This window comes from Paenibacillus residui, assembly GCF_042677205.1.
In the GTDB taxonomy this organism is placed as follows: Bacteria; Bacillota; Bacilli; order Paenibacillales; family NBRC-103111; genus Paenibacillus_L; species Paenibacillus_L residui.
This window is the reverse complement of record NZ_JBHTIU010000012.1, coordinates 57,672-115,342: the sequence shown is the minus strand read 5'-3', so window position 1 is coordinate 115,342 and position 57,671 is coordinate 57,672. Positions and strand designations below refer to the sequence as shown.

General features: G+C 50.4%; 43 protein-coding genes and 2 pseudogenes (1 of these 45 only partly in view). 31 read left to right on the top strand and 14 right to left on the bottom strand.

The window, feature by feature from the left end:
* The 3 genes from opp4C to ACFQ03_RS04505 all read right to left on the bottom strand — a co-directional run.
* On the bottom strand, positions 1–647 hold the 5' portion of the coding sequence (opp4C, locus tag ACFQ03_RS04515) for an oligopeptide ABC transporter permease (RefSeq protein WP_379286344.1). 283 nt of this gene lie to the left of the window's left edge; the window shows 647 of its 930 coding nt (coding positions 1–647); the start codon lies at positions 645–647; its stop codon lies off the left edge, out of view.
* A 6-nt stretch (positions 648–653) separates the two neighbouring features.
* Positions 654–1,616: an ABC transporter permease gene (locus tag ACFQ03_RS04510; protein ID WP_379286342.1), complete on the bottom strand. Its 963-nt coding sequence runs from the start codon at positions 1,614–1,616 to the stop codon at positions 654–656.
* Between the two features lie 102 nt (positions 1,617–1,718).
* A complete protein-coding gene (locus ACFQ03_RS04505; protein WP_379286340.1) occupies positions 1,719–3,482 on the bottom strand; it encodes an ABC transporter substrate-binding protein in 1,764 nt (587 codons plus the stop codon).
* Positions 3,483–3,785: 303 nt separating this feature from the next.
* Between ACFQ03_RS04505 and ACFQ03_RS04500 the strand changes: the two genes are divergently transcribed.
* The 10 genes from ACFQ03_RS04500 (at position 3,786) to ACFQ03_RS04455 (ending at position 14,246) form a co-directional block, all read left to right on the top strand.
* The gene (locus ACFQ03_RS04500) at positions 3,786–4,688 is read left to right on the top strand and encodes a TIGR01777 family oxidoreductase (RefSeq protein ID WP_379286338.1); all 903 of its coding nucleotides are present in this window, start codon (positions 3,786–3,788) and stop codon (positions 4,686–4,688) included.
* A 283-nt stretch (positions 4,689–4,971) separates the two neighbouring features.
* Positions 4,972–5,988, top strand: coding sequence for an NAD-dependent epimerase/dehydratase family protein (locus ACFQ03_RS04495; RefSeq protein WP_144933858.1), 1,017 nt, complete (start codon positions 4,972–4,974; stop codon positions 5,986–5,988).
* A gap of 1 nt (position 5,989) precedes the next feature.
* Entirely contained in the window at positions 5,990–7,060 is a 1,071-nt protein-coding gene (locus ACFQ03_RS04490; protein ID WP_144933857.1) for a dihydrodipicolinate synthase family protein, read from the top strand.
* A 32-nt stretch (positions 7,061–7,092) separates the two neighbouring features.
* Positions 7,093–7,767: an L-serine ammonia-lyase, iron-sulfur-dependent subunit beta gene (gene sdaAB, locus ACFQ03_RS04485; protein ID WP_144933856.1), complete on the top strand. Its 675-nt coding sequence runs from the start codon at positions 7,093–7,095 to the stop codon at positions 7,765–7,767.
* A 3-nt stretch (positions 7,768–7,770) separates the two neighbouring features.
* The gene (gene sdaAA, locus ACFQ03_RS04480) at positions 7,771–8,661 is read left to right on the top strand and encodes an L-serine ammonia-lyase, iron-sulfur-dependent, subunit alpha (RefSeq protein ID WP_144933855.1); all 891 of its coding nucleotides are present in this window, start codon (positions 7,771–7,773) and stop codon (positions 8,659–8,661) included.
* Positions 8,658–9,848: a M20 metallopeptidase family protein gene (locus tag ACFQ03_RS04475; RefSeq protein WP_260982011.1), complete on the top strand. Its 1,191-nt coding sequence runs from the start codon at positions 8,658–8,660 to the stop codon at positions 9,846–9,848. Before sdaAA ends, ACFQ03_RS04475 begins: the two co-directional genes overlap by 4 nt.
* A 45-nt stretch (positions 9,849–9,893) precedes the next feature.
* Complete coding sequence (locus tag ACFQ03_RS04470; protein WP_144933854.1) at positions 9,894–11,246, top strand: hypothetical protein; 1,353 nt, start codon at positions 9,894–9,896, stop codon at positions 11,244–11,246.
* Between the two features lie 110 nt (positions 11,247–11,356).
* Entirely contained in the window at positions 11,357–12,406 is a 1,050-nt protein-coding gene (locus ACFQ03_RS04465; protein ID WP_379286333.1) for an SIS domain-containing protein, read from the top strand.
* A 71-nt stretch (positions 12,407–12,477) separates the two neighbouring features.
* Positions 12,478–13,290 carry a DeoR/GlpR family DNA-binding transcription regulator gene (locus ACFQ03_RS04460; RefSeq protein ID WP_144933852.1) on the top strand — a complete coding sequence of 271 codons (813 nt, stop codon included), beginning with the start codon at positions 12,478–12,480 and terminating at the stop codon, positions 13,288–13,290.
* Positions 13,287–14,246, top strand: coding sequence for an ROK family protein (locus ACFQ03_RS04455; protein ID WP_379286331.1), 960 nt, complete (start codon positions 13,287–13,289; stop codon positions 14,244–14,246). The genes ACFQ03_RS04460 and ACFQ03_RS04455 overlap by 4 nt, the downstream gene beginning before the upstream one ends.
* A 1,046-nt stretch (positions 14,247–15,292) precedes the next feature.
* Here ACFQ03_RS04455 and ACFQ03_RS04450 read toward each other — a convergent pair.
* From ACFQ03_RS04450 to nagB, 3 genes are all read right to left on the bottom strand, one after another.
* Positions 15,293–16,282, bottom strand: coding sequence for an IS1595 family transposase (locus ACFQ03_RS04450; RefSeq protein ID WP_379286329.1), 990 nt, complete (start codon positions 16,280–16,282; stop codon positions 15,293–15,295).
* Positions 16,283–17,167: 885 nt separating this feature from the next.
* The gene (gene nagA / locus ACFQ03_RS04445) at positions 17,168–18,343 is read right to left on the bottom strand and encodes an N-acetylglucosamine-6-phosphate deacetylase (protein ID WP_144933849.1); all 1,176 of its coding nucleotides are present in this window, start codon (positions 18,341–18,343) and stop codon (positions 17,168–17,170) included.
* Entirely contained in the window at positions 18,340–19,068 is a 729-nt protein-coding gene (gene nagB, locus ACFQ03_RS04440) for a glucosamine-6-phosphate deaminase (RefSeq protein WP_144933848.1), read from the bottom strand. The genes nagA and nagB overlap by 4 nt, the downstream gene beginning before the upstream one ends.
* A gap of 589 nt (positions 19,069–19,657) precedes the next feature.
* On the opposite strand from nagB, the gene ACFQ03_RS04435 reads away from it, so the two are divergent.
* Positions 19,658–20,533, top strand: coding sequence for a sugar phosphate isomerase/epimerase family protein (locus ACFQ03_RS04435; RefSeq protein ID WP_379286326.1), 876 nt, complete (start codon positions 19,658–19,660; stop codon positions 20,531–20,533).
* A gap of 165 nt (positions 20,534–20,698) precedes the next feature.
* Positions 20,699–22,108, top strand: a complete 1,410-nt coding sequence (locus ACFQ03_RS04430; protein WP_379286324.1) for an MFS transporter — start codon at positions 20,699–20,701, stop codon at positions 22,106–22,108.
* A 24-nt stretch (positions 22,109–22,132) separates the two neighbouring features.
* Here ACFQ03_RS04430 and ACFQ03_RS04425 read toward each other — a convergent pair whose 3' ends face one another.
* Complete coding sequence (locus ACFQ03_RS04425) at positions 22,133–22,891, bottom strand: EcsC family protein (protein ID WP_379286323.1); 759 nt, start codon at positions 22,889–22,891, stop codon at positions 22,133–22,135.
* Between the two features lie 119 nt (positions 22,892–23,010).
* Entirely contained in the window at positions 23,011–23,322 is a 312-nt protein-coding gene (locus ACFQ03_RS04420; protein WP_144933845.1) for a hypothetical protein, read from the bottom strand.
* A 316-nt stretch (positions 23,323–23,638) separates the two neighbouring features.
* On the opposite strand from ACFQ03_RS04420, the gene ACFQ03_RS04415 reads away from it, so the two are divergent.
* The 5 genes from ACFQ03_RS04415 to ACFQ03_RS04395 all read left to right on the top strand — a co-directional run bounded on the left by ACFQ03_RS04415 (position 23,639) and on the right by ACFQ03_RS04395 (position 29,982).
* Complete coding sequence (locus ACFQ03_RS04415) at positions 23,639–24,595, top strand: aldo/keto reductase family protein (RefSeq protein WP_379286320.1); 957 nt, start codon at positions 23,639–23,641, stop codon at positions 24,593–24,595.
* 418 nt (positions 24,596–25,013) lie between these two features.
* Positions 25,014–27,242, top strand: a complete 2,229-nt coding sequence (locus ACFQ03_RS04410; RefSeq protein ID WP_379286318.1) for a PAS domain S-box protein — start codon at positions 25,014–25,016, stop codon at positions 27,240–27,242.
* A complete protein-coding gene (locus tag ACFQ03_RS04405; RefSeq protein WP_379286316.1) occupies positions 27,239–28,105 on the top strand; it encodes a MurR/RpiR family transcriptional regulator in 867 nt (288 codons plus the stop codon). Before ACFQ03_RS04410 ends, ACFQ03_RS04405 begins: the two co-directional genes overlap by 4 nt.
* A gap of 159 nt (positions 28,106–28,264) precedes the next feature.
* Positions 28,265–28,966, top strand: a complete 702-nt coding sequence (locus ACFQ03_RS04400) for an N-acetylmannosamine-6-phosphate 2-epimerase (RefSeq protein WP_186328240.1) — start codon at positions 28,265–28,267, stop codon at positions 28,964–28,966.
* Positions 28,967–29,013: 47 nt separating this feature from the next.
* Positions 29,014–29,982 (top strand): ROK family protein, encoded by a 969-nt coding sequence (locus ACFQ03_RS04395; RefSeq protein ID WP_379286313.1) that lies wholly within the window; start codon positions 29,014–29,016, stop codon positions 29,980–29,982.
* A gap of 70 nt (positions 29,983–30,052) precedes the next feature.
* Here ACFQ03_RS04395 and ACFQ03_RS25885 read toward each other — a convergent pair whose 3' ends face one another.
* The 5 genes and pseudogenes from ACFQ03_RS25885 to ACFQ03_RS04370 form a co-directional block, all read right to left on the bottom strand.
* The gene (locus ACFQ03_RS25885) at positions 30,053–30,556 is read right to left on the bottom strand and encodes a Ger(x)C family spore germination C-terminal domain-containing protein (protein WP_449290179.1); all 504 of its coding nucleotides are present in this window, start codon (positions 30,554–30,556) and stop codon (positions 30,053–30,055) included.
* Between the two features lie 123 nt (positions 30,557–30,679).
* Positions 30,680–31,164: pseudogene (locus tag ACFQ03_RS25880) on the bottom strand (Ger(x)C family spore germination protein); the annotation flags it as partial.
* Between the two features lie 56 nt (positions 31,165–31,220).
* Positions 31,221–32,741, bottom strand: a complete 1,521-nt coding sequence (locus tag ACFQ03_RS04380; protein WP_379286307.1) for a spore germination protein — start codon at positions 32,739–32,741, stop codon at positions 31,221–31,223.
* Entirely contained in the window at positions 32,662–33,591 is a 930-nt protein-coding gene (locus ACFQ03_RS04375; protein ID WP_379286304.1) for an endospore germination permease, read from the bottom strand. Before ACFQ03_RS04375 ends, ACFQ03_RS04380 begins: the two co-directional genes overlap by 80 nt.
* Positions 33,540–33,782, bottom strand: a pseudogene (locus tag ACFQ03_RS04370) (GerAB/ArcD/ProY family transporter); the annotation flags it as partial. The gene ACFQ03_RS04375 and the pseudogene ACFQ03_RS04370, both read right to left, overlap by 52 nt.
* A gap of 220 nt (positions 33,783–34,002) precedes the next feature.
* Here ACFQ03_RS04370 and ACFQ03_RS04365 point away from each other — a divergent pair.
* The 4 genes from ACFQ03_RS04365 (at position 34,003) to ACFQ03_RS04350 (ending at position 39,952) form a co-directional block, all read left to right on the top strand.
* The gene (locus tag ACFQ03_RS04365) at positions 34,003–36,276 is read left to right on the top strand and encodes a helix-turn-helix domain-containing protein (protein ID WP_379286303.1); all 2,274 of its coding nucleotides are present in this window, start codon (positions 34,003–34,005) and stop codon (positions 36,274–36,276) included.
* Between the two features lie 184 nt (positions 36,277–36,460).
* Positions 36,461–38,032, top strand: coding sequence for an extracellular solute-binding protein (locus ACFQ03_RS04360; RefSeq protein WP_186328236.1), 1,572 nt, complete (start codon positions 36,461–36,463; stop codon positions 38,030–38,032).
* A gap of 138 nt (positions 38,033–38,170) precedes the next feature.
* Complete coding sequence (locus tag ACFQ03_RS04355) at positions 38,171–39,064, top strand: ABC transporter permease (RefSeq protein WP_144933835.1); 894 nt, start codon at positions 38,171–38,173, stop codon at positions 39,062–39,064.
* A gap of 15 nt (positions 39,065–39,079) precedes the next feature.
* Positions 39,080–39,952: a carbohydrate ABC transporter permease gene (locus ACFQ03_RS04350; RefSeq protein ID WP_379286300.1), complete on the top strand. Its 873-nt coding sequence runs from the start codon at positions 39,080–39,082 to the stop codon at positions 39,950–39,952.
* An 82-nt stretch (positions 39,953–40,034) separates the two neighbouring features.
* Here the strand turns inward: ACFQ03_RS04350 and trhO are convergent, their stop codons facing one another.
* Positions 40,035–40,937 (bottom strand): oxygen-dependent tRNA uridine(34) hydroxylase TrhO, encoded by a 903-nt coding sequence (gene trhO / locus ACFQ03_RS04345; protein WP_144933833.1) that lies wholly within the window; start codon positions 40,935–40,937, stop codon positions 40,035–40,037.
* A gap of 515 nt (positions 40,938–41,452) precedes the next feature.
* Here trhO and ACFQ03_RS04340 point away from each other — a divergent pair.
* The 10 genes from ACFQ03_RS04340 to ACFQ03_RS04295 all read left to right on the top strand — a co-directional run bounded on the left by ACFQ03_RS04340 (position 41,453) and on the right by ACFQ03_RS04295 (position 57,569).
* The gene (locus tag ACFQ03_RS04340) at positions 41,453–43,144 is read left to right on the top strand and encodes a PAS domain S-box protein (protein ID WP_379286298.1); all 1,692 of its coding nucleotides are present in this window, start codon (positions 41,453–41,455) and stop codon (positions 43,142–43,144) included.
* Between the two features lie 1,603 nt (positions 43,145–44,747).
* Positions 44,748–45,518: an electron transfer flavoprotein subunit beta/FixA family protein gene (locus ACFQ03_RS04335; protein ID WP_144933831.1), complete on the top strand. Its 771-nt coding sequence runs from the start codon at positions 44,748–44,750 to the stop codon at positions 45,516–45,518.
* Positions 45,519–45,529: 11 nt separating this feature from the next.
* Positions 45,530–46,504 carry an electron transfer flavoprotein subunit alpha/FixB family protein gene (locus ACFQ03_RS04330; RefSeq protein WP_379286295.1) on the top strand — a complete coding sequence of 325 codons (975 nt, stop codon included), beginning with the start codon at positions 45,530–45,532 and terminating at the stop codon, positions 46,502–46,504.
* 29 nt (positions 46,505–46,533) lie between these two features.
* Positions 46,534–48,219: a long-chain-fatty-acid--CoA ligase gene (locus tag ACFQ03_RS04325; RefSeq protein WP_379286293.1), complete on the top strand. Its 1,686-nt coding sequence runs from the start codon at positions 46,534–46,536 to the stop codon at positions 48,217–48,219.
* Between the two features lie 415 nt (positions 48,220–48,634).
* Complete coding sequence (locus ACFQ03_RS04320) at positions 48,635–50,986, top strand: 3-hydroxyacyl-CoA dehydrogenase/enoyl-CoA hydratase family protein (protein ID WP_379286291.1); 2,352 nt, start codon at positions 48,635–48,637, stop codon at positions 50,984–50,986.
* A 45-nt stretch (positions 50,987–51,031) separates the two neighbouring features.
* Positions 51,032–52,213, top strand: a complete 1,182-nt coding sequence (locus tag ACFQ03_RS04315) for an acetyl-CoA C-acyltransferase (protein WP_379286289.1) — start codon at positions 51,032–51,034, stop codon at positions 52,211–52,213.
* Positions 52,214–52,324: 111 nt separating this feature from the next.
* Positions 52,325–54,103, top strand: a complete 1,779-nt coding sequence (locus tag ACFQ03_RS04310) for an acyl-CoA dehydrogenase family protein (protein ID WP_260982009.1) — start codon at positions 52,325–52,327, stop codon at positions 54,101–54,103.
* Positions 54,104–54,221: 118 nt separating this feature from the next.
* The gene (locus ACFQ03_RS04305; protein ID WP_260982008.1) at positions 54,222–54,998 is read left to right on the top strand and encodes a TetR/AcrR family transcriptional regulator; all 777 of its coding nucleotides are present in this window, start codon (positions 54,222–54,224) and stop codon (positions 54,996–54,998) included.
* Positions 54,995–55,408, top strand: coding sequence for a PaaI family thioesterase (locus tag ACFQ03_RS04300; RefSeq protein ID WP_144933826.1), 414 nt, complete (start codon positions 54,995–54,997; stop codon positions 55,406–55,408). Before ACFQ03_RS04305 ends, ACFQ03_RS04300 begins: the two co-directional genes overlap by 4 nt.
* A gap of 19 nt (positions 55,409–55,427) precedes the next feature.
* On the top strand, positions 55,428–57,569 hold the full coding sequence (locus tag ACFQ03_RS04295; protein ID WP_379286455.1) for a (Fe-S)-binding protein: 2,142 nt from the start codon (positions 55,428–55,430) through the stop codon (positions 57,567–57,569).
* Positions 57,570–57,671: the final 102 nt, after the last annotated feature.

Genomic DNA, 57,671 nt, shown 5'->3' with positions numbered 1-57,671 from the left:
CGGAAAATTTTACGATGATCTCTTAATCCGAGCACCTCGGCCGCCTGCATGAATTCCTGCTCCCTGAGGCTTAAGACCTGACTTCGGACCAGGCGGGACAAGGTGGCCCAGGCTAGCATGCCGAGTATGAACATGACGACATATATTCGCGCCTCGGCGGGAATTTTCAAATCGGATAGAACGGCCCCCAACAAAATAAGCAAGGGCAGGTTGGGGACGGAATAGATAATATCGGCCAATCTCATTATGATAGAATCCGCCCAGCCACGGTAATAACCGGCAATGGCGCCCAACACACTGCCGATCAGGACCGCAATGAACATGGCCGCAATGCCGACGGTCAGCGAAATCCGCCCGGCCAGCATCGTGCGTGTCAGCACATCTCTGCCCAACTTGTCAGTTCCCAGCCAATGAGTGGAGTTAGGAGCTTTGTTGCCGTTAGCTACACTGACCTTCTCCGTCAGGTGGGAAGAGATGAGGGGGCCGACGAAACAGAACAAAACCATGAAGGCGAGCACGGTCAGTCCGATCATGGCCATCCGGTTTTTGCGCAATCGTCGCAATGCAAGCCTCCAGGGAGAAGAAGGGCGGGATCGTTTGGTGACGCTTACTTGAGTATTTGTTGAAGGTGCCGGTTTCATGTCCATCTCCTCCTATTTCAGACGTATTCTGGGATCGGCCGTTCCGTATAATAAATCTGCCAGGAAGTTTCCAAGAACGGTCAGCAGCGCCAGAAACATTGTAAAGCCCATCAGAAATGGGTAGTCCCTCAACCCCACTGCTTCCAGATTGATTCGGCCGATTCCGGGCCAGTTATAGATTCTCTCCAGGATAATGGCTCCGGCAAATAACCCGGGAAGCTCCAGCCCGAACAAGGTGATGGCGGGAAGCAAGGCGTTCCTTAAGGCATGCTTGTAGATGACTACCTTCTCCTTCAGGCCCTTGGCTCTTGCAGTGCGGATATAGTCCTGCCTGATAACCTCAAGCATGCTGGTCCGAACGTACCGGGTCAGTGAACCGGCGTGAATCATCGTGAGCACCATAACGGGAAGGAACATATGCTTGGCCAAATCCCAGAGCCGCGAGAGTCCGCTCAGATCGCTTCCGGTCGTATGCATTCCGCCGACGGGGAAAATATGATAGTCAACGGCAAATAATTTGATTAGTAAAAGTCCGATAAAAAAGGAAGGAAGCGACATGGCCGCAAACACAAAAAAAGTGGCTCCCGCATCGAACAGGGAATATTGTCTTGTCGCAGAGATAATGCCGACAAAAACGGCAATTATCCAGTACAGCACGAGAGCGACGACAGCCAGCAGGAAGGAGTTCCACATATAATCATTCAAAACTTTCGTCACCGGCTGTTTGTACATCAGAGAATCGCCGAATTCGCCTTTCAGAACATTGCCTATCCATGTGAAATAGCGTTCCATCATAGGCTTGTCTAAGCCGTAGATTTCCCTGAGCTCTTGAGCTCTTTCCGCAGTCAGATTCGGGTTGGAATTGGCATCTACGAAATCGCCCGGGGCGAGGGAGAAGACGAAAAAGATAAGGAGAGAGATTCCGATCAAGGTAGGAATCATGTTCAACAATCTGCGAATGACATACTGCTTCATTCCGTTCCTCCTCGTAGTTAGTCCATATGCCCAGCTCGAAGGCTGGGCATATGGATTTCGGGTAATGTGGTGCAGACTTTCTACAGCAAATCAAACCCTGTATCAATTGATGGCCACTTGATGAAGGCTATAGTAGAATTTCTTGTACGGGGAGAGATCCCAGCCCTGTACACGAGCGTTGATCGGCATCATGTCTGTCCGCTGGTACAAGAAAATATAAGGCGGATCTTCGTTCAGCACTTTGTACAGCTCATGATAAATTGGCTTTCTTTTTTCGATTTCTACCTCTTTGATCCCTTTTGCCAGTAATTCATCCACCTTCGGGTTGGAGTAACCGATTTCATTCTGCGAGCCGTTCGTTGAGAAAATATTTGTCGAGTCCGGATCCTCCGTCAATTGCCATGCCAGGAAGAACATGTCGAAATCGCCCTTCTTCTGCTTCTCCTTCACCGCATTGAAATCCAGCATATCCGGCTCAAATAAAATTCCCAATTCCTTATAGTTCTCTTTGGCAACAGGGATGATGACTTCATTGACCGGATTAGGGGTAGTAGCCAGGAAGTGGATTTTGAATTTCACTCCATCCTTCTCGCGGATGCCGTCGGCTCCGACCTTCCAGCCGGCTTCATCCAATAGCTGAGCGGCCTTCTCCAGGTTGAATTCATATTTGTTTACGTCATCGGTGTACGCCCAGGATACGTTCGATTGCGGTACATTAATGACTTTAGCATTGCCCTGGTAAGCCGCCTCCACAATTTCCTCCCGGTTCAAGCCGTAGGTCAGCGCCTGCCGAACCCGCTTATCCTTGAATTTCGGATCATTGTGATTGAAGCCGATGTATCCGTACCCGTTCGTCGGGTAGAGGGTAATGTCCAGAAATCCCAGCGATTTAAGCAGTTCGACATTGTCCTTGTTGACGTTGATCTGAATCTCCATATCCGTCTCGCCGGCTTGCAGCGTCTGAATATTCGTATCACTCGAGGTTACCTTGTAAATCAGCTTGGGAATTTTCGGCTTTCCTTTAAAATAATGTTCATTCGCGACGAAGCGAACCTCTTGCCCGGGAACGTAAGCTTCCATAATATAAGGGCCGGAACCGAGCGGCTTCTGATGCAGATCCTTCATATAGTCCAGATTGCCCTGCTTATAATCTTTGCCATAGTAATGCTTGGGAATGATCGAAGATAACCCAACGCTGCGTAAAGCGGATGAGTTAGCTTCTGTGGTTGTAATTTCAAGCGTATGTTTGTCGATGACCTTAATGCCTTCGATTTCGGTGGCGGTTCCTTCCTTATATTCTTTACCGCCCTTGATCATGGCTTTGATCATATCTGAAGGGCCGTCATAGGACTTGTCATGCATAACCGTCAAGGTAAAGGCGACATCTTCAGCGGTCAACGGTGTGCCGTCGCTAAACTTGACGTCATCCCGTAAGTAATAGGTATAGACCAGCTTGTCGTCAGAAATCTCCCATTTCTTCGCGACGCTGGGCTCGTACGTCCCATCGCTCTTGAGATCCATTAAGGAATCGAAGAGCGCGCCGTTAACATAATTGTCGTAAGCGGATTCACCATAAATCCCGTTAAATAAGCCTTTGAAGTCTTCCATCCCGATAATGAGCGTGTCTGTCCTGCTTTGCGCCGCGGCAGGGCTCTTGGATTTGTCGGATGCAGGGATGAAAGTGTTAGTGGCCTTGCTCTGTTCAGGAGTTGGAGCGGCAGAGGGCGCCGTGGATGGGGCGGTGCTCGCGCTAGGCTGTGGACTTGAGGTATCTGGCGGCGGATCGGCTGATTTTGTGCTGCAGGCTGAGAGAACTAAGGTGCCAGATAAGAGCAAGCTAAGTACAACATTTAATTTTTTTGACATGTTGCAACCTCCCTTAAATGGTTAAATTTAACACACTATCACTAAACTATCAGAATATTCTTGAAAAGTTTGTCGAATTATGTAGTAAGAAAGAAATATTTTTTTGCGCATATGGACAAAAAGAAAAATTTTATTACTTTAAAGCGTAGACCCTTCAAAGCGGTTTAGTACTATTTTGCTGCAGTTATTTTGCTCTGTATGGCAAAGTGAAGTTTGTCGAGATATGGTAAAATAAGGTGAGCAATACGGATCGGGAACAAGCTTCAAAATCTATTAATTTATTAATTAAAGGGAGGGACTCCTATGAAAATAGCAGTGACAGGAGGAACCGGCTTTATCGGAGGGCATTTGGTGAAGCATTTAATTAATCAGGGTCATGAAGTCCTGGTCATTTCCCGTTCCGCCGAAAGCAAGGTTTCTGGCGCGGCTGTGGTGTCTTGGGATGAAATAGAAAGGGAGCCCGCAAGGCTGGAAGGAGTGGATGCCATCGTCAATCTGGCCGGGGAAACGATCAATCAGAGATGGACCCGGCCGGCCAAAGAGAGAATTCTTCAATCGCGGCTGAAGGCAGCTTCTCGGATAGCCGATGCGGTATCCCGTCTGGAGCGGAAGCCCGAAGTCATAGTGAACGGATCAGGGATGTCGATCTACGGCACCTCGGAGGAAGACTCTTTCGATGAGCAAAGTCCTGCCCGATTAACGGATTTTCTGGCAGCCGTGGTCGAACGGTGGGAAGAAGCGGCGGAAGCCATTCAAGTTCCGCGTTTAATCAAGCTGCGTGTAGGATTGGTGCTGGGTGCGGATGGCGGAGCCTTCCCTCTGATGAAGCTGCCCTATCAACTCGGAGTAGGGGGGCGCCTGGGCAGCGGCAGGCAGTGGATGTCCTGGATCCATATTGAAGATATGGTGCGGCTGATTGATTATTGCATCCGGAATTCGCAACTTTCGGGCCCGGTGAATGCAACGGCCCCTCATCCGGTAACTAACGATGATTTCGGACGTACTTTAGGGCGCGTTATGAAGAGGGGCCACTATTTTCCGGTTCCGTCCTTCGTATTCAAGCTGCTCCTGGGAGAACTGTCCGTTTTGCTGCTGGAAGGGCAGAGAGTCCTCCCGCGGCGGGCGATGGAGTGCGGGTTTAAATTCAAGTATCCTAATTTGCAGGAAGCTTTGGAGAATCTGACCGCCAAGAAACGGAGGGAATGAGCTTACGAATTCTTCTAGCAAGCAGGCTGCGGGAAGCGTTAGAGGATGTACAGGTTATACGGGATGAAATGTGATCGGCATGGGTGGAATCATCCGGTTACAATTATCATTTGTCGACGAGCTGCGTCCGGGCGTTTACACGAGACGGGTCAGGCCGCTGCCGGCGGCTTCGGACATTCAAGCTGACTCTTGCATATTTAAGGACGATTTAAAGACTTGTCTTTATATAAATGGACGAATACAATTAAGTTATAAATAAGCGAAAGATGAAGGGAGAACTGTTATGAAAACGGTCGAAGAACTGGAAGCGAAGCTGGCCGAGCCTTCTGCGGCATTGGTTAAAGAGATTGCAGAGCTGGACGGCGATATCATGCTGCTGGGTGTCGGAGGCAAGATGGGGCCGAGCTTGGCGCGGTTGGCCATGAATGCCATTAAGGAAGCCGGAGTGAACAAGAAGGTAATCGGAGCCTCCCGTTTCTCCTCGGGTACGCTTAGACAGGAGTTGGAGAACGACGGAGTGGAAACGATTGCAGTCGACCTTCTTAATGATTCGGAACTGCAAGCGCTGCCAGATGTCAAAAACATTATTTATATGGCGGGAAATAAATTCGGTACGACCGGCAATGAGCATTTTACCTGGGCGATGAACTCCTACCTGCCCGGGCGGGTGGCGGAGAAATACAGAAATTCCCGGATCGTCGCCTTCTCGACCGGGAACGTCTATCCTCTGACGCCTGTCATCGATGGCGGAGCCACTGAATTAACTCCTCCGAATCCGAACGGGGAATACGGCCAGTCGAGCTTGGGCCGCGAGCGGGTATTCGAATATTTCTCTCATAAATATGGGACTCCGCTGACTGTATTTCGCTTGAATTATGCTATAGACTTGAGATACGGGGTCTTGCTTGAAATTGCCAAGGCAATCAAGGAAGGAAGAGAAATCGATGTAACGATGGGCCATGCCAACGTGATCTGGCAGGGAGACGCCAATGAGATGGCCATCCGCTCTTTGACCGTCGCCAGCAATCCGCCGACTGTGTTGAACGTAACCGGTCCCGAGACGATTTCGCTGCGCTGGGTGGCCAAGGAATTCGCCAACCGTCTTGGTACCGAGGCCAAGATTATCGGCAAGGAAGCAGAGACGGCTCTGCTCAGCAACTCTTCGAAGGCGATCCAAACCTTCGGTTATCCGAGAGTTTCCTTGCTGCAGATGATCGATTGGATTGCCGATTGGGTCCAAATAGATGGAGCTACCTGGAACAAGCCGACTCATTTCCAGGAAAGGGAGGGGAAATATTGATATGGCCAAGCGTAAAGAATTAACTCCCGAACAGCTGCGGGCGCTGCACGACGGTTTGGCGATTCCCGCTCACCCGCTGGCCCTGGATGAGAACCGGAAGCTGGATGAGCGGCGTCAGCGGGCACTGACACGCTACTATATGGCAGCCGGTGCCGGAGGAGTAGCGGTTGGGGTCCATTCGACACAATTTGAAATCCGCGATAAGGACGTGAACTTGCTGGAGCCTGTGCTGCGTCTGGCTGCCGAAGAAGTGGACCGGGCCAATCTGGACCGTCCCTTCCTGAAAATAGCCGGGATTTGCGGGCCGACAGAGCAAGCGATAGCCGAAGCAGAGCTTGCCGTGCGTCTCGGCTATGACATGGGGCTGCTCAGCATGGGCGGTCTTCAGAACTGGACGGAAGAGCAGATTCTCGACAGAACCCGGGCGGTTGCCGAGATTATTCCGGTGTTCGGCTTCTATCTGCAGCCTTCCGTCGGAGGGCGGATCTTCAGCTTCCGGTTCTGGGAGCAGTTCGCGAACATTCCCGGCGTTATGGCTATCAAGATGGCTCCGTTCAATCGCTACCAGACGATTGACGTAGCCAGGGCGGTATGTTATTCCGAGCGCAGAGACGAAATCGCTCTGTATACCGGCAACGATGATAACATTGTCAACGATTTGTTGTCAGTCTACCGGTTCCAGGTGAACGGACAGCCGGTGGAAAAAAGAATTGTAGGCGGTCTGCTCGGACATTGGGCGGTCTGGACCCGTAAAGCCGTGGAATTGCTCGAGGAAATCAAGCAGGTCCGAAATAATGAGCAGTTGTCTGCCGAGTGGCTTACCCGGAATATCGAGGTGACGGAGACTAATGCCGCTTTCTTCGATCCTGCCAACCATTTTGCAGGCTGCATTCCGGGAATTCATGAAGTGCTGAGACGCCAAGGGCTGCTGGCCGGCCGCTGGTGCCTTAACCCGAAGGAGGAGTTGTCTCCGGGGCAGATGGAAGAGATTGACCGGATGTATCGGGATTATCCGCATTTGAACGATGATAAGTTTGTCAAGCAACACTTAAATGAGTGGCTGGAGCAGTAAGGTAACGCCCACCATGAGCGGAGGGGTATTCCATGCGGTTTAAAGATGTGTTTTCCATAATAGGACCGGCGATGATCGGTCCTTCCAGCTCACATACGGCGGGGGCTATTCGTCTGGGACGGGTAGCCCGTCAGCTGTTTGGCGAGCTTCCGGAACAGGCGGAGATTACGCTGTTCGGTTCATTTGCCGAAACCTATCAGGGGCATGGGACAGACTTGGCCCTGGTGGGTGGCTTGCTGGATTACGAGCCGGACGATTCGCGGATTCCTCATTCACTGGATGATGCGGAGCAAGCCGGCATGAAGGTCAGTTTCCTGCCGAGCTCCCTGCCTGCCTTCCATCCGAATACAGCGAAGATTGCCTTGTCCGGCAAGGGAAAGACGCTGTCGGTGACGGGGGCATCCATTGGGGGAGGCAACATTGAGATTGTCAACGTCAATCAGTTCGACATCAAATTCACCGGCATATATCCAACCTTGGTAATCGCTCATCAGGACCGGCCCGGAATGATCGCGGAGATTACGGCGATTCTCAAGTCGGAGCAGGTGAATATCGGGTATATGGATCTGGACAGAAAGTCCCGCAACGGCGAAGCGATGACGGTCATTGAAGTGGACTCGCCGATTTCCCGCGAGCTGATCGATCAGCTTCTTAAGGTGGACATGATTCATACAGTGGGGACGGTTGACCTCACGGAAAGAGGATGAACAATGAGATTTCGGACGCTGAAGGAATTGGCGGAGTTATGTGAGCAGGAAGGATTATCTATAGCCCGTCTGATGATTGAGGAGCAATCTAAGGAATCGGGCCGGACTCCGGAACAGGAATTTAATAAGATGAAACAGTATTATGAAGTGATGAAGGAAGCGGTTCATAAAGGGCTGACGGAGGATACGACTTCACGCAGCGGTCTGACCGGACGGGATGCCCAGCGGGTGAACAGCTTCATGCAGGATCAAGAGCCGTCCTTGGGGAGAGAGGCCTGCCTCGCCATGACGTATGCGCTTGCGGTTTCAGAAGTGAACGCTTCCATGGGGCGAATCATCGCTACGCCGACGGCGGGGTCCTGCGGAATCATTCCGGGTGTCTTCGTCAGCAGCCAACAGCGATTCGGTTGGACCGACGACCATATGGTGGAGGGACTGTTCTGTGCAGGGGCGATCGGCTACGTTATAGCGAACAATTCGTTTGTCTCCGGAGCCGAGGGTGGCTGTCAGGCCGAGGTGGGATCCGCGATCGGAATGGCGGCCGGCGCTATGACGGAACTACGGGGAGGAACCCCTGCTCAAGCGGTACACGCTGTTGGATTGGCGCTCAAAAATACGCTTGGCCTGATCTGCGACCCGGTCGGCGGCCTAGTTGAAATTCCGTGCATCGTCCGAAACGGCTTCGGCGCAGTGAATGCGCTGGCCGCAGCGGATATGGCACTGGCCGGCGTGAGAAGTGTGATACCGTCCGATGAAGTGGTCAATGTTATGTACGAAGTAGGCAGCGCCATGCCGTCGAAACATCGCGAAACGGCTCAAGGCGGGCTCGCTCAGACTCCGACAGGCAAGCAGATCATGAGCGAGCTGAACTTGCGAAGGGGGAAGAAGCAATGAGCATGGCGAATCGGAAATGGTTGGATGACGGGAAACGGTTGGAGACGGAACTGGTCGAGTTTCGTCGCGATTTGCACCGTCATCCCGAGCTTAGCCTGCAGGAATCGAGGACAGCGGGCAAAGTTGCGGAGGCGTTAAGCGGGTTGGGGCTGACCATACGTACGCAAGTAGGGGGGCACGGAATTGTCGCCGACCTGGTTGGGGAAGCCCCCGGGCCCAGGATTGCTCTGCGCGCCGATATGGATGCGCTGCCGATAGAAGAAGAGAGTGGAGTTCCTTTCTCTTCCGAAGTCCCGGGTGTTATGCATGCCTGCGGTCATGACGCCCATACGGCCATTCTTCTGGGGGCCGCCCATATTCTGTCTGCGAGACGCCGGAGCCTGAAGGGTACGGTCCGCTTTCTGTTTCAGGCAGCCGAGGAAATCAATGCCGGAGCGAAGGCTATGATCGCAGATGGAGCTCTTGACGGAGTAGACGAAATCTACGGGCTGCATAATTTGCCCACGCTGTCGGCCGGTAAGGTGGCGACCCGCTATGGTTCCTTGATGGGATCGGTTGACCGGCTGGAAATCAAGCTGGAGGGGCGCGGGGGGCATGGTGCGATTCCCGATCAGAGCATCGACCCCGTCGTTGCCGCATCGGCCATCGTCATGGGGCTGCAGACGGCGGTGAGCCGCGAAATCTCTCCGTTCGAGCCGGCTGTCGTCACTATTGGGAGCATTCACGCCGGGGAGGCGAATAATGTAATTCCCCACCGGGCCATCCTGACCGGGACCGTGCGTACTTTCTCTCCTCAAGTGCAGAGCGGAATGAAGGAGCGTCTGGCAAGAATTATCCAGCAAATTAGCGAAGCCTATCGCTGCCGCGCAACGGTAAACTATATCGAACAGACACCGGTGCTGGTCAGTACGGATGAATGTGTCAGCCATGTCGAACAGACTACGGATCGTCTTATCGGACAGGAAAATCGGGTTGAGGCGGCTCCCACTATGGCCGGAGAAGATTTCTCCGTTTATCTTAACCATGTACCGGGTTGTTTCTTCTGGCTCGGATCGGGGCCTGCGGAGAATGCTGAACAGGCGTATGGTCTTCACCATCCGAAGTTTGCAATAGATGAACAGTGTATTGCTCTAGGTGCTTCATTGCTGTCAGCCATTGCAAATGATCGGCTGAACGGGTATAAATGAGAGGGAAGCCATCATCTTTAACTTGAAGCTGGAGGCACATTGCTCATGATTTCTAATTGGAATACCAATGAATTGGACAATATCAAAATCGGTGTCATCGGTTCCGAAGTACTTATAAAAAAGATCAGCAAAGTGATGAAAGGATTCCCTTCCTTTCAGCCGATTTATTCTGCGTTTAAAAGTGAACAAGAAGTACCGTCATTGGCCCAAAAATTGATGGACGAGGTGGAGGTCCTTCTATTTTCAGGGCCTCTTCCTTATCAGCGAGCGAAGGACAAGCTCAAATTCACCGTTCCGGTTCATTATTTGCCGCTGACCGGGACAGGCTTGTATCGGGCATTATTCCGTGCATATAAGAGTTTTGCCGCCGCCACACTATCGGTCGACACCTTAAAGATGCAGATGATTGAATCCCCGTTGAACGAATTAGGGGAGGTCGGGCTGCAAACCTTCGTCTATAATGGCAAGGATCCGTATTCCAGAGAGGCCCTTATTCAATTTCACCGCCAAATCTACGAGGAAACGCAAGGGAAGTCGTGTGCCTTAACCGGATTGAAATCGGTTGCAGCCGCACTGACGGAACTTAACATCCCGAACGAGTGGGTCGTGCCGACCGAGCAGGATATCATCGTTACCCTGGAAAGAGCCTTGTTATCGACAGAGTCCCGCAAGAGTAAGGAATCTCAGATTGTGCTGGGATTTATCGTCATTGACGATTCGGCCAGGTTATATGAAATGAAAACGACCGAACACGAGGTGCAGAAGCTAAAGCTGGAAATTCACCGAATGCTTCTGGAATATGTTGAGTCATTGGATGGCCATCTGACCCATCTGGGCGGGGATGAATATTTATTCACAACGACTCGCGGTATTTTTGAACGGGAAACCGGGGGGTACAAATATATTCCGCTTGGAAGAGAAGCGGAAAAATCACTTGGCTTTACCATCAGCATGGGGGTTGGCTTCGGCCAGTCCGCAGGAGAAGCGGGGACGCATGCGCGCATCGCTCTGCGGCAAGCCCGGGAAGCCGGGGGCAATATCAGCTTCATCGTCCGCGAGGATCGAAGCGTCATCGGTCCGCTAGAGATGTCCCAGCCACTGGAGATGAATTTGTCGCTGATCGATTCGAATCTGATCAAGAAAGCGGAGAATAATGGAATGACACTGGCTTACTTGAGCAAGCTGGCGGCTCAGGTGGCGCGTAAAGGGCAGACGGATTATACGGCCAAGGAGCTGGCGGAGATTCTGGGTGTAACCATCCGGAGTGTGCACCGGTTTCTGCTGCAATGGACCGATAGCGGTTTGGTGGACATTGTAGGCGAGCAGCGAAGTCCGTCCAAGGGGCGGCCCAAACAAATTTATCGGCTTTTGTTTATCGATAATCAACAAGAAAACTAAGCCATAGTCCAAAAAAATGATTAAAACAACAATAATAATGATTGAATCTTTCAAAAATAAGACATATAATTTCATTAAGATTTCTTATTTTATAAAAGGAGCGATCATTCATGAACTATGGCAAGTTTACTTATCCGGAAATTTCTTCCCAGTCTGAAGCGATTCAGGCGGCTCTCCAGATTGTTGAGCAAAATCAAGGCTGGATTGACCGTTATTTGAAAAACAATCAATGTGACGAAGTTATTTTTATCGGGTCCGGATCGTCTTATTATCAAGCCCAGACGATGGCCTCGACGTATCGAAAGTGGCTCGGTAAAGATGCCTCGGCATGGCCATCCTCTGAAATTTTCTTGTTTAGAGATCAGGCGGCAGCGGCAGGACGTAAGTATCTGTTGGTAGGTGTATCCCGTTCAGGAGAATCCACAGAGGTTATCCTTGCTCTGGAATCCGTGAAAGATTTGGCCAACTGGACGACCTGCGGAATTACATGCTATGCTGACAGTAAAATGGCTCAAATGACGGAGTGTCTTGTATCCGAACGGGGTCAGGAGAAGAGCACGGTCATGACCAAATCGTTCAGCAGCATGACTTTCATGATGCAAGCTGCAATCGCTTCCGCTTCCGGCAAGGCGGAGCTATGGGATGATATTCGCAAGGTGGCGGAAATGGATGAGCAGGTAGTCAAAGCGGCAGATCCCGTAGCCAAAGAATTAGCTTCAAACAAGTTCAACAAATATATTTATTTGGGGATGGGAGCGTATTTCGGGTTGGCTCAGGAAGCCTGTCTGAAAATTAAAGAGATGTCTTATGTCTGGACGGAAAGCTTCGGCACATTGGAGTTTCGTCATGGTCCCAAATCTGTCGTTGACAAAGATACCTTCGTGTGTGTTATGGTCTCCGAGCAGGCCAGAAGCTACGAGCTGAAGGTAGCCGAAGAGATGAAGGCTTACGGAGCTCATGTTATGCTGATTACAGCCCGCAAAGGGGACGATACGGCTTTTGCCGATACGGTTTTTGAAGTGGGTGGAGCTGACTTATCCGATGAAGCCAGAAGTGTTCTTAATCTTCCAGTCCTGCAGTATCTTGGTTTATATACAGCTATTGAATTGGGTGTCGACCCGGATAGCCCGCGCAACTTGACGCAAGTCGTTAAAATCTAAAGAACTAGTATTACATTGCCACATTTATTCAAATTTGTACTAAAGTCTAACATTTGGAGTGAGCAGAAATCATGGTCGGAAAGGGTTCATCCAAAGGTGAGCAACGGCGCGCCAACATTCTGAATATGCTTAAACAAAATGGACGGATAACCGTGCAGGAAATAGTGGGCAGATTCGCATGCTCGGAAGCGACGGCCCGCCGCGACCTGGATCTGCTCGAGAAGACGGAACCGATCATTCGTACGATAGGCGGAGCTTTGTATGACGGCTTTAGTGCCACCCGGGAAATATCGTTCACCGAGCGCAAGCATTATTCCTGGATAGAGAAGGAAGCTATTGCTGAGAAGGCGGCTTCTCTTATCGGGGAAGGTGATATTATAGGTTTGACCGGGGGGACCACCACCTTTTTGATTGCCAGAGCGCTAAAGACGCGCAGAGGGATTACCGTGGTGACCAACGCAGTCAATATTGCCATGGAGTTAGCCGATAACGACGAGATTCAGATCGTCGTTATCGGCGGAATCATGCGGAACAAAAGCTTCGAGCTATGCGGTCCCCTGGCCGAGAAGATGGTCGACAGCTTGAACATAGGCAAGATGTTTATCGGAATTGATGGGATTTCCTTGCAGGGCGTGACCACCTATTCGGAATCGGAAGCGGAGATCGCCAAAGCGCTGATCAAAAGATCCGGGCAAACCTATGCTGTATTCGATCACTCCAAAGTGGGGAAAAGCTCGCTGTTTTCCATCGCTCCATTGTCATCCCTGCACGCTTGCATTACCGATGCGAAGAATATGGGGGCCGAACTTCATGAGCAATTGGTGAAGCTTGGTGTTAAGCAGTATTTAGTTGATTCCAGTGGAAAAAGAGAGGGAAGCGTATGAAATATTATGCCGGTATCGACTTAGGGGGAACGAATATTGTCTGCGGCCTCCTGGATGAACAGTTTCAACTGCTCCGCAAACTCAAGCTTCCAACGGAAGCCGCCAAAGGCGGGGAACACGTGATTGCCAAAATTGCCGGGATGGTGGATGAACTGATCGGCCAGCAAGGGATTACCCGCAAGGATGTCCTCGCCATCGGCGCTGGTATTCCCGGTTTAATTAATCCGGCGGAAGGAATTTGCAATTTCGCGGCCAACCTGTCCTGGAGAGATTTCAAAGTCAGTGAGAAACTCAATCAATTGCTGGGCATTCCTGTGTTTATCGATAATGATGTGCGCATGTATGTCCAAGGTGAAGCAGCCAAAGGAGCCGGGCAAGGCTATCCGGTAGTATTCGGCATAACCATCGGAACCGGTGTAGCGGCCGCTTTAGTTGAGAATGGCAAGCTGTATTACGGCGGATCCTACATTGCCGGCGAGATCGGCCATATTCGGATGGACGGGGAAGAGAGTTTGTGCGGATGCGGGCTAACGGGTTGTTTGGAAACGGTTGCTTCTGCGACAGGTCTGGCAAGACAAGCGCGAGAAGCGGTCGAGAAGGGGACCTCCACGATCATGTCCTCTATGGTTTCCAGTCCGGCAGAGCTAACCGCGACGCATCTTTCTCAAGCTTATGATCAAGGAGACCAGGTTGCAATCGATATTATGACGCATACCGGCAAGCAGTTAGGCAGAGGGCTTTCTTATGCGGTTACATTACTTAACCCGGACGTTATCGTTATCGGCGGCGGAGGCGCGAACGCGGGAGAACGTCTGCTGGGTCCGATGAAGCAGGAGCTTCAGCGTTTAGTTCTGCCTATGTATTGGGACCGTTTGGAGATCAAAACAGCAGAACTGCTGGATGATGCCGGAGTCATCGGCAGCGCGGTTAACGCCTCCAACCGGGTAGCGGAGTAGAAGAAGGGACTCGCTTCCAGCAATCTTCTTGCGTCTTTCTATCTCCCTAAATAACATCCATATCACTAAGCCGTTCCATCTTTTGATAAAAACTGCCCAAACTGAACTGCACCTCTTATGTTAGAGGGTCTCTAACTTTCGAGGGTCTCTTCAAAAATAGGGGCAGTTTTTATTTTTTTACCGCATCAGAAGGTTAAAGTTTATTAAGGCAACAAATGAATACCTTTCAAACTGGCATAAAAAAGCTACCGCGTAAAATCTTCACACGATCAGACACCCTGGCAAGCGACCGCGCCGGGGCAGGCTAATGCCATATTACTCCACGTCCTTGCCTCGACCAAGATGGCCGACCAATTTCTTCAAACTTGCCTGTTTTTCTAAGCCTGTTTTAGTTAGCCTGTTTTAGATAGCGTGTTTTTCTTAGCTTGTTTTTTTGCTTACCTGTAGCTTGTCTATTCACTTACTTATACACAAAACGTATACACTTATCTACCAATTGCCTATATGCTTACTGCTGTAAGACGTATACATTTATCTACCTTGCCTATATGCTTACCGCTGTAAGACGTATACATTATCTACCGTGCCTATGAGCTTGCCGATGACAAGACGAATATCTCTGTCTATACTTTCCTATTTACTTACTTATACACAAAACGTATACACTTATCTATCAATTGCCTATATGCCACCCCTGTACAAGACGTATACACTTAACTGCCATTTGGTTATGCTGTGCAAGACGTATACACTCGTTTCTACCACTTGCCTATGCACTTACCGATGCACTAGATGTAACCGCTATTTATCGCTTGCCTATGTGCTTATCTTAGTACTCACGTATTCACTTAATGTATATCTTTTATCTCTTTGCGCAGCCTTTTGACTGTTATCCCCTTTGCTCAGAAAAAGTACATGGCTTGATGGATTAAATGTCAGATAAATAGTCAATTTAAAAGATGTTTATTAGTCATGCTCAGAAAAGAGAAGCAATCTGAAGTGTCGCCCGTTATTCAATAATTAATAGATGTTCAATTCGGTTACAGTTATCCAGATGTCCGCAAACAAGCACGGGCGAGATGATCAAAAATTGGGACTTTCTGCAATTGTAAATTCAGACGAAAACAGAATTCATCCAGGTAATGCTGTAAATACTTCGGTCCGATCCCGTTAAATACTCGATTAGTCCAGGCTCTCGCTTTGCGCAAATAATTCCGCAGGGAAGGAACGCGTTGATAATGGTAGCGCCTCGTCTCGATATCCACGTCGATTGCATCCGGGCTGACATGCTCCTTGATGAAGTGCTCGCCCGCAGACCGATAGATTCTGCCATCCTCCATATCTTCCGGACGAACGGTTTTGATTTTGACCTGCTGAGGTACAGCTCCTTTGTCCAAGGAAGCAACGACGAATACAGGCCTCTGTTCGGGATAGAGCCCTAAGACCGATGCAGCGCTGCGGAAAGGGCGATGAAAGGCTGTGCCCCCCTTCACCACACCGGTAAGCGGCTGCTTATGATCTGCTTGAGACAAAGCTTGGCGAATCTTGTGAAGGATCGCCCAGGCGGTTTTATAAGTGACCTGCAGGAACGAACTGAGCTGAACGGCATTCGTGCCTCGCTCGGTGTTGGCAACGAGATGAAAAGCGAGAAACCATTTGCACAGCGAAGTCCGGCTTCCTTCCATCACTGTACCAGCGATCAGGGAAGTCTGATGTCGGCAGCTTCGGCACTCATAGAGCGGCAGCCGACGGGAACGGATGACATACGCCTGCCTATGTTCGCAACGAGGACAGGAAAAGCCATCCGGCCATTTCGCTTGATAGATGAATTGTACACAATCCTCCTCGGTTTTAAAGCGATTCCGAAAAGCTTTTTCCTCTTGCTTGAAGGCACTTTCGTCCCATTTGGAGTACCGATCCATAGACAGATTTAACAAAACATCTTGAATTATTTTCGAATCTACACTTCGACCCGCATCCATTTCTGGCTTTCGGTGCACATCCGAACGGCAATCTTTATCCGCGTTTCTAGACAAAAATGGCCCCAAGCCAAAACTCTTGTCCGACTCTTCATCCCACTTCGAACTGAAACTTTCAGTCCATTTTCGATACAAACCTGAATGAAAGCCAGTACGCCGCTCTAACTCCATAGCCTCCGAAGCAAAAGAGGACATTGCGCTCACCTCAATAATACGAACACATGTTTGTTTTTATTATATCGAATATACGTTCTCGTATCAAGAAGTATTTATAAAAAGAGTAGAGGTTTAGATCGAGTCTGGACGTAATTTTTAAGAGCAACTATGGTAAATCTTAAAGACAAATCACCTCTGAATTTTCACAAATAAAAACTGTATTTTTAAGAGTCAAAGAAACAAGAAAAGAGGGGAGGTACTGAGTGAATGGGATAACAGTCAAAGAGCCGGGAAAGAGATAATGACACAACCAAACGGAACTGAGTGAACGGGGTAGCAATCAAAAGGGGGCGATGTATGAAGCTGCTGCAGATAAGAAACTGAGTGAACGGGATAACAGTCAAAGGGCCTGTAAAGAGATAATGACACAACCAAACGGAACTGAGTGAACGGGATAGCAATCAAAGGGGGAGAGATTATGAAGCTGATGCAGATATGAAACTGAGTGAACGGGATAACAGTCAAAGGGCCTGTAAAGAGATAATGACACAACCAAACGGAACTGAGTGAACGGGGTAGCAATCAAAAGGGGGCGATGTATGAAGCTGATGCAGATAAGAAACTGAGTGAATGGGATAACAGTCAAATGGGCCGGGAAAGAGATAATGACACGACCAAACGGAACTGAGTGGTCGAGAGGCGTTCCTAGACATAAGTAACCGCCCGGCGGCCGCCGGGCGGTTGTATGTGACCTTCTTCGGGCTTAGCCGCCCATTGAAGTTGTCATTAAACGGTTTGTTTTCCCTTAACCCAAATGCTTGAGATGTCAAGATCAGGAGTGAGAAGCAGGATGTCCGCTTGCTTGCCCACTGCGAGGCTTCCCAGCTTGTCGTCCATTCCGAGCATACGGGCCGGATTGCCGCTTGCCAAAACACTCGCCTCCTGGACGGATATTCCCACCGTATTCACCATGTAACGGAAAGCAGAAATCATAGTCAGGGTGCTTCCTGCCAGACTGTTACCTTCTGTTAGGGTGGCCATTCCGTCTTTAACGGTGACGGCGAGCCCTCCAAGGCTATACTGTCCGTTACCCAGTCCGGCGGCAGACATGGCATCTGTAATCAGCATCAAATTATGACTCTGTTTAGCCCGGGTCAACAGCCGGATGGCACCCGGATGGACATGAAAGCCGTCTGCGATGATTTCCGCGCTGATTCGGTCATCCGTCAAGACAGCGCCGACCGTACCCGGCTTCCGGTGATGAAGTCCGGTCATTGCGTTAAAAGTATGGACCGCATGCTTCAGGCCGTGCTCCACCGCTTCCTCGATCACTTCATAAGTGGCATCTGTATGTCCGGCGGCTGCTACAATGCCGTTAGCCTTGAGCCACTCGATCAATTCGTAGGCACCTTCGGTTTCGGGTGCGAGGGTAAGCATTTTGATCAAACCAGGATATTGTTGAGTCCAATCCTGCAGCCATTGCTTCTGAGGAGGAACGATAAACTCAGGATTTTGCGCACCCGGCCATTTATGGCTGATGAACGGGCCTTCCAAGTGAACACCGATCAGTTGAGCATAGGGCATTTCCTTGCTTCTATAGCTGCTGACAGCCTCCAATACGCGGGATAAAGCATCATGAGGGCCGGTTACAGTCGTGGCCAGCATGGAGGTCGTTCCGTTCTGGCCATGAAAGCGGGTAATTCCATCCAGGCATTCCTGGGTTGCATCCATGAAGTCATGACCGAATCCCCCATGAACGTGAACATCGATAAAGCCGGGAACTACCCAGCCTTTCTTGGCGTCAACACGTGTTCCCGAGAAGGATTCCGTCAGTTCAGGACGGCTCCCACGGGATCCAACCCATACAATTTTATCTCCTTCTATCAGCACTTCTCCATCGCTGATAACCTCTTCCTCCGTAACTACTGAGGCATTGGTAATGAGAATTTGATTGGCGCTCATTTTAATAACCTCCCTGCTTCGGAATCCGTCATAACGATCAGTTGAGGATGCAGTTGAAGGAATGATGCCGGGCATTGCGGGTCAATAGGGCCTCTCAATGCTCTATGCATAATTTCTGCTTTATCCGAGCCTTTCGCGAGCAGCAGAATGGTTTTCGATTTCATAATGGTCCCCAGACCTACGGTAATTGCTTGGACAGGAACATCATCGATGGAATCAAAAAAACGAGCGTTAGCCTTTCGCGTCTCCTCGTGGAGATCGACCAGATGGGTAGCACTTTGGAGCGTTGGGCCAGGCTCATTGAACCCGATATGTCCATTGTGGCCGATTCCCAGAATTTGTATGTCAATTCCTCCGGCTTGTTCGATCATTTGGTCGTACCGGACGCACTCCTCTTGAACAATCTCGGCATTGCCATTAGGAATATGGGCATTCTCTGCCGGAAGATCGATATGCTGGAATAAACGGGTATTCATAAAAGTGTAGTAGCTTTCCGAGTGATCTCGGGGCAGTCCAACATACTCATCCAGATTGAAGGTCTTGGCCGATTTGAAGCTGACGCTTCCCTTTTTATAGAGCTCTACCAGCTTCTCGTAAACACCGACCGGTGTGGATCCGGTCGCCAGGCCAAGTACTGCATTCGCTTTCGTATGAAGCGTGGCGGCCAGCAGCCCGGCTGCCGCTTCGTTCAGTTCTTCATTGGATGAAAAAATGTGTACATTCATTCTAATTCTAACCTCCGACGATATTGTACGGACAGCAAAAAGAACCTGGGTCCGCCTAATCAAGAACAAAGAAATCCGCAGAAGCAGTCCAGGGACAGAGCAATAGATCATCGTCCCAACACAGGACCATCAGGATAGTACAATGGTAGTCATATAACGATGTCCTATTTTAAATGTAAGGTTTCTGAGGGGCTATGTCAATAAACAGAAAGTTTATCTCGATCATAATCCTGATTGCAAACATCATTTGTAATGTTAGAAACGATAAAAATAAATGCTACAACTATTAAAAGCCCGCAGCTGCAGCTTTTCCATTGAAAAACAAAATATCTCGTTAAATATTATATTTGGAAAGGATTGACTAGCACGTAGACCACTTATACACTATAGGGGAACTCATTTTTTGTCTGATGAAGACAGGGGCAAACCGGGAGAAGTCTTCAGCATCTGGGTAAACGCTTGCAGGCAGGCAACGCTTTGTCAAGTATTTCGTCGAACGTTTATCTGGCTGCGGAATTTGTAAACAGAGCCGCTCTCGGATTCACACTGGCTCATCAGATAATTAATATTGCAGATTGGGGTGGAGGATTTGAAGCTGACGAATAAAATCGGAGTCATTGTGGATAGTTTTGGAATTGGAGTTAGAGAAGGGCTGAAGAAAGCCAAAGAGGTTGGGGCTGAGGGAGTTCAGATTTATGCCGTAAAAGGAGAGATGGATCCCGCTAACCTTAACGCGGCAGCACGCAGAGAGCTTAAGGACTATATTGCATCACTCGGTCTTGAAATCTCCGCATTGTGTGGCGACCTCGGAGGTCACGGTTTTCAGGACAAGACAGAAAATCCCGCTAAAATAGAGAAGTCTAAACGAATTCTAGATTTGGCCATGGATCTGGGTACGAATGTAGTAACGACTCATATCGGAATTGTTCCCAACGACCGTAATAGCGAGGTTTTTGCTGTGATGCAGGAGGCTTGTGAAGAATTAAGTCAATACGCAAGCAGCATGAATGCTTATTTCGCGATTGAGACGGGTCCGGAAACGGCTGAGCATCTGAAATCATTCCTGGATACGTTAAGCTCCAAAGGCGTGTCCGTAAACTTCGATCCGGCCAATATGGTTATGGTGACGGGAGACGATCCGGTACAGGGAGTCAAGCTGCTAAAGGATTACATTGTACATACCCATGTTAAGGATGGTATTCGTTACAAGGAAGTGGACCCGCGCGAAATTTATGGAGCGCTTGGATATGAACCGATGGATCATGGCAAAATTGCGCAAATGGTGGCATCGGGAGAGATTTTCAAAGAAGTTCCTCTTGGAGAAGGAAAGGTTGATTTTGACGCTTATTTTGCCGCTCTGCAGGAAATCGGTTATCAAGGCTATCTGACGATCGAGCGGGAAGTAGGGGATCAGCCGGAAGTGGATATCCGCAAGGCTGTAGAATTTATCAAACGTTATCGGTAAGCCCGAAACGGCTCTTGAACGGGTCCGTTCCCGTTCAAGGGCCTTCTTTTGTATGAAGAGAGAGGAAGGCCGTTTAATGGTTTCGCGACGGCTTCGCCTCTAACCTGATGCGAAATCTCTACAGCTATTTTGGAATGATTCCGGTCACAAAGAAGGTGCCAGGATATGGACGTAATTAAAAGTCGTTGGTCAATCCTCCAAATAGTCAATCTGGGAACCTTTATGTCCACGTTGGATGTGGGTATTGTTAACGTAGTGCTGCCGACAATGGCCGAACAGTTCGCGGCCCCGTTGGCCCAGGTTCAATGGGTTGTTACCTCTTATTTACTGACTATGGTTGCCCTGCTTCCGATATTAGGCAAATGGTCCGACCGGATGGACCGCAGTAAAGTCTACAGCTACGGCTTCTTGGTATTTGCGGTCGGATCTTTATTTGCTGCTTATTCACCTAATTTGGCTTCTATGATTGTGTCCAGAATCGTTCAAGGAATAGGGGCCTCGATGATTCTGTCGAACAGCCAGGCGATGGTGCGCAAATTATTTCCCAATCATGAAATTGGCAAAGCACTGGCGATGAATGCCGTTGTGATCTCGATCGGAACTCTGTCCGGACCCGCAGTCGGAGGTTTGCTGATGGAATGGGCTGATTGGTCCGTCTTGTTTCTGATCAATGTCCCGCTAGGTCTCTTGGCCCTGCTGTGCGGGCTCAAATGGTTTCCCCGGGATACCAAGCGAGGATATCAGCCGCTGGATGTAATAGGCTCGGTTTTGCTGGCTATCAGCACGTCGCTTCTGCTGCTGGGGGCGGTATATGGTGAAAGCAAGGGCTTCACCGGCACAATCATTGCACTGTATGCTTCCGGAACCGTGCTGCTTGTACTGCTGTTTCTCTATGAGAGGCAAATCTCCCATGGGGTGATTGACAAAGTATTATATACCAATCGAGGGATGGCGGTGGGCAATTCTGCCTCGCTGTTAATGAACGTTGCTCAAATGTCCACTTTAATTCCGATAACCTTCTACATGCAGCAAGTGTTGGAGTACCCGACCCGCACAGTGGGGCTGATGCTTGCCCTGCAGCCGGTATTTCTCGGAATCGCATCACCCGTTTCCGGATGGTATAGAGATAAGTACGGGGCATATTATCCGACTATTGTCGGAGCGTCCATTTGCGCTATCTCCATGCTGTTTATTATTTGGGGCGGTGGAATCCACCCCATAGGCATTGCGCTTCATCTTTCGTTATTTGGGGTAGGAATGGGATTGTTCCAAGCCATAAATAATGCCGAAATTATGTCTGCGGCCCCGCCCGAAAAAATAAGCTTGATAGGAAGTATGCTGGCTCTGATCCGTTATTTCGGAATGATTATAGGGATCGGAATGGCGGTACTTATGGCTGGCGGAATGGGGGCATCCGCTGTAGATCCGGTTGAGTTGACGGGAAGGATTAAAGGTTTGTTCGGTGCGGCCTGTGCAGTCTGTTTCGCGATGGTGCTTATTTGCTTGCTGCGGCCCAAGGAGAAGCCGCAGGCCGAAGCTCCGACGGGCTCTGCCAAGGCAAGCAAGCCGTTATAAGCGGATAGGGGGAACCTGCAGTACCTACAGTTCCGCAGAGGAGAGCCCATTATGACGCTGCAGAATTCGCATCCGGTAGCTGTTCTTGGCTGCCACATTCAGATCCTCCAGCAAACCGTAATTGGCCCAAGCTCCAATTACAGCTCCAATTCCCGGAACCAACTGGAGAAGTTTGCGGAGATCAAGGGAGTCTCGATATTCCTGCTGCAGCTTCTGCCAGTCGATCTCGTCGCTGTTATTGAATCGTCCTGATGATTCGTGATGCTGATGTTCCCAATTCTTCATCCGTTCAAACACCGTCAGCCGGTGCTCTCTGCTGGAGAAGGCCAGTTGAAAGATTGAGAGAATATAGAGCCTCTCGTTCATGTCCGAGGTATCGAAGCCGTAAATATGCGCCATCTCGAATAAATACTTCATCTTGATGGCGATCAGCGCGGGAAAATCCACTGCTCCCAGCAGAAGGCCCCCGGCTCCGGTACCCGCTCCTTCGGCGGCCGCTACTTTCTTGTATACATTCGTCAGCTGCTCCGCCTGGCGGTCTCTCTCCTCCAGCGTAATGCCGTATGCTACCGGCCGCTTAGGAGTGTACTTTGCGCCGACGAGAGAAGCTTGCACGATTCCTTTGATCGCGGAGGTCAACGCTGCGTGGACTTTCTTGGGCAGGACATTGTTGATTTTGTTGCTGAATGCTTTGGAAGTCGATTCCAGAACTCCTTCTTTCTTGGCCAAGTTCCGTGCCCAAAGCCGCAATTCCATGGCGACTTGTTCTTCATATCCCATCATTAGTCCACTCCTGATTTCTAATTCTCCATCCGGATGACAGACCATCTCGCCCGGGAAGGATCTGTTTGCCATTCTTACTTGACCGATCGCCTGCGGATGCCGGATGAAGATTGCGGTAGTTAATCATCGAAAGTGTCTTCCACCCTCGAATGTCCTTCCAAAATACATTCCAGCTCCGTCTCAAAATTCAAATAAAGAGGAGGGGGTAGAAGCTCGATCATTTTGGCGATCTCGGGAAGCGCCAAAGCTTCTTCCATATTTCTCGGCCTGCGCTTCATTCCTTCGATCCAGTCTCTAACCAGCTCTATCAGCTTATAGAAGCTATTTTGAAACCGGTCCGCGTCCGCTTCGGAATCTTCCGGAGAACTGACGCTCATTTGCTGCCAGTTCTCCATCATTTCCTTAAATGCCCTATCGATAATCGAATTCATCCCCAATCTCCCCTTTCATGGCTTTCATAGCTCTTTCTCGGCTTGTTATCCGCCTTCTAATTCATTGTAACGGAATTTGTATGCAGGGTAAAAGTAAAATTTAATTATGAAGAGGAAGATGAGTTTAACATTTTTAGAATATTCAACGTTTTTTTATCCAATTTTCTCCATTTTTCACTCTCTTTGAAGTATAATAATGGGGAAGAACCAAGCAGCTATAAACTTGGGCAGTGAGGAATAATCCTTCAACGCGGTAAATTCGGTGCCCTGCACTCGAGAAGGATAACCATTCATTTTCGAAAGGAGCAGATACGAAATGAACTATCGTCAATTGGGGGCTTCCGGACTGAGAGTAAGTGAAATCAGTTTGGGTAGTTGGTTGACCTATGGAGAAGGGGGATATGTCGATTCGGCCAGAGCCCATGAGACTATAGACAAAGCTTATGAGCTGGGCATCAACTTCTTCGATACAGCTAATATTTATATGCGCGGAGAGGCTGAGAAAGTAGTCGGACAAGCTTTAGGAAAATATGCCCGGGAATCGTATGTGATTGCTACCAAGGTGTGGGGGCGGATGGGGGAAGGGCCGAATGACAGAGGCTTATCTCGCAAGCACATTATGGAGCAGTGCGAAGCCAGCTTGAAACGGTTGAATCTGGATTATATAGATCTTTATTACTGCCATCATTTTGATCCGGACACACCGATGGAGGAAACGCTGCGTGCCATGGACGACCTGGTCACACAGGGCAAAGTCTTCTATATCGGAGTAAGCAACTGGACGGCGGCACAAATTGCGGAAGCTGTCCATTTGGCAGACAGGAAGCTCCTGAATCGGATCGTTGCCAGTCAGCCGGTATACAACATGTTTAATAGAGCGATTGAACAGGAGCTGATTCCCGCGTGTACGCGGTTTGGGATCGGTCAGGTCGTATATTCCCCCTTGGCTCAAGGAGTGCTTGCGGGAAAATACAAGAATGCGACAGATGTGCCTCCGGGTAGCCGGGCCACCCACTCCAGCGGAAAGCAGACGATCCAAAGATATTTGCATGACGACAACCTGCTCAAGGTGGCTCGAATCCGTGAAATAGCTGACGAATTAGGGTTAACCCTGTCTCAGCTGGCCATCGCCTGGATTTTGCGTCAGTCCAATGTTTCCAGCGCGCTCATAGGCGCCAGCCGAGTCCAGCAAGTGGAGGAGAACGCAGCGGCGTCCGGGGTAAGCCTCCCAAGCGATGCGTTGGAACAAATTGAATCCATCCTGAATAATTGATGACTGGGCCCGGGACATTGCTCCCGGGAGCTTCCCAAATTGCCTTGCAGCAGCCTCAATACATACTCTCGCCAGTATAACGCTTCTCGGTATAGATACCCTCTTCTTGCAACCATACATACTCAAAATTTAAAGGCAGATGATCATATTTTCGCTTCCGGAGAACGGCCTGAACTGTTTCAAATCGCGTAATTTGGTTTATTTGTTAGGGGTTATAGGGGGAAGGCAACTACAAGATGTAAGTCACCACAGATGGTTAGTTAGAAAATATCGGACTAGGGTGAGGAAAATGATAAGGCTTCATTCAAAAGGAAGAAGGATCACTGGAAGCGCTCGCAATGGAGTGCCTTTAAAGATATCCCGTCGGGGTTATGTGCGGAAAGAAAAAGATTCTCCCATTCAGAGTTCTTCCCAACGGATGGAAGAAAAAGGGGAACAGGGAGACGGAATCGACCGTTCAAAGGAAACTCAACAGCACTGCGATTCCTTGGTGGAGCACAATCCGGCAGCCATCTCCTCCCTCGACTTATCCGGCGCTATCCAAACGGCCAATCCGGCTATGGAACAGCTAAGCGGCTATTCGGCCCAAGAATTAATCGGAATCAATTTGCTAAGCATGATCGATCCGGCCGATGTTTCGCGGACCAAGGGCTGTCTGGAGCAGACGATTCGCGGAGAACCGGCAAGCTGTGAGATGGTCTTCTACCGCAAAGACGGCACGGCAATGGATTTGGGGGTCAAATTTGTCCCGATCATCGTCCGCGGAATGCCAACGGGCATATATTTCATCGGCAGGGACATCACCCAGCGCAAGAGGGCAGAGAAAGAGCTGCGGCGAACCAAGGAGCAGCTTGAATCTCTATTCACGAATACATCGGATGCAATCGTCATTTTTAACAGGGCTGTCACCGTTCTTCAGGTGAACCCCGCTTTCGAGAAAATGTTCGGATGGACAGCGGAGGAAGTGGTCGGCCGTCATATTTCCGAGATGCTTCCTCATGAATGGGACAAATTGGAGCGGGCCTGCGATCATGTTCTTCATGTCGGCCCCTTGAACGGAACGGATGTCGCTCTATGGAGAAAAGACGGCACCGTAATTGAAATCAGCGTCACCATCTCTCCAATTAAGGATGGTACGGGACAGGTCAATGCTTTCGCGGCAATGATACGAGATCTTAGCGAGCGGGTTAAGATGGAGAAGACTTTGCGAGAAAGTGAAGCGAAGTACAGATTGATCGCGGAAAATATGACGGATCTCATCGCCATTTATGACAGAAACGGAAGGATGACTTATGCGTCTCCGTCCTTTAAGCATGTTCTCGGTAAAGAGCCGGAGCTGCATGGGAGAATAGAACAGATGGTCCACTCCCAGGATCGCAGAAAGATTCGTGAGAGGTTTACGGAGATGGTAAACACGAATCAAGCCAGCCGGTTTGAATACCGGTATGCCCTTTCCGAAAATCAGTCCCTGTTTCTGGAGGCAAGCGGCATTCCCGTGATCGGGGAATCCGGCCGGGTAGAAAGCGTCGTTATCGTCTCCCGCGACATTACGGCTCGCAAGAAGGCCGAAGACGCCCTGTTGGAAGCGGAAGAAAAGTATCGCAGTCTTGTAGAAGAGGCTCTTGTAGGAGTATATTTGATACAAGACTGGGAAATCACTTACGTTAATCCCAGATGTGCAGAGATGCTGGGATACCGAAGTGAAGAAATGCTCCATAAGAATGTGATGCATTTCGTATATCCGGAAGACCATGACCTGTTCCTGAGCAAGTTCCGCAATCGTAAGGGCAGAAGCGTCCATTTTTATTTTCGTGCCTTGCATAAGGATGGCAGGGCGGTGGATGTCGAGCTGCACGGGACGATGACGACATACAGGGAGAAGCCGGCGATCATTGGCACGGTTATGGATATTACAGAGAGAAAACGAACGGAGGAGCTTCTGCGGAAATCCGATAAGCTGTCGGTCGTCGGGCAATTGGCGGCAGGCGTGGCTCACGAAATCCGCAACCCGTTAACCTCTCTCAAAGGCTTCGTCCAGCTGCTTAAAGCCAAGAACCAGGGACAGGAGCAGTATCTCAATATCATGCTGTCCGAGCTGGATCGAATCAATTACATAGTGAATGAATTCATGGTGATTGCCAAACCTCAGGTCATAGAATTCCAACCGAAAGACGTCCGCCGCATTCTCTATGACGTCATTCCACTGCTGGACACCCAGGCCATCATGAACAATATTCAGATTCGGATGGACGCGGAAGAGAACCTTCCGTTGATCCATTGTGATGAAAACCAAATGAAGCAAGTTTTTATCAATATTCTCAAGAATGCTATCGAAGCCATGCATCATGGCGGGATCATTCAAATAAGAGTCAAGCAGGATCACAAGCGAAAGCTGCAGGTACGCATAGTTGATCAGGGCTCGGGAATCTCGCCCGAACGGCTGGCCCAATTGGGGGAGCCTTTTTATACAACGAAGGAGAAGGGGACTGGCCTCGGATTAATGGTCTGTTATAAAATTATTGAGATGCATCACGGGACCATTAAAATTAAAAGTAAGCTAGGCCAGGGGACAACCGTGGATATTGTGCTTCCCGCATATCCATCCCCGGAACAAAATCATTTCAAAGACAAAGGGACTGAACTATGAAGACGAACAAGATATCGGATTTAAACAACTCGTTGCTTATGATCAACAGCATTTACTCCTCTCTCACCAAATCGGAGAAGAAGGTTGCGGATACCGTTATGAAGGATCCGGAGGCCGCTGTCTTCTATACGATAACGGACCTCGCGGAGAAGGCGGACGTGGGGGAAACTTCCGTCATCCGGCTTTGCCGCAAGCTGGGGTTTAAAGGCTACCAGGAATTCAAGCTGTCCATCGTCCAGGATTTGGCCAGCCCGGCGGAGCAAATTATGGGAGAGATTGAAGAGAACGATAATATGGAAACCATCGCCAAAAAAATAACGGCCCATAACACTCAAGCGCTGCACAATGCACTGTCACTCCTTAATGAGCAGCATCTGAACAAGGTGGCCGATGCCATCATCCGTGCCGACCGACTGTTCTTCTGCGGAGTCGGCTCCTCGGGATTGACGGCCATGGATGCCAAGTACCGGTTTATGCGCCTCGGTTTTCAGGCGGACGCAGTGATGGATTCCCATATGATGGCCATGAATGTGGCACTGGTCGGCAAGAATGACGTAGTGGCGGTGATCTCTACAAGCGGGAGCACGAAGGATGTGGTGAATGCAGTTTCGATTGCCAAGGCCAATGGGGCTTTTATTTTCTGTATTACCAACCACGGGAAATCCCCTGTCACCCAGCAGGCGGATGCAGTGCTTCTGGGGACGTCAAGAGAAACCCCGCTGCAAGGAGGCGCGTTCTCTTCCAAATTGACCCAGATCCATCTTCTGGATATTTTATCGACCGTTGTCGCTCTCCGGCAGAAGGATATGACCTACGCCGCTCTGGAGAAAACAGCGAAGGCGGTGTCCGATAAGCTATACTGATGAGCTGCTGGCCGATCAATACTGATAGTTAACAAGGAAAATGGAGCAAAAGTTCATTTTATTTAAATTATTGGAAGGAAAATTCTTTCTTTCTTCGGTATAGGGATGTATACTTAAAAAGTAGAGAGTAAAAGACCGAAAAGGAAAGTGAGAATTATAATGAAGAACTCTTTGATCCCATCCTTGTATAACCAATGTATTGTTTCTTGCCAGGCACTGGAAGATGAGCCTCTGTACGGCTCTCATATTATGGCGGCGATGGCCCAAGCGGCAGAGCGTGGTGGAGCTGCAGCCATACGCGCCAATACCCCCGTCGATATTCGGGCAATTAAACAGGCTTGCTCCCTTCCGGTGATCGGACTGTACAAGAAAGATTACCCGGATTCCGATGTGTATATAACGCCTACGTTCCAGGAAGTGAAGGAAGTAATCGAGGCCGGTGCCGAAATCGTGGCGATGGATGCTACCCGACAGCAGCGGCCGAATGGGGAGACTTTGGAGGGGCTGATTTCCCGTATTCGCGAGAGCTTTCCAGAAACACTTATTCTGGCGGATATTTCCACCTATGAAGAAGGAGTCCATGCGATGGATCTTGGGGTCGATCTGGTCTCAACGACATTGTCCGGCTATACGAGCTATAGTCTGCAGCAGTCCGAACCGGATATTGAGCTGGTCGGCAGACTGGCGGCTCTCAAGCGGACACCGGTCATCGCGGAGGGACGAATCTGGACGGTTGAGCAGTGCCAGGAATGCTTCCGTCAAGGCGCTTACGCTGTTATAATCGGGTCGGCGATTACCCGCCCGATGGAAATTACGAAGCGGTTCGTCCGGGCTGTTCAAGAAGTCACGGGCACGAAGTAATCCATTACATGATCTTATGGGTATGGTGAATGAACGGGGGACTTAGAATGAATGAACTGGCCATTGGAGTGGATCTGGGCGGGACCAAAATTCATTTGGCCGCGATAGACCGTTCCGGGCAGACGGTAGTTGAATCCATCGTTCCTACCGAGGCCAAGCAAGGCGCAGCCGCTGTGCTGAACAAGATGGTTAACGGCATTGCCGATATTTTGAGCCGGCTGAAGGATGTACGCAGAGAAGGCGATGTGGTCGGCATCGGTATAGGAAGCGCGGGTCAGATCGACTTCAGCAGCGGTACGGTCGCTTTTGCCGTCGATACATTACCCGGTTGGACCGGAACTCCGATTCGCGACAAGGTCACCGAGCGTTTTGGGCTGCCGGTGTATGTCGATAACGATGTGAATGTGATTGCCATCGCGGAGAAAAATTTCGGGGCGGCGCGCCCTTATAACAGCTTCGTATGTATCGCGCTGGGTACCGGTGTAGGCGGAGCCATAGTTGAAGAGGGCCGTTTGGTCCGGGGCGCTTTCGGAGGAGCCGGGGAGCTCGGCCATATTTCGGTCGATTTCAACGGGCCTCGATGCAGCTGCGGCAATCACGGATGTATTGAACTGTACGCTTCCGGTACAGGAATAGCCCGAGTTGCGGCAGAGATGATTAACGCGAATGGCTGGCAGCCGGAATGGCAGGCCGATTCGCGGGAAGTGATTGCTGCCTGGAATTCGGGTGACCCTCATGCTTCTGAAGTGATGGCTAAAGTCATTAGCGCATTAAGCACTCATATAAGCAGTGTCATTCACACTCTGAATCCGGAAGCGGTTATTATCGGCGGCGGAGTATCTGAAGCGGGACCGGCCTTCTTCGAGGCTCTAAGAGAGGAAACCGGAAGAAGAACGGGAGCCGCGATGTGGAAGGCAACAACTTTGCTTCCTGCAGAAATAGGGAGCGGCGCGGGTGTCATCGGAGCGGCCGCCCAAATCTGGCATTATGGAACGAACACAATCAATCACGGATAAAAGAAAAGGCCGCGTCAGCGGCCTTTTATGTTGGTAGGGATTTTACGCATCCGCGGGAATCGGCCAAACCTCACGTTCTTAGTTTGTACTTGCCGCTTGATCTAATGTTAACTTTCACTTTAATCTGTTTAAGGCTGTCCGGTTCCACGACCAGATCTCGGGTTTCCCGTATGTTCTTCCAGTTGGACAAATGATCCCGGTAGACAACTTCCCCCAGACGAAAGATGTCCGCACGTATTTTCATCCCTTCATCGAAAGTTCTTCTAATCTGTGAACGGATGGCTTCTTCCGTTGCTTTCTCCAGCTCGGCGGAGGAGATGTTCTCGTGTAATTCATTAACGATTCCCTTCAATTTGACTTCGATGTTAAAGTAGACCTTATGGTCATGAAATGAGGCTTCAACCTCATATATGGGCCTAGTCAATACAACTACAGCCAACAAATCATTATCCCTGTAAAGGGTCACGGGGGCACGTGCCGTATGCCTGTTAAGCCATTGGATGCCAAACAGGTCATGATTTTTGATCCATCCGGCCAACGAGCCGTCCGACCGGATGAAATAGGCGCCGTCCACTTGAAGCAGCTTGTGCTTCTTCAGTTTGTCTTTCTCACTGCTGATCCAATGATTCGTATTGGTTGTCAATGAAGGGAGATAGCTCGTTTCCCCAGGCTCCCGGTATCTCTGGATGAAACGGTATAAATAAACCGGTTCAATAATGGATCTTTGCTTATAGGTATTTGCCGGCTCATGCAGGATGGAGACCAGAGCGTTCGCATTGAAAAGGGGAGTGGAGGCGAATAATTCTTCAATGGGCTGTTTGGTGCCGAACACCCAAGTGTTGTACCGCACCTCCCGGTAACGGTTGATTAAATCGAGAGCTTCTTCCACTCCATGTCTAAGCACTTTTCCGAAACGACCAAGGCGGTAATATGTCCCCATAATATTTGCTTCTGCGAAGTGGAATATAATTGATTCATCGCTTCGGTAATGGTCCGCCCTCTCCCTTTTCCTATGTAAATAGGCGTAGGCTGGGACGCCGAGGCGCCTTCCTGCCTGACAATACTCGAGAAGTCCAATATTTGGGCATAGGTAATGTATTCCTTATCTACGTACTCCAGGCCCAAAGCGCTAATATAGCTGTAGCTCTGAGGCTCCTGGTAATTCCAACAGCCACTTAGCATTATCGATATCATGACAAGGCAGAGCATTAGGCGGACTCTTCTCCCTGCCGTATTTTTCAAGAAGATCCCTCTCCTTGCTTCGATTGGTTTTTGGTCTTCAGATATTGCGGACGTTTCTTGCGCAGGCTCCATGGAATCCGCAGAACAGATTCCGGGATGTCCCGGAAAGTAGGCGGCGATAGCGGGGCCAGATAAGGAACCCCAAACGAACGGAGGTTGGCCAAATACAGGACGAGAGCAAAGAATGTAAACAGGAAGCCGAACATTCCAAGCAGGGAAGAGGCGAACAGAATAATCAGTCGTAATACATTCAGCGTCCCGGACAGAGCCTGGCTGACTAGAGTGGAGCCGGCCACTGCCGTGATGGCCCCTATGACAATCATGGATGGGGAGAACAGGCCCGCCCGGATAGCCGCATCCCCGATAATCAATCCGCCGACAACGGTTATCGTTTGCCCAATGGCCGACGGCAGCCGAACCCCGGCTTCCCGGAACAATTCAAGCAGGGCGAGAGTAAGAAACATTTCCAGTGCAGCCGGCAGAGGAATCCCCATTCGCGATGAAGTAATCGTGGCCAGCAGCATAAAGGGAATCTGATCCTGGTGGAAGGTCAGCAGAGCAATATAAAACCCCGGCAGCAGCAGCGTTACAAACAAGCTGATGAAGCGGATCAGCCGTCCGAAGGCAACATTCAGGAATGTAAAGTGCGTATCCTCCGGCGTTTTTAATTGGAGCATCAGATCGGATGGGGCGATAACTGCCGAAGGATTTCCATCGACAAGCACGACAAACCGTCCGTTCATCAGGCATTCGACTACAAAATCGGGTCTCCCCGTATACCCCATTAATGGAAATATGGAGAAGCTGGAATCGGCAATCATCGATTCCAATTGGGTGGTGCTGTAAAGCCCTGCGATGTTCATGCTCGTTAATCTTTTTCTGGCTTCCTCCAACAGTTGAGGATTGATAACATCTTGTATGTAAAGCAATCCTACTTTAGTCATCGTCCGGGTGCCGATAATATATTTTTCGTAGGCCAAGCTGTTGCTGCGAATTCTCTTACGGATCAGGGCCAAATTCACTGAAATATTTTCCACAAAACCGTCCTTCGGCCCGCGAATCGAAACTTCCGCATTGGACTCTTCCGGCTGCCGGTCGGGAATTTTGGCTACATCCACTGAAAACAAGGAGGAATTGTCTACAAAATAAATAAGCAGCTTGCCCTCGAACACTTTGCCAGCCAGATCGGCATCAGAGGAGTCATTCTCTTCGCTCAGCTCCAGCTTCTTCTCCCGCTGGATTTGTTCCACGCTTCGAAAATGTGTTAAAGCATGCAAGTCCTGCAAAGAGGGGAGCACCATCTCATTAATCATCTTTTCGTCTGTCATGACCTCGCAGAAGACGAACAAAACAGCCGACTGCACGGGAGGATTACCGAACTGATAATATTGAAATTGAACATCGTCACAATGGGAGAACATCTTTCGGATCTTTTGTTCATTCCAGTGGGTAGCTGCCTTCGCTCCGCTCCTGGATTGCGTGTCCGGCAGAGTCATCCATTTTGGAATCCATTTCATGTTTGCCCGCTCCTTTTCTTCGCGACAAGCTCGCCAGCAAAGTTAGAATAAGGATGACCGATATCATCATAAAGAACGAATATGGGTAGTAATAATTTTTCAAAATCGATAGAAATACGGGGTCGCTATAGGGCAGTTCACATATAAAAAATGTGATGACGCCTAAGCCGAAAAGAACGATCACTCGTGCCAGCTTCTTGCGGACGTCCAACAGTTCCAGAATGAGAAATTGGGTGATGCTGATCCGGATAAAAGCGCCGGTCAACCATTGATAAATAGAGAAAAAGTCGAGATGTTCAATGTATCGGCCAACCTTGACAAGCCTCCATTGCTCGAATGGGGGATAGCGCTGCTTAGCCGCTTCGCCCGGCCCGAATTCGGCAATCGATCCCATGGTGGGACCTAACGTTAGCCACGCCAGAATGATCGCGAGCAGAAGGATGTGCCATAGCTTGACTTTCCTGCGCAGACGGTGCTGTATAAGCAGCAAAATTACGATTTCGCTAAATCCGGAGAGCACGAAGAAAGCCCCGCGCAAAGACGGTGTCCAGCCATACTCGAATAGAGGAAATAAATAACTGTAATCTTTGTGCTCGAAATTGGCGGACATGACGAAGAAACCGAGGAGAATGACGATCGGCAGAAGCATTCCCGACGTGATGGAGATGGCCTGAAGGCCGGAATAAGCCGCAACGGAACAAAGCAGCAGACCGGAAAGTGACAGGACGAACGGGGGGGGGTTCCCGGAAGATAGGAAGAGATAGTCCATGTATTCGTATCTTTGAGAGTGAAGGCGCCCATGAATACAAAATATACTATGAAGATAAGTAAGAAAGGCCAGGTGGCCCAACGGCCGAAACGATCGCTGAGCCAGTCCCTGATCGACATTTGCCCGGTTTTTTTGATTATGTAATGTATACAAATGATGATAGGAATGTAGGCCAGGGAGGCTATAATGACTGAAATCCAGGAATCTCTCCCCGCTTCATCCAGAAGAATAGGGATAATCATTACGTGGTTGGTCAATCCGACAGTAAGCATGATGATGGAAGCCGCTTGAATGAAGGAAATTTTCCCCGTATTTACCATAACCACCATTCCTATACTTTGAAGTTACGGTTATTATTCCAAGAGCTTCATAAAATATGCCACGAAAGGTCAGCTTCAGTATCCGTTGACAAATCCATCCAAATAGATAGACTTAAAGAAAAAATGAATGGGGAGGCTTGGCCTCTCTTCCATGTCATTCGGGGGGAAAACTTTGAATCCTTTCTTTACGTTCCTGGCAAGACTTTCCTACAAGAGAAAGCTGATGGTATATTCTTTGCTGATCAGTATTCTGCCGGTTTTTCTCATTGGATTTGCCGCTTCCTACCGGGTTACCAAGGTCATTCAGGAGGAAGTGGACCATACTCAGCAAATGGTCTTGAATCAAATCAAAAATCAGCTCAACGATTTTATCATCAACCTGAACATTGCTTCCATCAGCCTTTCCTCTAATTTAACTCTGGAAAAATCGGTGAATGAAGGCCTGTCGGCCGACAATGTCAATCAATCGTTCGAGATGATTGAAACCATCCGCAAGCAGAAGAGCTTTTCCTCCATTCGTTTTGAAGTTTCAATGATTAGTAAGCGCTACCAAATGGTTTACTCCGACCTGGCCAAAGCTTCTTTTGAGTATTTCAACCAAATGATGGACAGCGAGAAGCCCCAATACAATTCCTCCTTTATTATTACACCGCGTACTTATCCGAATCAGGAGGATTTGCTGCTGTTCCGGCCGATACCGCTGCATACGTATTATACTGACGGAGTGATCATACTCCATGTCAGTATTAGCGAAATTCTGCAGTTTGTCGACAAGCTCAATTTGGAAGACAACCGTAGATTGTATGTGGTCGACCCGTCGGGCAAAGTCATCGTCAGCCGGAACGAGAAAGACATTGGGACACGCTTAAGCGGCAGCCCCGGTATGCACGAATGGTGGCAGCAGCCTCCCGATACGATGGAGATTGCCTTGGATGGGGAAAAGTATCAGGTTGCATCTCTGAAGTCAAGCCTTAATGATTGGACCTACATCCTGATGATCCCCAAGGCCGATTTAACCCGCAAAGCCGATTCCATCCGGGGGTTCACCTGGGGCATTATGGGTGCCATGGGCCTGCTTTCCGTCATGATTGCGTTAATCGGTTCGCGCAGGTTCTATCATCCCATAGAGAAGCTATTAAAAACGATTTCGGGAGAGGGCAAATGGGAGGACAAGCATAGGGACGAATTGCAAGCTCTGGACTCTTTCATGCTGCATATGTTGAGAACGAACGGGGAGCTTAAGGACAAGCTGAAGGAACAGATCCCCGATCTTAGGGCAGGGATTTTCCAGCAGCTTCTGTGGGGGGAAATAACGGAGGCGGAAATGCGAGCCAAGGTAGAGCAATGGGACCTGCCGTTGAAGGGGGCTTTATTCAAGGTTTGCATTGCTGCCGTGGACGAGTATAAACAATGGGTGGAAGCCTATAGAGAGAAGGAGCTGCCTCTTATTCATTATGCATTGAAGAAGGTAGCGGAAGAGACCTTTGCGGAGAAGCTGCCCTGCATCGTATTCACCTCTCAGCAGGGCCAGATCGTTATCATGATCGGCAGCGACATGCCGAATGAAGAATTTCAAGCTGCGGTGAGAGAACGGGCCGATCAGGTAAGACATAATGTGGGCCGGTATTTTCCGTTTACTGTCAGCGTTTCCATCAGTCCGGCCTGCAGGGATTATTCCAGATTGACAAGCAGTTATCAGGAGGCTTTGACCTTGTTGAATTACAGGCTGCTTCTGGGCAATAATGTGACCCTGAGTGACGATGATATCGGGCCGTCCGTGAGAACTTCCAGCCGCCAGATTTTTCAGCTGCATAAGCAGATAGTCCATTCGCTTGTGCAGCGTGATCTGAATGGAGCTAACCGTGACTTGCAGCAATTGGTCGAAGCGATCCCTCAATATGCGCAGTCGTCCGAAACCGTGATGGGCTTGTTCTCTTATTTACTTGGAGAGCTGGAGTATGTTTTCCATGAAATCAAGGAGGATCTTCACGATGTTTTTGACTACCCTCCGTACAAGACGCTGTACAGCTTCACGACATTGGAGGATTTGCGGAAGTGGATGAGCAATGAGTTATTTCCGTCCATTGTGAAACAACTGGAGACCGAATCCGGGTCAAAGCAGAAAAAAATTGCCCAACAAACCCTTTTATTTATTCATGATTCCTTCGACAGCGACCTGTCCCTTCAGCAGGTTGCGAATTCCTTCCAGATGTCCGATTCACAGCTTAGCCGGATTTTCAAGGAAGAGACCGGAAAGAACTTTAGCGAGTATTTAATCGAATACCGGATGAAGAAGGCGAGGGAATGGCTGGAGTATACCGACATGTCCATCAAGGAAATTGCCGAGCGGCTGAGGTATACGAATGTGCAGAATTTCTCGAGAACCTTCAAGCAGATCAGCGGCGTTCCCCCGGGAGAATACCGCAAACATGCGAGGAACGATTAAGCTTTAGCCCGAAATTTCAATGATTTCGGGCATTTATCGTTATTTGCCGGGCATTTATCAATATTTTCGTCCGTCTGAAAAAAGTGATTATTGCCTGATCAAACCGAAACAGGTTAGAGTAGGCTCACAACGCAGAGATTCAGCGCGGATTCCACCATACTAAAGAATGAAAGGGGTTACAACAATGGGGAAGACGATAAGCAAAAGACTGGCTGTATCGGTCAGCGCGCTAGTGGCTGCGGCGGCCATGGTGTCCGCCTGCGGCAGCAAGCCGGCAAGCGGGGGCGGCCCGGGCGGGGAGGCGGTCAATAAGGATATTCACATCCTGTTATCCCACTCCAATGCGAAATATGCCATGCAGCTCAAGGATAATGATCCCTATGTGAAGAAGCTGTCCGAGTTGTCCGGGTACAATCTGAAATTCGAGTTTCTGGGCCATGGCAACGATTATATCCAGCAATTGACGGTACGTTTTGCCTCCGGGGATCTGCCTGATTTAATCCGGACCGATTCCATCGATTCCACGATGCATCCCGGGGCGCTGCAGCAAGGAGTATTCCATGAACTGGGACCGTTGATCGACCAGTACGGCCCCAATATCAAGAGTAAAATTCCGAAAGAGGCGTGGGAAAGCACCCGGGTAAGCCGAGACGGTAAAATTTACGGGATTCCTGCCCTGTCCGCTCTGCCGGCTTCCCGAGTGATGTATATCCGCCAGGACTGGTTAGATAAGCTGGGGATGAAGGTGCCCGAGACACTGGATGAGTTCTTGGCTTTCTTTGAAGCGGTGAAAACAAACGATCTGAACGGTAACGGGGATCCCAATGATGAATACGGCTTTTATGTGAGGGAGAATCTTCAGTTCTCGGACGTCTTCTTCCGTGAGTTCGGTGCCTCCCCTAACCAATGGTATTACCGGGACGGCCAGCTCATTCCCGGCATGGTGCTTCCGGAAATGAAGGATGCCTTGAAATTTTGGAAGGAGCTGTATGACAAAGGCTATATCAACCCGAACCTGTTTACCAACAAGAGTGCCGATTGGGAAGCCGGAATCAAGCAGGGCAAAGCCGGCCTGTGGATGCACGACATAATCAACTATATGTCTAACTGGCAGCCCGAAAATTTCGTCAATCAGCCCGAGGTCAAGCTAAGCGCAATTATGCCTCCGCAAGGGCCTAAAGGAGGCGGCATTACGGCCCAAAGCGATCAGATTTATTTCGTCTGGGTCATTCCGTCCAAGGTCAAGAACCCGGAGGAAATCATCAAGTTTATCGACTGGGCATGGTCTGATGAGGCGGAGACCTTCTTCTCCCTCGGCATCAAGGATGTCAATTACACCGAAGAGAACGGCAAAGTGAAGTGGGATCCCAAGACTCCGGCAAATTACGAGAACGACGCCAGCATTTTCTATCAACTGTCCATCAACCCCCGCGGCGACGGAAGGATGCTCCCATCCTTGATTGAAGCTCACCCGGATGCGGAGTTTCTGAAGAAAGGGGTAGAGATTGCCAAGAACAGCAGCACGCCTAATGACGGTCTTCATATGCCGGTTCTCGAATCGCTGAAGACGCATCCCGAATTGGCAGTAGGCACGAATTCCGGCACACTGTTCCTGGATATGTTCGCCAAGGTCATTACCGGCAAGGAAGATGTCGACGCAGCGTTCGACAATTTCGTAAGCGAATGGAAGAGGCGCGGCGGGGACGCGGCAATCAAGGAAGCTACGGACTGGTACCACAGCTTCCACAAGAAATAAAGGGCTGAGGATTGCCGAAGCCTTCCAAAGGGACAATCAGGCGGCTGTGCCGTTATCTCGGGCCGGCCGCCTTCCGTACAAACGAGTCCATGCCATTGGATAAATTTATTTTCCACTGACCCTATAGGAGGTTGCGGAATGCAAAAAATAAAAGGCGATCGGATCGCCCTCCTGATTATAGCGCTGCCCGGAATATTACATTTTCTCATTTTCAAATATATCCCGCTTGCCGGTAATTGGATTGCCTTTCAGGATTACAATTTATTCAAAGGGTTTGCAGGAAGTGATTTTGTCGGCTTAAAGCATTTTATTGCGATGTTTACTTATGACGAGTTTTTCAATATATTGCGCAATACGATATTGCTGAGCTTTTACTCAATTATTTTCGGCTTCCCCGCGCCGCTCCTGCTGGCCTTGCTATTGAACGAAGTCAGGACGATGTGGTTCAAGCGTCCGGTTCAAACATTACTCTACCTGCCGCATTTTCTTTCTTGGGTTATTGTAGGGGGAATCTTCATCAATCTTCTGGACCATGGAGGGATCGTCAACCAATGGCTGGAGAGGCTGGGAGCGGGTCGCGTTGATTTTCTCGGCAATCCGCAATATTTCCGGCCGCTGATCATTACGATTTCTATCTGGAAAGAAATTGGCTGGGGAACGATCATTTATTTGGCTGCCTTATCGGGGATTAATCCCAATTTATACGAAGCCGCCATGGTGGATGGAGCCGGAAGGTGGCGGCAAATGTGGAATATTACGCTGCCGTCGTTGCTGCCTGCCATTATCATCCTGTTCTTGCTGAGAGTAGGAAGTGTTCTGGAAGCCAACGTCGAACAGGTTCTTATTTTTCTGAATCCGTTAAACCGCGAAGTGGGGGAAGTGATCGACACCTATGTTTACCGGGTAGGTCTGTTAAGTGCCCAATTCAGCTTCTCTACGGCGATTGGTTTGTTTCAATCCGTTATCGGACTCAGCCTGGTCATGTTCCTGAATCAGCTAAGCCGAAGAACGACCGGTGAAAGTATTTATTAAAGGGGGAGGAGCGCCATGAATCTGTCAAAATCGGACCGGGTTTTTCCCATCGTTAACGGGCTCTTCCTGATTATAGCCTGTTTAACAATGATCGCTCCGTTAATCCATCTGGCTGCGATTTCTTTGAGCTCGCCGGTCTATGCCAATGCCAAACTCGTTTATTTATGGCCGAAGGGCTTTAATTTGTCCGTTTATGAACAAATTTTCGGCATGGATACGCTGTGGCGCGCATTGGGAATCAGTATTTATATGTGCTTGATGGGGACTCTCATTTTTTTGCTGTTGACCACCAGTCTGTCTTATTCGCTATCCCGGTCCATTATGCCCGGCCGCAAATGGATTCTGAAGTTCATCCTTGTTACGTTCGTATTCACCTCGCCGTTGATCCCTAACTATTTATTGATTAAATCGTTGGGAATGGAGAATACTTTATGGGCCTTGATCATTCCCGGGGCGCTCAACGCTTTTTCGGTCATCATTATGAAGACCTTCCTGCAAGGGATTTCCTCCGAATTGTTCGATGCGGCCAAGATGGACGGCTGCAGCGAATATGGAATTTATGCGCGGATTGCCATTCCGCTCTCCAAGCCGGTGATCGCAACCTTGTCGCTGTTTTACGTAGTCGGAATGTGGAACTCATATTTCGGCGCCTTGATCTACATCCGAAGCAAAGAGCTGTACCCGCTTCAGCTTGTGCTGCGCAGCCTAATTCTGGAGCAGGATATGGGAGGGGCCGCACCCGCAGCGGTGGAGGTAGCTATGGAAGCGACCCCGGAAATGATGAAGGCGGGTGTCATCTTATTTACGACTATACCGATACTGGTAGTGTACCCCTTCCTGCAAAAATACTTCGTTAAAGGGGCATTGCTGGGCTCGTTAAAAGAATGAGGGACAACGTGAAAAGGCATCCGAACAATCGATCAGATGCCTTTTCTCTATATTGATGGTATGACGGGAAATGAAAGGATAATCAAGATTCGCAGCGGCTCCATTCCTTCTCTTCGCATTCCTTGGAGCAGAACCCGTGATGAAGCTCTTCACATTCCTCGCAGCATATATGCTGCAGATGACAAAAATCATTGGCGCAGTTAATGTAACGGTCTTCCGGTTTGCCGCAGTGGTGGCAGCGCCCGATCACAACATCCTCAGGCGTGTTATTGATACGGACGGAGATTCGCTCATCGAAGACGTAGCATTTCCCATCAAACAGCCGGCCCTGCACTTGAGGATCCTTGCCGTAAGTCACAATTCCGCCATCCAGTTGGGAAACGTCCTGAAACCCTTCCTCAATCATGAATGCGGTAAGCTTCTCACAGCGAATTCCCCCTGTACAATAGGTGATGATCGGCTTGTCTTTATGCTGCGCAAGATTGTTGCGGATCCATTCCGGGAATTCGCGGAACGATTCCACATCCGGGCGAATGGCATTACGGAAATGACCGATATCGTATTCATAATTATTTCGTCCGTCGAGGACAATGACATCTTCCTTCTGCAGCATCTCGTAAAACTTGGCCGGTGATAAACGTTTTCCGCCGATTTGGTTAGGATCGAGGTTTTTGTCCAGACGGAAGGTAACGAGCTCTTTTTTGGGACGGACAAATATTTTTTTGAAGGCATGTCCTTCCGCTTCATCGATTTTAAACACCATGTCTTTAAATAGAGGATGATTATGCATATCCTGCATATATTTCTCGGTTTGGGCAATGGTTCCCGAGACGGTCCCGTTAATGCCTTCTTCCGCTACCAAAATTCTTCCTTTGACCCCTAATTCCTTGCAATACTGAAGATGGTCTGCGGCAAATTGCTCATAATCGGGAATGTTTACGTATTTATAATATAGCAGGATACGATAGGATAGATCCTTGCTCATCAATAAGCACCACCTTGTTTTAAATGTAAAGAAAGTAACCCAAACATTGTATTATACACTTATTATTGTAGTCAAGTAAATAGATTTTTTCGTCTCTGCTTATGAAAACTCCGATAAAGGCATTAATTGTGAAAAATGTTGGAGAATGTTGGAAAGCAGTCTTGCTTCTTACAGGTATCATCACTAAACTAGTATAAGATGATCAGTCTTGTATACAAGTATACCTGTTAAAGGGTCTTAAACATGATTGAATTTTATTCATACTTGGAATACCATATGGTGAGATCACGCTATGCGGAACAACCATGATAGAACCCAAACCATTCATATACTTTCTGTAGATACCGTCTTCTGAAGGATTAGGCCGGCATGCAAGAAGATAGAAAACGAGCTTAAAGGCAGTTAAGCCAATAAGAATCTTTTTACGTATTAAAGCTGTAAAGAAGATTAACTTCGTATGTAGTAATATTCCGTTATTGGAATGACTTGGATTCCATTAGTTCGGAGGAATAGCATTGAGTGAAGATTGTGTAAAAGATATTATAGACGATCAAGAGGCGGCGGAACATAAGCTGGATGTAGATGACCGACCCTCAATATGGTCGTTCAGCGGCGGCTTTCGCCATATATTCTACCATTCCAATATCGGAATGGGACTTGTCGACTTGTCCGGCAAATGGCTCGCCATTAATTCTCCTTTAAGCACCTTATTAGGAGAGAGTGAACACAAGCTCGTTTCGTCGAGGATACAGGAGCATTTTCAGCCGGATACCTGGCCGATCATCCAGAACCGTCTATTCGATCTGTATAACGGAAAAACAGACAGTGCAAAGCTGGAGCTGGTATGGATGCTTATGAACGGAAAGCAAGTTCGAATATCTATGCACCTGTCCGTGATGAAGAATACAGCTTCCGAACCTGAAATATATTTATTCCAGTTTATTCCCGATTCTAAGGAATACAGTGCTTGTATACAAGAAGAGGCAGACCTCAGAACCCCTTCTGTACAACCTATAGAGAAAGTCAAGATTGCCTTTCCTTCTCAAGAGACCAATAGCTCGGAGCATAGGAGAGTGGCCTTCCTGCGAGGCGGCAGGCCCCATCGCAATTCCTCCCGTATGCGGTTAATTCACCCACGAGAACTGCGTTCCCAGGAGTTATCGGACATTCCCGAGCGGGACATAGCGCTCTACCATAAGCTGGTGGAGAAGGCGCAAGTAGGCGTATATTTGTATCAGAACGGACAATTGATCTATATTAATCCCCATTTTGCAAAAATGTTCGGTTATCCGAGGAAGGAACTGTTGGGGCGCGATTTGAAGGAGTTTATGTATCCTGCGGATCACTTGAAATTAGACAAGGTAACGGAATGGGAAGAGAACATGCATTTCCAGTGTCGCGGGACAAGGTACGGGGGCTCCATTTTGGAATTGGAGGGCCATGGAGCTTGTATTATGTTTCGGGGAAAGCCCGCCTGGATAGGTACTGTGGTGGATATTACCGAACGCAAGAAAAACGAAGAGCGCCTGAGAAAATCGGAAAGGCTATCGGTTGCCGGACAACTGGCCGCCGGCGTTGCTCATGAAATTCGAAACCCGCTCACTTCTCTTAAGGGCTTCCTGCATTTAATGCGCACCAAGAATAGCGATAATCAAATGTATCTTGATATCATGCAGTCTGAAATCGAGAAAATAAATTTCATAGTTAATGAATTTCTGCTCCTGGCCAAACCGCATTCCGTTCAGTTTAAACGGAGGAAAATTTACGATTTAATCTGGAAGGCCGTGGACCGCTTGAAGCCGCAGGCGATTCATAACAAGGTCAGAATGATGACGGAGATTGAGCCGAACCTTCCTCCGATCCACTGTGAGGCGGAGCAGTTGATCCAAGCCTTCGTGAATATAATGATGAACGGAATCGAGGCAATGCCTAACGGAGGAACATTGGAAGTTTCCGTCTGCTTAAGCAGTCCGGATCGGATATCCATCCAGTTTAAAGACGATGGTCCCGGCATTCCGGAAGAGAGGCTGGATAAGCTGGGCGAGCCTTATTATTTGCCATCGGAGAAAGGATCTGGCTTCGGCCTGATGTTGAGCTACAAAATTATTGAAGCGCATAACGGGACTGTCAATGTTTATAGCGAAATTGACGAAGGGACGGTCGTTGAAGTATCCTTGCCCGTCCAGGCTCGAGCGGTTGCCGAATAACCGGCATGCTCGCATCGGGTCGGTTCATAAACAAAACACGCGAGGCAGCGGGAGATCGTTGCGTTAAGTTTGTGTTTGTACCGAGTACATAAGATATTCGCGGAAATTTTATATTGGATGGCTTCTTAAAGTGTGCTGATAATAAGGATTGGGTCATAATAGTAGTAGAAGATATTGAATGTATAAGGGAAATATGGAGAAATTAGTGAAATTGCAACCATCACAATAAGGGACAGAAGGAATCATTTACGTCATACCGTTCGTTTATTCGGACGGTATTTATTTTTTCTCAGCAGGATTTCGGATTTCTCGATCCCAGCTCCTTTTATACACATACCTTTGGACTGTTATCCCATTGAATCCAGGATCTATCTGGGAAGAGTAGCATTGAAGTAGCCAAAGGAAGGATTTCACTTTCGATGCTCGCTCATTTGTCTCTATAGTGAGGGCCTTGGACTGTTATCCCGTTGAATCAGGAATCCGTTTGGGAAAGAGTAACATTGAGAGTAACCTAGAAAGATATTACTCCTGATGTTCGAGCATTTATTCCTTTGTCGGTTCCTTGGACTGTTATCCCCTTGACTCAGAATGCTTCTATGAAAAGATTCCATCAGACTCCTCTTTTCATTTTATTGAACAGGCACGAATCGTCTCTCCTTAAAAATATGTATCCCTCCTCGAGATCCGAATTACCCTCCAGAAAACTGAAACAGCGCCCTCAGAAATTCGATTTTCCTCCCACAGGTCCGAAACATCCGACCTAACACCTAGCCACCATAAAATCGCATCACACCCCCACAACAAATCGGAGGCACCCCTCCATAGAAATTTTCTGAACGAAAGGGATAATAGTCAAAAGTACGCAGACAGAGAGATGCGGCTCGATATGAATAAGTCTGAGCAAAGGGGATAACAGCCAAAAGGACGCTGAAAGAGAGATAGGGCCCGATACGAAAGAGAGCTGAGCGAAGGGGATAACGGTCAAAAGGACGCTGAAAGAGAGATAGAGCCCAATATGAAAAAGACTGAGCGAAGGGGATAACAGCCGAAAGGACGCTGAAAGAGAGATAGGGCCCGATACGAAAGAGAGCTGAGTGGAGGGGATAACAGCCAAAAGGACACTGAAAGAGATAAGAGCCGGCACAAAAAGATCGAACGCAGCTTTGCCTGGTGTAAAATCCGTAACCAACCCCGAATCAATTTCAAGCACTGAACTTATCCAAATAACCCCAGGAACCCATCCATCCGCCTCAGTCACCTCAGCGAAGACCAACAATCCACTAAAATCCGAACATCGAAAAACCAATAGTCATCAGAAACAAGCGGACAAATCATCAATAAGTGATCTATCAAAAACTCCCCAACTCCAAACTCCAAACTCCAAACTCCAAACTCCAAACTCCAAACTCCAAACCATCTCCTTAAAACGAATCATCAGATTAGTTTGCGCCATCACTTTGTCTTGAAAAGTGGCCGACGATGTCGGAGATTAGCGGAATGTCGGGCAAGCTGTCGCCCATAGGATTAAAGGGGGACCCTGAAGAGCAGCCGGCTCAAGCGGTTATTGGGCAAAAACAAGTTTGCAAAAGGGGAAGGAGGAGCTATGAAAACGGTCGTCTGCATCAAACAAACGTTTGACACGGAAGAGAAGATAACGCTGGACAACGGGGCCGTGTCGGAAGAGGGAGTGAAATTTGTCATCAATCCTTATGACGAATATGCACTGGAAGAGGCGATCCGTCTGAAGGAGCAGTTCGGAGGAGAGGTGATCGCGGTCAGTCTCGGGCCTGACCGTGTAGAGGCCGCGCTGCGCACCGCTTTGGCGGTCGGAGCTGACCGGGCAGTTCATATCCGCGAAGAACTGAACGGTAATGACGAATACACATCTGCACGGAAGCTGGCGGCAGTCATCAAGTCCATGGAGTACGACATGATCCTCTGCGGACAAATGGCGATCGATTCCGGGGCTTCGCAAGGGGGACCGAGACTGGCGGAAGAGCTGGGAATTGCTCATATAGCTACAGCGGTAAAGCTTAGGTTAGAAGACGGCAAGGCAGTGGTGGAAAGGGATGTCGAAGGGGATATTGAGGTGGTTGAAGCTTCCCTGCCTCTCCTGATCACAGCCCAGCAAGGATTGAATGAGCCTAGATATCCGTCTCTTCCTGGAATTATGAAAGCCAAGAAAAAACCAATAGACGTTATTGAGGCGGAAGAGCTTGGATTGGCTAAAGAGGAAGCGGAGCCCAAGACTCATAGGGTCGAACAAAGGCTTCCCCCGGAGAAGCCCCCTGGCCGTATTCTGCAAGGGACAGCGGAGGAGCAGGTACGGCAATTGGCCGATCTTCTGCGGAACGAAGCCAAAGTGATTGGATAAGGAGGTATGGAATGGAACGATCGGTTCTTGTTCTTGCCGAAGTCAAGGATGGGAAGCTTCGTAATGTGACCTTCGAAGCGCTGACGGCCGCGCGGCGGTTGTCGGAAGGAGGCCGGATCAGCGCCGCTTTGTTCGGGCAGGGTCATCAGCCGCTGGCGGCTGAGCTGGCCATGCATGGCGCGGACCAGGTGTACTTGGCGGAGCATGCCGAATTAGACCGGTACACCCCGGACGGCTATACCCAAGCGTTGACGCAGTTGATCGTTCACGATGATCCGGATGTCATTCTGCTGCCGCATACCGCGATCGGTAAAGATTTGGCGCCTCGAGCCGCAGCGCGAATGGGCTGTGGGCTGATCAGCGACTGCACGGGCCTTGAATGGAAGGACGGAGAACCCGTATTCATACGGCCAATCTATGCGGGTAAAGCGTTCGAAAGCCGGAGATTTGCCGCGGGGAAATGGTTTGTCACGATTCGCCCCAACAATATTCCGGTGGAGGAGCACCAGAGCTCCCACGGCTGCCGGGAAATTCCTTTTGCCGTGGATATTAAAGATTTGCGGACCGTCGTCAAGGAAGTAATCTCCAAATCGTTGGCGGGGGTTGACCTGAGCGAAGCCAAGATTGTGATCTCCGGCGGAAGAGGCGTCAAAAGCGCCGAAGGCTTCGAACCGCTCCAAGAATTGGCCGATGTGCTGGGAGCTGCCGTCGGGGCATCACGCGGTGCTTGCGATGCGGGGTATTGCGATTATTCATTGCAAATCGGGCAAACCGGGAAAGTGATCACCCCGGACCTCTATATCGCTTGCGGGATATCCGGAGCCATCCAGCATTTGGCGGGAATGTCCAATTCCAAGGTGATCGTCGCGATCAACAAGGACCCGGAAGCGCCTATCTTTCAAGTTGCAGACTACGGAATTGTCGGCGACCTATTCGAAATCGTGCCTCTTCTGACCGAGCGCTTTAGAGAAATGCTGGCAACGTAAAGTGATTAACCGGAGGCAGGTGGTTAAACATGACGAACCGACCGTGGCTATCTTCTTATGAACCGGAAGTACAGCAGCGGCTCGATTATCCGTCCGTCGCTTTAACCGATTTTTTACTGGAGGCAGCCGAACATTATCCGAACCATGAGGCTGTGCTGTTCATGGGCAAGAAGCTGTCTTACCGTAAGCTTCTCGATTCCGCTTACCGTTTTGCCAATGCGATGATCCATCTCGGGATTCGGAGGGGAGACCGGGTAGCCTTGATGCTTCCCAATGTTCCCCAGTACGTCATTGGTTACTACGGGATATTGTTTGCGGGGGGCACGGTAGTTCAGACGAATCCTTTGTACACTGAACGGGAACTGGTACGGCATCTGACGGATTCCGGGGCCAAGACGATTGTCTGTCTGGATTTGGTTTATCCGAGAGTGAAGAAGGCTTCGCAATCGGTAAATTTGAATAACATCATCGTAACCGGAATACAGGATTATTTGCCTTTTCCGAAAAATATGCTGTATCCCCTGGTGCAAAAAAAGCAAGGAGCCGGCAGACGGCTTGACCCGGAAACGGAGAACATTCGGATGTTCAAGCAATTGATGGCGCGCTCCTCCCCGAAGCCGGTCAGGACAGAGGTCGACTTGTCCGAGGATGTAGCCGTTCTCCAGTATACAGGAGGAACGACGGGAACGGCCAAAGGGGCGATGCTGACACACGAAAATCTGGTCGCTAATGTTATCCAGTGCGCATCCTGGATTCACCGTATCCGCAAAGGTCAGGAAACGATACTGACGGCGGTGCCTTTGTTCCATGTATACGGGATGACTACTTGTATGAATTTGGGGATATATCTGGCGGCCAGAATGCTGCTGGTTCCCAAATTTGAAGCCGGCATGCTGCTGAAGCTGATTGATAAAGAAAAGCCTACTTTGTTTCCCGGAGCACCTACCATGTACGTCGGTATTATTCATCATCCTCAATTAAGTCGCTATAATCTTTCCTCTATCGAATGCTGCATCAGCGGATCTGCGCCTCTGCCGCTGCAGGTTCAGCAAACCTTCGAGCAATTGACCGGCGGAAGGCTCGTGGAGGGCTACGGGTTGACGGAAGCATCGCCCGTTACTCACGCGAACCCGATATGGGGGAGGAGAGTGCAGGGCAGCATCGGTATTCCATGGCCGGATACCGAAGCGGTTATCATGCTGGATAACGGAGAGCCCGCCGAGCCCGGTGAGATTGGTGAGCTGCTGGTCAAGGGACCGCAGGTCATGAAAGGGTACTGGAACCAACCGGAAGAAACGGCATCCGTCCTCAAGGACGGCTGGCTTGCAACCGGTGATATGGGCTACATGGATAAGGACGGTTATTTCTATATTGTCGATCGCAAGAAGGAAATGATCAATGCGAGCGGCCTTAAGGTTTATCCGCGGGAAATTGAGGAGGTCTTATACCAGCATCCTGCGGTCCAGGAGGCGGCCGTCATTGGGATTCCTGATGAATACCGGGGAGAGACGGTGAAGGCGTTCGTCGTTCTGCGTCAAGGTCAGCAGGCGACGGAGCAGCAATTGGAGCAATTTTGCAGAGAACGGTTAGCCTCGTACAAAGTCCCCCGTGTCTATGAATATCGCACGGAGCTGCCGAAGACGCTCGTAGGCAAAGTACTGCGCAGGGCATTGGCCGAAGAGGAAAGAAACCTCCGGGACAGTCGGACCGAGTAACTGAATCGAGGCATTGCTTGGCCGTTGGTATTTGATTAAGGAAAAATAGGCACAGCGTGCTTCCGTGCTGTTATTTTACTCCACACGGGTAACAGCGAGCCGGAGGAAGCTACCATAAAGCAGAAACCTTCGGCATAGCTGTATAAAGGAAACGGGTTAGTCCGGAACGGGTTAGTCCTGGATCAAAGCCCTGGATTCCTTTGAGAGTTGTCAAGGCTCACATGAGGAGCGTTCCGGGGCAGTCGATGAAGGTGGGGTTCTTCCGTCTCGCCTTGGGATTATTATACTGACCGGTCAAAGTATAACGTTAAAGAAGGCTAAAGAGGGAGAGAAACCTGCGCAGTCTGTCGTTGCTTATGTGTAGACATGGAATGATCTTACTTTCAATATTCGGATAAAGGAGGTTAAGTTACCGATGGAGCGGACCTTGCAAAAGGCGGTTGTGCTAGGTTCTGGGGTGATGGGCGCGGCTATAGCGGCTCATTTGGCCAATGCGGGCCTGTCTGTCACTATGCTGGACCGCAAAATAGGGGGGCAGCGGCTGGCCCAAACGGCTCTGGAGCAGCTCCCACGGCAGAAGCCCAGCCCGCTGTATTCGAAACGCGTCCTGGAACGGATCCGGGCGGGAAGCTTCGAGGAGGATTTGACCGCTGTCGGAGAGGCGGATTGGGTGATCGAGGCGATCGTGGAGCAATTGGAGGCCAAGCAAGAGCTCCTCGCGGAGGTGGAGAAGCATTGGAAAACCGGGACGATCGTCAGCAGCAACACCTCCGGGATTTCCATAGCGGCCATGTCCCGACAGACAGGGGAGAGCTTCCGGCGTTATTTTATGGGAACGCATTTCTTCAATCCCCCCCGTTATATGAAGCTGGTGGAGTTAATTCCTACGGAGGAGACCGATCCCGAAGCCGTGGCGGCGGTAAAGAGATTCTGCGAGAGCCGGCTGGGCAAGAGAGTGGTCCTTGCTAAGGATACGCCGAATTTCATCGCGAATCGGATCGGAACCTACGGGCTTCTGGTAACCATGCACGAAATGGCGAAGCACGGCTTGTCCGTATCGGCGGTTGACGCCCTCACCGGTCCGGTGCTGGGCCGGCCGAAAAGCGCTACGTTCCGCACACTGGACATGGTGGGTCTGGACACGTTCGTTCATGTGGCAAACAATGTCCACCGTCAGGCAAGCGACCCGGAGGAAAAGGCTGCCTTCGAGGTCCCTGCCGTAATGAAGGAAATGCTGCAGAACGGACAAATCGGCGAGAAAGCCGGTCGCGGCTTCTATCAAGTGGTCCGCACGGGCGGGGAGAAGGTTATTGAACAATGGGACGCGGCTTCCGGGTCTTATATTGCAAGGGACAAAGCGCGCTTTCCCTCCTTGGAAGCCGCGCGCAATGCCAAAACCTTGAAGGAAAAGCTGCGTGTTCTGACGGAGGCCGGGGACCCGGGAGGGCGCTTCGTCTGGACGGTCATGAAAAAGGTGCTGCTCTATTCGGCTTATAAACTTCCGGAAATTGCCGACGACCCTCTGGCCGTAGATGAGGCAATGAAATGGGGGTTCAACTGGGAGCTGGGACCGTTCGAGACCTGGGACGCCCTTGGAGTGGAGCGGACGGCCAAACGAATGAAGGACGAAGGGGACACTTTGCCGTCCTGGATAGAGGATATGCTGGCCGCAGGCAGAACCTCCTTCTACGAGAAAAAGGAGGGGCGCACTTTCTATTTCCTCCCCGTCGGCCAGGCCAAAGAGCTTTACCGGCGGCCGGAGTTCCTGTCTCTGCGTTCGTTGAAAGAACGGCAGGGGGCTGTCCTGATGAGCAATGCGGGCGCCAGCTTGATCGATCTGGGAGATGATGTGGCCTGCTTGGAATTCCACTCTCCGAACAATGCCGTCGGCCCGGATATTTTGCAAATGCTGTTTCGTTCGCTGGAGGAGGTGCGGAGCCATTATCGCGGGCTGGTTATCGCGAACGAAGGCAGGCATTTCTGCGTGGGGGCCAACCTCATGCTGCTGCTTATGGAAGCGCAGGACGACAACTGGCTGGAGATCGATCGGATGATCCGTCAATTTCAGGAAGCTTCCATGGCTATTAAATATTTCGAGAAGCCGATCGTTTCCGCCCCATTCGGCATGACGCTGGGAGGCGGGGTCGAGCTGGCCATTCCGGCGGCCGTCGTTCAAGCCTCCGCCGAAACGTATATGGGACTGGTTGAAACCGGGGTCGGATTGATTCCGGCGGGCGGCGGGACGAAGGAGCTGCTTATGCGTTTTACCCGGAACGTCGATTACGACGGCAAGGTCGACCTGCAGCCCTTCGTCAACCGCGCATTCGAAACGATAGGCATGGCCAAGGTTTCGACCAGCGCTCAGGAAGCCAAGGAGCTGGGGTATTTGCGAACGACGGATCGCATTTCGCTGAATCGGGACTCCCAGCTATACGACGCGAAACGGATGGTCATCGCCCTCTCCGATGCCGGATATTCCCCTCCGGAAAGAGAGAGCTGCCGGGTCGTAGGGGAGCCGGGCAGAGCCGTTCTCCAGATGGCTCTGTATCAGATGAGAGGCGGGGGACATATCACCGAGCATGACGAGCTGATCGGACGCAAGCTGGCCCATGTGTTAACCGGGGGCCAGAGGCCGGCCAATGCGGTCGTGTCGGAGCAGGCTTTGCTCGACCTGGAGCGGGAGGCTTTCCTCAGCTTATGCGGGGAACCCAAGAGCCAGGCGAGGATGCAGCACATGCTGCTTAAAGGCAAACCGTTAAGAAATTAAACGAAGGCCTGCGTCCGGCAGGCCGAACGGACAGGAGGCCAAACGATGAAGGAAGCAGTCATTGTAACCGCCGTCCGGACGGCGGTAGGCAAGGCGCATAAAGGGTCTCTCCGGCAGTTTCGGCCGGAGGATCTGGGAGCGGCCGCCGTTCAGGAGGCGGTCAAGCGGACACCGGGCATCTCGGGAGCCGATGTGGAGGATGTTATCCTCGGCTGTGCCATGCCCGAGGGGGAGCAGGGGCTCAATCTCGGGCGGATCGTGGCGATCCGGGCCGGACTGCCTGACGGAGTCCCGGGACAGACCGTGAACCGGTTCTGCGCCTCCGGGCTCCAGTCGATCGCCTCGGCGGCGGAGAGGATCATGTGCGGCTTCGCGGATGTGATGGTGGCCGGCGGGGTCGAGAGCATGAGTCATGTGCCGATGAGCGGCTACAAGCCAATGCCCAATCCGCATCTGGTGGAGCATCGGCCGGAAATGTACATGTCGATGGGACACACCGCCGAGGAAGTGGCGGCCCGGTACGGCGTCACCCGCGAAGAGCAGGACCGCTTCGCCGTATCCAGCCACCGCAAAGCGGCCGCCGCGATCGCAGCCGGCAAATTCCGGGACGAGATTGTCCCGGTGACGGTCGAGGAGGCGATCGTGGACGAAAGCGGTGAGCCTGCACGGCGCAGATTCGTGTTCGCCGAGGATGAGGGCGTGCGGCCGGACACGTCGCCGGAAGCGCTCGCCAAGCTGAAGCCGGCTTTCCGCCTCGGCGGAACGGTGACGGCCGGCAACACGTCGCAAATGAGCGATGGGGCCGCGGCCGTAGTCGTCATGTCCGGCGAGAAGGCGGCGCAGCTTGGCTTGCGGCCGCTGGCTGTGCTCCGCTCCTTCGCCGTCGCGGGAGTGGCGCCGGAGGTCATGGGCATCGGGCCGGTAGCGGCCATCCCCAAGGCGCTCCGCCTCGCCGGCTTGACCGCGGGGCAGATCGATCTGTACGAAATTAACGAAGCATTCGCCTCGCAGTGTCTATATGTCATCCGGGAACTGGGGATAGACGAGGCGAAGGTAAATGTTAATGGAGGAGCGATCGCGCTCGGCCACCCGCTGGGCTGCACGGGAACCAAGCTGACGACAACTCTTCTTCATGAAGGAAGGAGAAGAAGAAGCCGTTACGGAATCGTCAGCATGTGCGTCGGCGGAGGAATGGGTGCGGCGGGAGTGTTTGAATTTATCCATTAACCTGACAAATAGCCATCATCTTCACCAGTCACTGGTGCCGTCTTGGCGGCCATGGGGGATAAGGGCTAATTGAAAATCCAGTTTCCCAGGGAAGAAGGGAGAGGAAGCGGTTTGAGTAAGCTGGCTAATCGCGGCGGAGGATTTTTGCTAGCCTCGCCGGATGTGGACGATGTATTCACCCCGGAGGATTTTACCGAGGAACAGAAAATGATCGCCGAACTGACGGAAGATTTCGTTGAAGGGGAAGTGGTCCCGCACGAAGAACAGATCGAACGGCAGGATTTAAACCTGACGGTGCAATTGCTGAAGAAGGCCGGCGGGCTGGGATTGCTGGCGGCAGACGTACCGGAGGAGTACGGGGGGACCGATCTGGATAAAATCAGCTCGACGCTGATTACAGAGAAGCTGGTCAGGGGAGGCTCTTTCGCTCTGTCGCATGGGGCGCATGTCGGAATCGGCAGCCTGCCGATCATCTTGTTCGGAAGCGAGGAACAGAAGCAGCGTTACCTCCCGGCGCTGGCAAGCGGAGAGAAGCTGGCCGCTTATTGCCTGACGGAGGCTTCCTCGGGTTCGGATGCACTTGGTGCGAAGACGACAGCCGTATTGAGCGAAGACGGTAAGCATTATGTGATGAACGGTTCCAAGCAGTTCATTACCAATGCAGGCTTCGCCGACGTGTTTATCGTATATGCCAAGATCGATGGGGATAAGTTCACCGCATTTATCGTTGAGAGGGATTATCCGGGCGTATCGACCGGACCGGAAGAACAGAAAATGGGGATTAAGGGCTCCTCGACCCGGCCGCTTATTCTGGAGGATGTCCCCGTGCCGGTCGACAACGTGCTTGGAGAGATTGGCCGCGGGCATGTGATCGCCTTCAACATTCTTAACATAGGCCGGTATAAGCTGGCTGCCGGTTGTCTCGGGTCCGCCAAGTGGGCCATCCGTCTGGCGGTGGATTATGCCAAACAGCGGAAGCAGTTCGGCAAGGCGTTGGCAGAGTTCCCTTTGATTCGCAAAAAACTCGCCGATATGGCTATCCGCACATTCGTTATGGAAAGCATGGTCTATCGCACCGGGGGATTGATGGATGCCAGTATGAGCAAGCTTGACAAAGCGGCGCCGGATTACAGCCGGAAGGCGGCCAAGGCGATCGAGGAATATGCCATCGAATGCTCGATCAACAAAGTATTTGCTTCCGAGGCGCTCGATTATGCCGCGGATGAAGGAGTTCAAATTCATGGAGGATACGGCTATATTCAGGAATATAAAATTGAACAAATTTATAGGGATTCGCGAATTAACCGGATTTTTGAGGGGACGAATGAAATCAACCGCCTGCTTATCCCTGCTGCCCTTCTGCGCAAAGCGTTAAAAGGAGAGCTCCCCCTGATGGATGTTACTCAGCAACTACAGCAGGAGCTGATCACTTATATTCCGCAGATGATGATGGAGGAGGAACCGCTCGCGCGCGAGTCGGCGATGATAGAAGCGGCCAAGAAGATTTTTCTGATGGTGGGCGGCTCCGCCGTAGAGAAGTACAGATTCGAGCTGGAGCAGGAGCAGGAAATCGTAGAGTGTTTGGCCGACGTCATCATTGAAGTTTTTGCGATGGAGTCCGCCGTACTGCGCGCCAGAAAAACAATGGGCCGCAACGGGCCGGATCAAGCGGTTAACCAAGCGGAAATGGCATCGGTGTACGTTCATGAAGCCTTCGCGCGGATCGAGTCCCGGGCGAGAACGGCGATTCTTGCTATGGAAGAGGGAGACCGTCAGCAGGTCCAAATATCGATTCTCAAGAAGCTGAGCCGCTGGGCTCCGCTGGATGCGATTGGAACGAAGAGAAGGATCGCTTCCCGAATTCTGGCTTCCGGGGGATATACCACGTAGTGTGACGAAAATCTTCGTAAACGAAGCGGAATTAATCCCTGAGGTTCGGTATATAGTGAGGCAGCGTTCATCCTGGGGATAAGGGTGCATCGGGGGCAATCGGGAAGGAGGGCTGTGAATGGCTCTGCAAGATCTGGAGGACGTGCAGAATACGGCGTCCGGACAACAAGCCGGAGTGAACGGGAGAGCCGGTAAGCCCGGGAAAGGTTCTTCGGATGGGGTGATAAACCGGAATAACGGAACGCCCCAGTCCGCGCAAAGAGGGAAAGATATGGATACCCGGACGAAAAAGGAAAGAATTTGCGAAGGAGCGCTGACGGCTTTCGCCCATCAGGAATTCAGCGAGACAACGATGGATTCCATCGCCGAGCTGGCAGGAGTGTCCAAGGGAACGCTGTACTACTACTTTCCAACGAAAGAGGAATTGTTCTTATATGTCGTAGAGAGAGGGATCGAACGGCTGCTCGGTCAGATCCAGCCGGTAATCCGCAGTGGGATTTCCCGCGAAGAGATGCTGGTTAAGCTGCTGAAGGTGCATTTGAAATTTTTTGACCGGGAGCAGTCGCTGTGCCAACTGCTTATGAGTAAGTCATGGGGGACCAAGTCGCTTCATCAGGATATCCAAAAGCGAATTTGCGGTTATTTCCGCACTATGGAGCAATTCTTTGAACAGCTTCAGCGGGAAGGCTGGATTGACCCGGCAATCAGCATCCCTACTTTAACTAGCGCCCTGTTCGGAATGGTCGGATTTACCGCGCTGAGAAGAATCGAAATGGGACTGGATGTGTATACGCAGGAAACGAAGCTAAGCTTGATCGCTTTATGCCGGGGAGCGCTTAGGGCAGAGGGAATCTCTCCCCGGACCAACCACATAACGATGGAGGACCTGAGATGAACGAGCCGTTGGACTGGGAAGCTTTGGCCCGGAAGCTCGAACAGGACGTGCAAGGAACGTTCTGGGAAGATCTGGGGGCGAAGCTGGTAAGCTTCGCGGATGGCAAGGTGGTCATCTCTTTGGAAGCCTGCGACAGACATATGAACCATATCGGGATTTTGCATGGAGGGGTCCATGCTTCTCTGCTGGACAACGTCATGGGTTTGGCGGCAATGCTCGCCAAGCCCAATGACAGAATCGTAACGACCAATCTGAACGTTCATTATGTCGCACCGCTTAAGAAAGGGATGAATTATGCAGTAGGGGAAGTGCTGCATCTTTCCCGCAAAATCGTTACAACTCAAGCCAGCTTGTACAGTGAGGAAGGAGTGATCGGTTCGTTCGGTACCGGATCCTACCGATTGATTTAGGGGAAGGCGGGTGAAACCTGTGACCGGATGGGCATGGCTTCATTGGATCGGTTTTGTCGTGGCAGTTGGTTATGCAGTGTTCCTGTTTTCTCATGTAATGTACAGTCGTTATTTATTTATCCGGTTAGGAAGAGAGGAGACGGAGGAAGCCCGAACCGGGGAACGCTTTCGCGAGCTTGCGGTTCAGATGCTTGGGCATAGGACTTTGATGAAGGACAGGCGCAGCGGCTGGATGCATTTCGTCATGTTCTACGGATTTATCGTTCTTCAATTCGGTGCGCTCGATCTGCTGATTAGGGGACTTGCGCCGGAGCATCATCTGCCGCTTGGCCGCGGCTATCGCTATTTTGTACTGCTGCAGGAAATAACGATTGTGCTTATCTTGTTGGCGGTGGGTTATGCGTTCTACCGCCGATATATTGAAAAATTAAAAAGGCTGAAGCGGGGCTGGAAGCCGGCTGTCGTTCTGCTCTTTATTACCGGCCTTATGCTGTCGCTGCTGCTGACGGAAAGCATGCGGGCAATCTGGAAGGGGGAGCCGTTCTCCGTCTATAGTCCTGTATCTTCCACGATCGCCGCATGGACGGGTGGAATCGGACCGGGCGCGGCGGAGCTGCTGTTTTATTTATTCTGGTGGCTTCATCTCCTGATATTGTTGGCCTTTCTTGTCTATGTGCCGCAATCCAAGCATGCTCACTTGCTGTTTGCTCCGTTTAATCTATTCTGGAGAACGCAGGGGCCGCCGGGCAAGCTCAAGCCGATTGATCTGGAGGACGAGACCGCCGAGGAATTCGGAGTAGGTCGTATTGAGCGGTTTACCCGCAATCAACTGCTTGATTTATATTCCTGCGTGGAGTGCGGACGCTGCACGAATGTATGCCCGGCCTCCACTACCGGCAAAATGTTATCTCCAATGGAATTGATCGTGAAGCTGCGCGATCATCTGACCGTCCGTGGAGCAGCAATCACGTCACGCACCCCCTGGATGCCCGCTTTCGCCTTTGCGAATTCGGAAGCGAATCGTGTCGCCCTTTCGTCTCGTTCCATGGCAGAGGCTGGCAGCCGCACCGGCGCCGGATCGGGAAGGATGAAGGCTGCAGAAATGGTGAAGGCGGAGTCAGATTCGGAGGTTAACCTGATAGGGGATGTCATTACCGAAGAGGAGCTGTGGGCCTGCACAACCTGCCGGAACTGCGAGGACCAGTGTCCCGTCGCCAACGAGCATGTGAGGATGATTATGGATATGCGTCGTTATCTGGCGCTGACCGAAGGCAAGCTTCCTTCCGAAGCGGGGCGGACGTTGAACAACATTGAGCGTCAAGGCAATCCGTGGGGCATCCATCGGCGTGAACGGAGCGGCTGGATGAGCGGCTTGGTCGACGGGGACCACGCTCCTTCTATTGAGGAGGCCGGTGAATTCGATTATTTATTTTTCGTCGGCTCTATGGGCTCTTATGATAAAAGAAGCATGAAGATTACCCGGTCGATGATCCGGATTATGAACGAAGCCGGAATATCATTCGCTGTCTTAGGGAACGAAGAGGGAAATTCCGGAGATACCGCCAGGCGGCTCGGGAATGAGTATTTATTCCAGGAGCTGGCTCGCAGCAATATCGAATTGTTCCATCAGTATAAGGTCAAGAAGATCATCACGATCGATCCGCATGCGTACCATTCATTCAAGAACGAATATCCTGATTTTGGCTTGTCTCCCCGAATAGAGGTTTATCATCATACAGAGATTCTTGCGCTTTGGATCCAAGAGGGAAGGATCGTGCCGACGCAGTCATTAGAGGAAAGAGTGACATACCATGATTCATGCTATTTGGGAAGATATAACGGCGTTTATGATGCGCCTCGTATCGTTTTGTCGGCAATTCCAGGCGTGAAGCTGGTAGAAATGGAACGGAGCGGAAATAACAGCATGTGCTGCGGCGCCGGGGGCGGCCTGATGTGGCTGGAGGAGAGGGAAGGAACAAGAGTTAATGTCGAGAGGACAAAACAGGCTGCGGCAGTTCAACCAACAGTAATCGCAAGTGCCTGCCCTTATTGCTTGACAATGCTTGGCGACGGGACGAAGGCGCTGGGCAAGGAGGATGAAATGGCCACCTATGATATTGCCGAGCTGCTGGCTATGTCGATCGGTAAATCTTACAGTTAATAATGCTGAAGCTCCGCGTAAGGTGCCACTCAGATCTAGGTGCCATGACGGTGGCCGATCAGCACTGTGAATAATGATTTTACTACAGCTTTATGGATTCAG

Excerpts from the sequence above, each read along its gene's own strand:
- ACFQ03_RS04510 (WP_379286342.1), bottom strand. The coding sequence starts at position 1,616 with ATGAAGCAGTATGTCATTCGCAGATTGTTGAACATGATTCCTACCTTG.
- ACFQ03_RS04505 (WP_379286340.1), bottom strand. The coding sequence starts at position 3,482 with ATGTCAAAAAAATTAAATGTTGTACTTAGCTTGCTCTTATCTGGCACC.
- ACFQ03_RS04500 (WP_379286338.1), top strand. The coding sequence starts at position 3,786 with ATGAAAATAGCAGTGACAGGAGGAACCGGCTTTATCGGAGGGCATTTG.
- ACFQ03_RS04495 (WP_144933858.1), top strand. The coding sequence starts at position 4,972 with ATGAAAACGGTCGAAGAACTGGAAGCGAAGCTGGCCGAGCCTTCTGCG.
- ACFQ03_RS04490 (WP_144933857.1), top strand. The coding sequence starts at position 5,990 with ATGGCCAAGCGTAAAGAATTAACTCCCGAACAGCTGCGGGCGCTGCAC.
- sdaAB (WP_144933856.1), top strand. The coding sequence starts at position 7,093 with ATGCGGTTTAAAGATGTGTTTTCCATAATAGGACCGGCGATGATCGGT.
- sdaAA (WP_144933855.1), top strand. The coding sequence starts at position 7,771 with ATGAGATTTCGGACGCTGAAGGAATTGGCGGAGTTATGTGAGCAGGAA.
- ACFQ03_RS04475 (WP_260982011.1), top strand. The coding sequence starts at position 8,658 with ATGAGCATGGCGAATCGGAAATGGTTGGATGACGGGAAACGGTTGGAG.
- ACFQ03_RS04470 (WP_144933854.1), top strand. The coding sequence starts at position 9,894 with ATGATTTCTAATTGGAATACCAATGAATTGGACAATATCAAAATCGGT.
- ACFQ03_RS04465 (WP_379286333.1), top strand. The coding sequence starts at position 11,357 with ATGAACTATGGCAAGTTTACTTATCCGGAAATTTCTTCCCAGTCTGAA.
- ACFQ03_RS04460 (WP_144933852.1), top strand. The coding sequence starts at position 12,478 with ATGGTCGGAAAGGGTTCATCCAAAGGTGAGCAACGGCGCGCCAACATT.
- ACFQ03_RS04455 (WP_379286331.1), top strand. The coding sequence starts at position 13,287 with ATGAAATATTATGCCGGTATCGACTTAGGGGGAACGAATATTGTCTGC.
- nagA (WP_144933849.1), bottom strand. The coding sequence starts at position 18,343 with ATGAGCGCCAATCAAATTCTCATTACCAATGCCTCAGTAGTTACGGAG.
- nagB (WP_144933848.1), bottom strand. The coding sequence starts at position 19,068 with ATGAATGTACACATTTTTTCATCCAATGAAGAACTGAACGAAGCGGCA.
- ACFQ03_RS04430 (WP_379286324.1), top strand. The coding sequence starts at position 20,699 with ATGGACGTAATTAAAAGTCGTTGGTCAATCCTCCAAATAGTCAATCTG.
- ACFQ03_RS04425 (WP_379286323.1), bottom strand. The coding sequence starts at position 22,891 with ATGATGGGATATGAAGAACAAGTCGCCATGGAATTGCGGCTTTGGGCA.
- ACFQ03_RS04420 (WP_144933845.1), bottom strand. The coding sequence starts at position 23,322 with ATGAATTCGATTATCGATAGGGCATTTAAGGAAATGATGGAGAACTGG.
- ACFQ03_RS04415 (WP_379286320.1), top strand. The coding sequence starts at position 23,639 with ATGAACTATCGTCAATTGGGGGCTTCCGGACTGAGAGTAAGTGAAATC.
- ACFQ03_RS04410 (WP_379286318.1), top strand. The coding sequence starts at position 25,014 with ATGGAAGAAAAAGGGGAACAGGGAGACGGAATCGACCGTTCAAAGGAA.
- ACFQ03_RS04405 (WP_379286316.1), top strand. The coding sequence starts at position 27,239 with ATGAAGACGAACAAGATATCGGATTTAAACAACTCGTTGCTTATGATC.
- ACFQ03_RS04400 (WP_186328240.1), top strand. The coding sequence starts at position 28,265 with ATGAAGAACTCTTTGATCCCATCCTTGTATAACCAATGTATTGTTTCT.
- ACFQ03_RS04395 (WP_379286313.1), top strand. The coding sequence starts at position 29,014 with ATGAATGAACTGGCCATTGGAGTGGATCTGGGCGGGACCAAAATTCAT.
- ACFQ03_RS04380 (WP_379286307.1), bottom strand. The coding sequence starts at position 32,741 with ATGAAATGGATTCCAAAATGGATGACTCTGCCGGACACGCAATCCAGG.
- ACFQ03_RS04360 (WP_186328236.1), top strand. The coding sequence starts at position 36,461 with ATGGGGAAGACGATAAGCAAAAGACTGGCTGTATCGGTCAGCGCGCTA.
- ACFQ03_RS04355 (WP_144933835.1), top strand. The coding sequence starts at position 38,171 with ATGCAAAAAATAAAAGGCGATCGGATCGCCCTCCTGATTATAGCGCTG.
- ACFQ03_RS04350 (WP_379286300.1), top strand. The coding sequence starts at position 39,080 with ATGAATCTGTCAAAATCGGACCGGGTTTTTCCCATCGTTAACGGGCTC.
- trhO (WP_144933833.1), bottom strand. The coding sequence starts at position 40,937 with ATGAGCAAGGATCTATCCTATCGTATCCTGCTATATTATAAATACGTA.
- ACFQ03_RS04335 (WP_144933831.1), top strand. The coding sequence starts at position 44,748 with ATGAAAACGGTCGTCTGCATCAAACAAACGTTTGACACGGAAGAGAAG.
- ACFQ03_RS04330 (WP_379286295.1), top strand. The coding sequence starts at position 45,530 with ATGGAACGATCGGTTCTTGTTCTTGCCGAAGTCAAGGATGGGAAGCTT.
- ACFQ03_RS04325 (WP_379286293.1), top strand. The coding sequence starts at position 46,534 with ATGACGAACCGACCGTGGCTATCTTCTTATGAACCGGAAGTACAGCAG.
- ACFQ03_RS04320 (WP_379286291.1), top strand. The coding sequence starts at position 48,635 with ATGGAGCGGACCTTGCAAAAGGCGGTTGTGCTAGGTTCTGGGGTGATG.
- ACFQ03_RS04315 (WP_379286289.1), top strand. The coding sequence starts at position 51,032 with ATGAAGGAAGCAGTCATTGTAACCGCCGTCCGGACGGCGGTAGGCAAG.
- ACFQ03_RS04305 (WP_260982008.1), top strand. The coding sequence starts at position 54,222 with ATGGCTCTGCAAGATCTGGAGGACGTGCAGAATACGGCGTCCGGACAA.
- ACFQ03_RS04300 (WP_144933826.1), top strand. The coding sequence starts at position 54,995 with ATGAACGAGCCGTTGGACTGGGAAGCTTTGGCCCGGAAGCTCGAACAG.